Below are 56,978 nucleotides of genomic sequence, written 5' to 3'. Positions count from 1 at the left end.
ATGAACGCACCGCAATCCACCAGCACCTTGGCGCCAACCGTCAAGCTGTTGATCAACGGCCAACTGGTCGAATCCAAGACCACGCAGTGGCGTGACGTAGTCAACCCTGCCACGCAGCAGGTGCTGGCCCGCGTGCCTTTTGCCACGCCCGAAGAGATCAACGCTGCGGTGGCCAATGCCAAGGAAGCGTTCAAGACCTGGAAGAAAACGCCCATCGGCGTGCGCGCCCGCATCTTCCTCAAACTCCAGCAGCTGATCCGCGAGAACATGAAGGAGCTGGCCGCCATCCTGACGGCTGAGCAAGGCAAGACCCTGCCCGATGCCGAAGGCGATGTCTTCCGTGGCCTGGAGGTGGTGGAGCATGCGGCCAACATCGGCTCGCTGCAGCTGGGTGAGCTGGCCAACAACGTGGCCAATGGTGTCGACACCTATACCTTGAACCAGCCACTGGGTGTGTGCGCCGGCATCACCCCCTTCAACTTCCCGGCGATGATCCCGCTGTGGATGTTCCCGATGGCCATTGCCACTGGCAACACCTTTGTGCTCAAGCCCTCCGAGCAAGACCCGATGGTGACCATGCGCCTGTGCGAGCTGGCCCTGGAAGCCGGCGTACCCCCTGGCGTGCTGAACGTGATCCACGGCGGCGAAGACGCCGTCAACGCCATCTGTGACCACCCCGATATCAAGGCGATCAGCTTTGTCGGCTCGACCAAGGTGGGCACCCATGTCTACAACCGCGCCTCGCTCAACGGCAAGCGCGTGCAATGCATGATGGGCGCGAAGAACCACGCCATCGTGCTGCCCGACTGCAACAAGGAGCAGTCGCTCAACGCGCTCGCTGGTGCCGCTTTTGGCGCGGCCGGCCAACGCTGCATGGCCTTGTCGGTGGTGGTGCTGGTGGGCGAGGCGCAGAAGTGGATCCCCGAGTTGGTCGAAAAGGCCAAGACCCTGAAGGTGTCTGCCGGTACCGAAGCGGGTACCGATGTGGGCCCGGTCGTGTCCTGCCAGGCGCTGTCGCGGGTGGAAAGCCTGATCGAGCGCGGCATTGCCGATGGTGCCAAGCTGGAGCTCGATGGCCGCAAGCCCGCCGTCGCGGGTTTTGAAAAGGGCAACTTTGTCGGCCCAACCGTCTTCTCCGGCGTCAAGCCCGGCATGGCCATTTATGACCAGGAAATCTTCGGCCCCGTGCTTTGCATTGCCGAGGCCGCCGATATCGATGAGGCCATCGCCTTCATCAACGCCAACCCCAATGGCAACGGCACGGCGATCTTCACGCAAAGTGGCGCCGCTGCGCGCAAGTTCCAGGAAGAGATCGATGTCGGCCAGATCGGCATCAATGTGCCTATCCCTGTGCCCGTGCCACTGTTCTCGTTCACCGGCAGCCGCGCCTCCAAGCTCGGCGATCTGGGCCCCTACGGCAAGCAAGTGGTGATGTTCTACACGCAGACCAAGACGGTGACGGCCCGCTGGTTTGACGACAGCACCATTGCCCATGGTGTGAACACCACCATCAGCCTGAAGTAAGCGGACTTGGCGAACACTGCAGCGGGCCTTTGCCGGACCGCTGCTGTTTTGCGGCGATGATCTGGGCTATGCCCCATTCCTTCGCATCCCGCCCAGCGCTGCTGGCTCTGTTTTTTGCAGCCTCGGCTGCCCTCGCGCCGCAGACCGTGCTTGCCCAGGCAGGCGCGGCCTGTGTGAGCGGCGGCAGCACCGAGCAAACCAATGCCTGTGCAGTGCAGGCCTTTCAGCAAGCCGATACCGACAACAACATCCTGTATGGCGATGTCATGCGCATTCTGTCGGCGCACGAACGCCCTGCCTTGCGCCGCGACCAGAACGAGTGGATACGCCAGCGCGCCGCCACCTGCAAAAAGCAGCAGGCCGCGCATGAGGCCCAGCCCGACTGGCCGCGCCGCTACCACGAATGCCTGGTGGCCGAAATCGGCAAGCGCAAGAAGGAGTTGATGGTCTGGCTGCAAGAAGGCCCACCGCCCGAGCTGCTGCAAAAACCATAGCCAGCCGCGTTCACCACAAAACGGTGCTGCCCGGGCCTCGCATGCCCGGCGCAGCACGATAAGAGACAGGAGACAAGCCCATGGATTTCGAGCTATCAGAAGACCAACGCGCCTTTGCCGACACCGCGCGCGCCTTTGCCCAGACCGAGCTGGCCCCGCATGCCGCGCACTGGGATGCCGAGGCCGTCTTTCCCCGTGAGGCGATTGCCAAGGCAGGCGAGCTGGGCTTTTGCGGCCTGTATGCCCCCGAAAACGCAGGCGGCCTGGCGCTGCCCCGGCTTGATGCCACCCTGGTGTTTGAGGAGCTGGCCGCCGTAGACCCCTCCACCACCGCCTTCATCACCATCCACAATATGGCGACCTGGATGCTGGGCACCTGGGCCAGCGATGCGGTGCGCGAGGAATGGGGGCCCCTGCTTGCCAGCGGCCAGAAGCTGGCCAGCTACTGCCTGACCGAGCCCGGTGCCGGCTCGGACGCCGCCTCGCTCAAGACCCGGGCCGAGCTGGTGGGCCATGACTACATCATCAATGGCAGCAAGGCCTTCATCAGCGGCGCCGGCGCCACCGACATGCTGGTGCTGATGGCCCGCACGGGCGATGCGCAATCGGGTGCCTCGGGCATCAGCGCCTTTGCCGTGCCCGCGCACCTGGAAGGCATCAGCTACGGCAAGAAGGAAGAAAAAATGGGCTGGAACAGCCAGCCCACGCGCGTGATCAGCTTTGACAATGTGCGCATCCCCGCCATCCACCTGCTGGGCCGCGAGGGCGAAGGCTTCAAGATTGCGATGAAGGGGCTCGACGGCGGCCGCATCAATATCGCCACCTGCTCGGTGGGCGCGGCCCAGGGCGCGCTCACCCAGGCGCAAAGCTATATGCAGGAGCGCAAGCAGTTCGGCAAGCCGATTGCCAGTTTTCAGGCGCTGCAGTTCAAGCTGGCCGACATGGCCACCGAGCTGGTCGCCGCACGCCAGATGGTGCGCCTGGCCGCCAGCAAGCTCGATGCCGGTGCGCGCGATGCCTCTACCTACTGCGCGATGGCCAAGCGCTTTGCGACGGATGCCGGCTTCAATGTCTGCAACGATGCGCTGCAACTGCATGGCGGCTACGGCTATATTCGTGAGTACCCGCTGGAGCGCCTGATGCGCGACGCCCGGGTGCACCAGATTCTGGAAGGCACCAACGAGATCATGCGGGTCATCATCGCCCGGCGCATGCTCGATGGGGATGCGCCTGAGGCCATCCGCTGAGCAGGCGCTGCCTTGCCCCCTCCTGCCCAAGCACCCTCCCACCATGCCACGCCGCCCTTTAGACCCCGAAACCCTGCGCCTCATCGATGCCGTGCGCCTGGCACTGGCCGAGCAAGCCGTGGGCGTCTCGGTGGAAGAGAAAACCATGTTCGGCTGCCATGTGTTCATGGTGGACGGCAAGATGTGCCTGGGCGTGGAGAACGACGAGCTGCTGGTGCGCCTGGCGCCCGAAACCCATGCCCAGGTGGCAGAAATGCCTGGCCTGCGCCCGCTGTCGTCCAAAGGTGTGATGGACGGCTACTTTCTGGTAGGCCCCGCCGCCTATGCCACGCGCGAGGCCTGGCAGCACTGGATCGATGCGGCGCTGGCCTTTAACCCGCGCGCCAAGGCGACCCCAAAGAAAAAGCCCAAGGCAGCCGCTTCCGATCCCTCCGCCAAGCCGCTGAAAAAAGCAAAAACCGCCAAGGCGGCTGGCGATGCGGGCCCGGCCCCCGCCGCCCGCAAACGCCACAGCGTGTTTGACAGCGATCTTTGAGCACCGACGCTGTCTTTCCCTATCCATGCCAACCAACAACCCTGTGCAATAACATTTCAAGGAGACAAACATGGCAAATATCGCATTCATCGGCCTGGGCAATATGGGCGCGCCCATGGCCATCAACCTGGCCAAGGCGGGCCACCAGGTCCGTGCTTTTGACCTGAGCCGCGAGGCGGTCGCCAAGGTGGTGGCAGAAGGCGGCAGCGCCGCGACCAGCGCCCAGGAGGCCGTCGAAGGCGCGGAGGTGGTGGTCAGCATGCTGCCTGCCAGCCAGCATGTCGAAGGCCTGTTTCTGGGCAACGGCAGCCAGGCGGGCCTGCTGCAAGGCATTGCCAAGGGCGCGCTGATCATCGACAGCTCCACCATTGCAGCAGCGACCAGCCAGAAAGTGGCCAAGGCCGCGCAGGCGCTGGGGATCGGCTTTATCGATGCGCCCGTCTCCGGCGGCACCGGTGGCGCAATTGCCGGCAGCCTGACCTTCATGGTCGGCGGCAGCGCAGCCGACCTGGAGCGTGCCCGCCCGCTGCTCGAGAAAATGGGCAAGAACATCTTCCACGCCGGCGATGTGGGCGCGGGCCAGACCGCCAAGATCTGCAACAACATGCTGCTGGGCATTTTGATGATCGGTACCAGCGAGGCGATTGCTCTGGGTGTTGCCAATGGCCTGGACCCCAAGGTGCTCAGCGAAATCATGCGCCGCAGCTCGGGCGGCAACTGGGCGCTGGAGGTCTACAACCCCTTCCCCGGCGTGCAGGATGCCAGTGCCGCCACGCGCGGCTACACCGGCGGCTTTGGCACCGACCTGATGCTCAAGGACCTGGGCCTGGCACAGGAAAGCGCAATGACGGTGAAGGCCAGCACCCCGCTAGGTGGCATGGCGCGCCAGCTGTATGCGGCGCATAGCATTGCCGGCCATGGAGGTGAGGACTTCTCCAGCGTCATCAAGATGCTGCAGAAAAAGGGCTGAGCCCAGCCCTGCTCCGGCGGCCGGCGCTCAGCGCGCGGTCGCCGGCTCCGACAGCGCCATCACCATGCGCCCCACCAGGTAGAGGCGCGGCGCAATGCAGTCCAGCAGAATGTATTCGCCATACATGTCATGCGCGCCATAGCCGCATACGCCCATGCCCTCCACCACCCCACCCCGGGTGTTGAGGGCGGCAAACGCGGCATCGGTGCCGCCACCCAGCGCCACATCGTTCACATGCAGCGGTATGCCCAGCTCATCCTGGTAGATGGCTTTGGCCTGCGCGGCAATGCGGCGTGCCGCATCGCTGGCCTGCATGGGAGGGCGGCGCAGCTCAAAGCGGGCCGTCACCTTGCTGTCAGGCAGCAGGCGGTTCTTGATTCTTTCCTGCACCGCATCCTGCAGCGCCTGAAAATCCTGGGCCCGCAGCGCCCGCGCATCGGCCTGCGCCTGCGCATGGGGCGGTATCACATTGCGGGTGGTGCCCGCCTGCGCGATGGTCCAGTTCAGCTTCAGGCCGTTTTCGGGTTGGGACAGGTCGCGCATCTGCAGCAGCTGGTGCGACAGTTCATACAGCGCATTCACCCCGGCCTCGGGCTTGGCCCCTGCGTGCGAGGATTTGCCCTGCACATCCAGGAACATCGCGCCAATGCCGCTGGTGGCCAGGTGCAAGGTGCCCTGCAGGCCACCGCTTTCGAACGAGAAAATGGCATCCTGGTCGCGCGCCAGCGCGCTGATCAGCCGGCGCGAGCCCGGCGAGCTGATCTCTTCATCGCTGTTGAACAGCACGGTGATCTCGCCAAAGCTGTCATAGCCCAGCTTTTGCAGCATGGCAATGCTGTGCAGCACCAGGGCCACGCCTTGCTTTTCGTCTTCCACGCCCAGGCCGTAGACGCGGTCCCCCTCGATGCGGAACGGCTGCTTGTCGACATCACCGCGCTGGTAGACCGTGTCCATGTGCGCAATCATCATGATGCGGGATTGTCCCCGGCCCTTGAAGACGGCCTGCACCATGGGGCCGACCTGCTCGGGCGTATCCTCCAGCCGCACCACATCCGTCGCCGGGATGATCTGCACCTCGCCACCCAGCGCTTTCAACCGCTCGGCGGCGATCTGGGCGATATAGCTGACGCCGCCATAATCGCGGCTGCCCGATTCGATATGCACCAGGTTCTTCAAGGTGGCCAGCATGGGCGTTTGCTCTGCCTGCGCAGCGGCATAGACGGCGGGCTGGGCCTGGGCGGGTGTTTGGGCATGGCCAGGCAGGGTCCAGGCCAGCGCCAGCAACAGGCAGTGAGAGACAAGGGAACGGGCAGACGGTCGATCAGGCATGGGGCCATGATAGTACGGCTTTGACAACAAATTGTCACAAATCTGCCATGGAGGGCTGGCCTCACCACTCACTGGGACTGAACTCCCTACAATCCCCCATTCTTTGAGAAATGATTTTTGCAAGCCATGACTGAGACCGTGCAATGGATGGCCGACGGCACGCCCTACAGCCCCCGCTTTGGCGACCGTTACCACAGCGAAGCCGCCCATGCACTGGCCCAGGCCGAGCAGGTGTTCCTGGCCGGCTGTGGCCTGCCCCAGGCCTGGGCGGGCCAGCCGCAATGGCGCATTCTGGAGACCGGCTTTGGCTTTGGGCTGAACTTTCTGGTCACCTGGCATGCCTGGCAGCAAGACCCGGCGCGGCCCGGACTGCTGCACTTTGTCTCGACCGAGGCCTTTCCCATTGCGGCGACTGATCTCTTGGAGCAGGCGCGCAAGTTTCCCCATCTGCTGCCGCTGGCTGAAGAACTCGCCGCCCAATGGTGGGGCCTGCTGCCGGGCGTGCACCGCCTGCGCCTGGCCGGTGGCCGGGTGCTGCTCAGCCTGCTGGTTGGCGACAGCCAGACCATGCTGCGCCAGCAGGAGCTCGTGGCCGACAGCATCTACCTGGACGGCTTCAGCCCCGCGCGCAACCCCGACATGTGGAGCCTGCACAGCCTGAAGGCGGTGGCCCGCTGCGCCCGGCGCGGCACCCAGCTTGCCACCTGGACCATTGCCGCCCAACTGCGCCGCGACCTGGCCCAGTGCGGCTTTGAGGTGCGCAAGGTGCCCGGTGTGCCGCCCAAGCGGGACAACCTGCAGGCCCGCTTTGCCCCGCACTGGGAGCCCCGCAAGGCGCCGCTGTGGCCCCTGGGCGCGCAGGCCCTGCCGGCGCGGCTGGCTGGCGGCGGCGGGCGCGCGGCCATCATCGGCGCCGGCATTGCGGGTGCCGCTTGTGCGCGCCAGCTGGCCCTGCGCGGCTGGCAGGTCACCGTGCTGGATGCCGCCAGCCACCCGGCCGCCAGTGCCTCCGCACTGCCCGCCGGCATCTTTGCGCCCCATACCAGCAGTGACGACAGCCCCCTCTCGCGCATCACCCGCGCCGGCCAGCGTTGCAGCTTGCAATGGGCTCAGCAGCTGCTGCAAGCGGGGCTGGATTGGGAGATGACCGGGGTGCTGGAGCGCCGCCAGCTCGCTACGCCGCCTGATGAAAGCGCTGCCCTCAGCGACAGCTCCGCAGCCGCGCCCCCGCGCCGCAGCGCCCATGAGAGGCCCCCCGCCTGGAAGGACACATTGGCTGCCCCCGCCGCCGACTGGAGTGACGAGGCCAGTGCCGCCTGCCTGGAGGCGCTGGGCCTGCCCGCCGACACCCCTGCGCTCTGGCACCCGCGCGGTGGCTGGCTGCGGCCGGCCGCCCTCGTCCAGGCCTTGTTGGACCATCCAGCGATCCGCTTTGTCGGCAACGCACCGGTGCAGGCGCTCGATGCACTGCAGAGCGCCGAGGGCCCGCCGCAATGGTCGCTGAGCGACGGCCAAGGCCAGCCCTGGGCGCAGGCCGATTTGGTGGTGCTCTGCGCCGGGCCGCAATCGGCCAGCATGCGCATCAACGGCCAAAGCCTTGCCGCCGCCCAGGCGCTGCAAACCATTCGTGGCCAGGTCAGCTGGGGCAGCTACCCGGCCGGCCAAGCGCCCGCAGCCCACCAACCGGTCAACGGCCATGGCAGTTGGGTGCCCTACTTCCGCAATGGGCAGACGGGAGAAGCGGCCTGGGTCATGGGATCGAGCTTTGAGCGCGGCCAATCCACACTGCCGCCCTCGGCCGACGATGCCGCCGCTGCGCATGCCGGCAACTGGGCCAAGCTGCAAACCCTGCTGCCAGCCGGCCACCGGCCCGATGCGCAGGCCTTTGCCCAGGCCCAGCACTGGGCCCAGCTGCGCTGCGCATCGACCGACCGGCTGCCGCTGGTGGGCCCGCTGCTGCCGGCACAGGCCCTGCAGGCACTGCCCGACGGCCTGGCCAGCCCCTGGGTCGCTACAGCGATGGGATCGCGCGGCCTGACCTGGGCCCTGCTCTGCGCCGAACTGCTGGCCGCCCGCCTGCATGCTGAGCCGCTGCCCCTTGCCAACCCGCTGGCTTTGGCACTGGCCAGCGACCGCTACTGCAAATGAGCGAGCGTTTTAGCGTTTAAGGCGGCGCCAGCCGCCGGGTCCGCCCAGCCCTGCCTACGGGGCGCCTAGCGGCGCCCATATGCCATTTGCTCACTAGCATTTGCCATTTTCATATAACTCAATGTCATACAGGACTGAGAAAAATGTAGTTTGAGTTTATATAAAACTTTCCTACAGTACATCGCAACAGCCCAGCTTCGCCGCCATTGGGGCAGCAAGCAAGACAGGGCTTGGTAGCTGCAACTCCCGCACCACGATGTACCAATACACCTCTTTTGATCGCCAGTTTGTCCAGGCCCGAGCAGACCAGTTCCGTGACCAGCTCCAACGCTGGGAAACGGGCCGGCTGAGTGAAGAAGAATTCCGCCCGCTGCGTCTGCAAAACGGCTGGTATGTGCAACGCTACGCACCGATGCTGCGGGTGGCAGTGCCTTACGGCGAGATCAACTCCGCCCAGATCCGCGTGCTGGCCCGCATTGCCCGTGAGTACGACGCACCCGAAGCCCAGCTCTACCAGGATGCGCTCAAGACCCAGGGCGCGATGGGCACCACCTACCTGCCCACCCACTACGCGCATTTCACCACCCGCACCAATGTGCAGTTCAACTGGATTCCGCTGTCCAAGTCCGCCGATGTGATGGACCTGCTGGCCAGCGTCAACCTGCATGGCATCCAGACCAGCGGCAACTGCATCCGCAACACGACCACCGATGCGCTGGCCGGCGTGGCCGTAGACGAGCTGGTGGACCCCCGCCCCTATGCCGAGGTGCTGCGCCAGTGGACCACCCTGCACCCCGAGTTCGCCTTCCTGCCACGCAAGTTCAAGATCGCGATCAGCGGCTCTGCCGAAGACCGCGCCGCCACCGGCTGGCACGATGTGGGCCTGCACCTGACCAAGAACGAGGCCAGTGAGATCGGCTTCAAGGTGTTTGTCGGCGGTGGCATGGGCCGCACGCCGGTCATCGGCACCCCCATCCGCGAGTTTCTGCCCTGGAACCAGGTGCTCAACTACATCGAAGCGATCGTGCGCGTCTACAACGAGCGTGGCCGCCGCGACAACAAGTACAAGGCCCGCATCAAGATCCTGGTGAAGGCCGAGGGCCAGGTCTATATCGACTCGGTGGAAGAAGAGTTCCGCCAGATCGTCGAGGTCGATGGCGGCCCACATACCATCCCCCAGGCCGAGTTTGACCGCGTCGCCGCCTGCTTTGTGGCACCGGACCTGTCGGACTACCCGCAAGTCAACGCCACCGAAGCCAAGCACCAGCTGACCGAGCAAGGCGCCCGTGAGCCCGCCTTTGGCCGCTGGGTGAGCCGCAATGTGCGTGCCCACCAAAACCCGCAGCTGCGCGCTGTGGTGCTGTCGTTCAAGCGCGTGGGCCAGGCGCCGGGCGATGCCTCGGGCGAGCAGCTCGATGCGCTGGCCCAGCTGGTGGACCAGTTCTCTGCCGGCGAAGCCCGGGTGACCCACGACCAGAACGTGGTGCTGCCCTGGGTGCATGTGAGCCAGCTGCATGACTTGTGGCTGCAGGCCAAGGCCCTGGGCCTGGCCAGCACCAATGTGGACCTGCTGACCGACATGATCGCCTGCCCCGGCGGTGACCTCTGCGCCCTGGCCAATGCCCGCAGCCTGCCGATTGCCGCCGCCATCACCGAGCGCTACCAGGACCTGGACGAGCTCGACGACATCGGCGACATCGACCTGCACATCAGCGGCTGCATCAACAGCTGCGGCCACCACCACAGCGGCCATATCGGCATCCTGGGCGTCGACAAGGACGGCAAGGAGTGGTACCAGATCACGGTGGGCGGCTCCGATGGCGCCACCTTGTCGGGAGCACCCCAGGCTGGCAAGGCCATTGGCCCCTCGTTCAGCGCCGCCGAAGTGCCCGGTGTGATCGAAGCCGTGCTGACCGCTTACCGCGACCTGCGTGACAACGGCGAGCTGTTTATCGACACCGTGCGCCGCGTGGGCCTGGACCCCTTCAAGGAAGCTGGCAAGTCCGCCCGCCTGCCCGAAGCGGCAGAAACCACCGAAGCCTGAGCATTGAGAAGAACAACGATGAGCATTCCAAACGATTTCCAGATCCTGGCCGCCGGCGACCACCAGCCCGCTGCCGAAGGCGACCGCAGTGTGCTGCTGCTGGCCAACGATGCCGATGCGCTGCAGGTCTCGCTCGATGGCGTTGAGCGCATCGACCTCGATTTTCCCGCGTTCACCGATGGCCGCGCGTTCAGTCAGGCCTACCTGCTGCGCCGCCGCCGTGGCTACAAGGGCGATATCCGCGCCCATGGCGATGTGCTGATCGACCAGCTGGTGCAGATGCACCGCACCGGCTTCAGCAGCGCCGTGCTGAAAGAAGGCGTGGACGTGGCCGATGCCGCACGCCAGTTCGAGCGTTTTGCCGGTTTTTACCAAGGCGACGTGGAAGCCAAGCCCCATTTTGACCAGGCCGCCGCATGAGCACGACCACCCTCACCCCCCAAGAACTGGCCCGCGTGAATGCCGAGCTGGGCAACGATGCCGCCGGTCTGGTGCGCTGGGCACTGTCGCTGGGCCAGACCAGCATCGTGACCACCAATTTCCGTCCCTTTGAAGCGGTGATCCTGCACCTGGTCAGCCAGGTCCAGCCCGATGTGCCCGTGGTCTGGATGGACAACGGCTACAACACCGAGGCCACCTACCGCTTTGCCGACGAGGTGACGCGCCAGCTCAAGCTGAACCTGCAGATCTACCTGCCACGCCGCTCGCGTGCGCACCGTGAAGCCGTTGAAGGCGCAACGCCCGCGCTGGATGACCCGCGCCACGCCGCCTTCACCGAAGAAGTCAAGCTCGAGCCCTTTGCCCGTGCGCTGCGCGAGACCCAGCCCCAGGTCTGGTTCACCGCACTGCGCGCCACCGACACTGCGGTGCGTGCCCAGATGGAGGCCGTCAGCCTGAACCCCGATGGCCTCATCAAGGTGGCGCCGCTGCTGCACTGGTCGTCCAAGGATCTCTACGAATACTGCGAAAAACACGGTCTGCCCAACAACTTCGACTATGTGGATCCCACCAAGGGCGAAGACAACCGCGAATGCGGCCTGCATATCGCGCACTGATATCGCCCACTGACCGCATGCAGCCCGCCCGACAAGAAAGTCCCTCAGATATGAACGCCCGTGTTGAAACCGATGTGCTCAACCACCTGAGCAACCAGCACCTGGATGCGCTGGAAGAAGAAACCATCTTTATCCTGCGCGAAGTCGCAGCCGCCTTTGAACGCCCCGCGCTGCTGTTTTCCGGCGGCAAGGATTCGCTGGTGATGCTCAAATGCGCCGAAAAGGCCTTTGGCGCCGGCCGCATCCCCTACCCCTTGCTGATGATCGACACCGGCCACAACTTCCCCGAAGTGACCGATTTCCGCGATCTGCGCGCCAAGGAACTGGGCGCCGACCTGATCGTGCGCAGCGTTGAAGACTCGATGGCGCGCGGCACCGTGCGCCTGGCCCATCCCGGCGAATCGCGCAATGTGCACCAGTCGGTGACCTTGCTCGAAGCGATCGAGGAGTTCCGCTTTGACGCGCTGATTGGCGGCGCCCGCCGCGACGAAGAAAAGGCCCGCGCCAAGGAACGCATCTTCAGCCACCGCGACAGCTTTGGCCAGTGGCAGCCCAAGGCCCAGCGCCCCGAGCTCTGGACCCTGTTCAACACCCGTCTGGCTCCCGGCGAGCATTTCCGCGTGTTCCCGATCAGCAACTGGACCGAGCTCGATGTCTGGCAGTACATTGCCCGCGAAAACATCGCGCTGCCCAGCCTCTACTACGCCCACCAGCGTGACGTGGTGGAGCGCAAGGGCCTGCTGGTGCCCGTGACCCCGCTGACCCCCGCCCGCGAAGGCGAAACGGTCGAGAACCGCACCGTGCGCTTCCGCACCGTCGGCGACATCACCTGCACCTGCCCGGTGAGCAGCGATGCGGCCTCGGCCGACGACATCGTGCTGGAGACCCTGGCTGCCGATGTGAGCGAACGTGGCGCCACCCGCATGGACGACAAGACCAGCGATGCCTCGATGGAAAAGCGCAAGAAAGACGGATACTTCTGATGACTACCGATACCCTGACTCCCGTGCGCGCCCCCGCCCAAGATCTGCAGCGCACCGCATCGGCGCTGCGTTTCATCACCTGCGGCTCGGTCGATGATGGCAAGTCCACCTTGATCGGCCGCCTGCTCGTCGACAGTAAATCGGTGCTGCAAGACCAGCTGGCCGGCGTGCAGCGCAGTGGTGAAACCGACCTGGCCCTGCTCACCGATGGTCTGTCGGCCGAGCGCGAGCAAGGCATCACCATCGATGTGGCCTACCGCTACTTCGCTACCGAAACGCGCAAGTTCATCATTGGCGATGCACCTGGCCACGAGCAGTACACCCGCAACATGGTGACTGCCGCATCGAGCGCCGATGCCGCTGTGGTGCTGGTGGATGCCACCAAGCTGGACTGGCAAAACCCGCAGCTCGCACTGCTGCCCCAAACCCGCCGCCACAGCCTGCTGGCCCATCTGCTGCGCGTGCACTCGCTGGTGTTTGCGATCAACAAGCTCGACGCCGTAGCCGACCCGGCCCTGGCCTTTGCCAATATCCGCAACGCCCTGGCAGCTTTTGCCCAGGCAGCGGGCATCACCGTGGCTGCCACCATCCCCGTCTCGGCCTTGAAGGGCTGGAACGTGGTGACCGCGCACCCTGACTGGGCCGGCTACCAAGGCCCCAGCCTGCTGGAGCTGCTGGAAAAGCTGCCCACGACGCCCGCCGATGCCGGTCAACCGCTGGCGTTTTCGGTGCAGTGGGTGGAGAAGTTCTCCGCCTCGGCCGACACCCACCAGGGCCGCCGCATTTTCTGGGGCCGTGTGGGCACCGGCGATGTCGCGCCCGGCACCGCCGTGCAAATCCTGCCCAGCGGCCAGCGCGCCACCGTGGCCCAGGTGCTGGACCATACCCGCAAGCCGGTAGAGCGCGGCGCAGGCCAGAGCGCCGGCATCGTGCTGGACCGCGAGGTCGACGTCTCACGCGGTGACTGGATCATTGCCGCCCCGGTGCCTGCCGCCGGCAACGCCGCCGATGATGACTTTGACACCCCCGCCGAGCAGCCCGCCTGGCCCGCAACGCGCGAGATCACCGCCACCATCGCCTGGATGGACAACGAGCCCCTGCTGGCCGGCCGCGTGTACTGGGCGCTGCATGGCCGCCGCTGGATCAAGGCCAAGGTGCGCAAGGTGCTGAATCGCCTGGATATCAACTCGCTGGAGCGCCAGGCCGCCGAGCAGCTGGAACCCAATGCCATTGGCCGCGTGGAGATCAGCCTGCAAGAAGCGATTCCGGCAGCCGCCTTTGTGCGCTCGCGTGAATTGGGCTCACTGATCCTGGTGGACACGGCCTCCAACAGCACGGCTGCTGCGGTACTGGTGGAATAAAGCAAGCAGTCCCGCAGCTAAAAACCACGTTATTCGGAGGTAGGCTAGGTGCTTGTTCACAAAAACCGTAAAATCCTCCGCTGTTTGTTTGTCTGAATCACTGGCGAAAACCATTCCATGACCCACGTCGTCACCGAAAACTGCATCAAGTGCAAATACACCGATTGTGTGGACGTCTGCCCTGTTGACTGCTTCCGCGAAGGCCCGAACTTCCTGACCATCGATCCGGACGAATGCATCGACTGCGCCGTCTGCATCCCCGAGTGCCCTGCCAACGCCATCTACGCCGAGGAAGATGTGCCTGCAGACCAGCTGGCCTTCATCAAGCTCAATGCCGAGCTGGCCTTGGCCGACGGCTGGAAGAGCATCACCAAGCGCAAGGCGCCAATGGAAGGCGCCGACGATGCCAACGGCCAGCCCGACAAGCTCAAGGACCTGATCCGCTGAGCCACCCCACCATGCAGGGACACCGCACACTGATGCCCAACCCCTGAACCCGCCAAGCCAGCCTCCGTGCTGGCTTTTTTATTGTTCGCGCCCCACCAGAGCCACCGCCATGCACAGCGCCGCCTTCGCCAACACCCCCCAGCCTCCGTACTACGCCGTTATCTTCACCTCTCAGCGTACCGACACCGAGCACCAGCCCTACGCCGACATGGCTGATGCCATGGTCGCACTGGCCGAGCAGCAACCCGGCTTTCTCGGCGCCGAAAGCACCCGGGGCACCGACGGCCTGGGCATCACCGTGTCCTACTGGCAGACCGAGGAAGACATCCGCCGCTGGAAAGCCCAGAGCGACCACCTGGTCGCCCAGCGCATGGGCGCCGAGCGCTGGTATGCGCACTACCAGGTGCGGGTGGCGAAGGTGGAGCGGGCTTATGGCATGCAGCACGACAGCGCAGCCTGAACATGGCAAACCCCGCGCCATCGACGATGGCGCAGGGCTTGCAGTGGAAAGGTGCTGACCTGAGATTTACAGCCGGATCTCGCGGTGCTCGCCCATACCTTCGGGTCGCTCACCCGTCACGGCCGATTTCGCCATCTTGAACAGCTGCACCAGCTTGTTTTCCTTGACATCCCAGTATTCGGCAAAGTCAACGCGGGCGATCAGGATCTGTAAATCCGGATCGTTGGGACCGTCCGGAAACCAGGCCTTGGCCATCGGGCCATAGAACTTCTCCTTGGTCGCCAGATCATCGCTCACCGAGGCCTTGGCCGAGATCGAGACATAGCTGTCTTTATCGGGGTCTGAGTACGAGATATTGATGTCGCTGGCATGCTGCAGGCAGCGCGACAAATCCGAGTCCTTGCCCAGCAGGAAGTACAGATGCTTATCCTCGTTCATGCCTTCCCGGTTGGCTGTCGTCATCGGGCAGGCATGCAGGCTGCCGTCTTCATGGCGGTGCGTGATCATCGCAAAGCGAATGTCCTTGATCAGCTCCCACAATTTTTCACGCGGATTTTCTTGGGCCATGGCGAGACTCCTGTCGATTTGGAAAATTCCACTGTATCGACCGGTCTCGGGCCGCTATGTAAGGCAAACGCCCCCGATCGGATCGGCGCTTGCTGGGTCTGGCTGTCCCGGCTAGGCAGACCTTCTTCTTCGCAACCATCCCAGCGCGGCCATCAGCATGGCCAGCAGATTGAGCAGCACCAGGCCCGGTTGGCCCAGCACTGGCACCGCCACGGCGGCTCCCACTGGCGCGTCGTTGACGCTCAGGCTCAGCATCTGCGTGGAAGTGGCGCCCAGGCTGTCCGTCACCGTGATGGAGGCCGTCAGCTCAGCCTTGGCGCTGAGAGCGGCTTTGCTGTTTGTCGGTGTGCCGTTGACAACGCCATCGGCGTCGATATGCAAGCCTGCAGGGAGCCCGATGGCCGCCCAGGTGTAGGGCGCGACACCACCGGTGGCGCTGATCTGCAGACGGTAGCTTTGGCCCACGGTGGCGACTGGCACGGTGCTGGGCAAGGTGATACGCAAGGCAGCAGGTTGCACCACCAGATCCAGGGTCTGCGTCAAGCTGCTGACCAGCGCATCGGTCACGGTGATGGTGACGGGTATGGGCAGCGGAGCGTACGCGCTGGGCGTTCCGCTGATGTCCGCCGTTGCTTCATCAAAATGCAGCCCAGCAGGCAACCCCGAGACGGCAATTCGCGGTGCAGAACCTCCGGTTGCCACGATGGTGTGGCGGTAAGGGCTACCAACGGTCGCGGCTGGGAGATTTGTCGTGCCCCATGCCAAATCCGCAGGAGCAATTTCCAGGTCCATGCTTTGGGAATGCGTCAGCGGCGGTTCGCTGCCATCCGCGACTTGGACTTGTAGGCTGAAGATGCCGTACTCCGCAGGTGTTCCAGCAAGCACCCCGTCGGCGACGGACAAGCCGGCGGGAAGGCCGGTGGCCGACCACAGGTAGGGACCGATGCCCCCTGAGGCAGTCAGCGCGGCATGATAAGGCGCGCCGATTTTGCCTGCGGGCAAGTCGGGCGTCGTATGGACCAGAGGACCTGGCAGGACGCTGAGGCTCAGCGTCTTGCTATCGCTGCGAAGGGTTGGCGCGCCGCTATCGGTCACAGTGACTGTAAAGCTCAGCGGCGCAGAGGCGGATGCTAGGGCATCAGGCGTGCCGCTCAAAAGCCCACTGCTGGGGTCGATCTGCAACCAGCTAGGCGCAGCTTCCAGGCGCCAGGCATAGGGTGCCTTGCCGCCAGTGGCGCTCAGAGCCTGGCTGTAAGGCTGACTGAGCGTGGCCGCCGGCAAATCCACCTCGGCCAAGCTCAGCTTGGTGTAGGTGATGAAGTTGCCCGGAGAAAAGGGGATTGCGCCCACCCCAACGGTGGCCACCACGGTGTGGCTCTGCATGTCGACCACGGACACCGTCTTGTCACTGGAATTGCTCACATAGGCTTGGCCTCCATCGGGATGGAAGGCCACGCCGCGCGGAGCACGCCCCACCGCCACCGTTGCACTGAGCACCGGATTGCGGGCGTCCGAAATATCCAGGACGCTAACCTTGCTGTTGTCAAAATGGGCAACGTAGAGCTGCTTGCCTGAGGGATCCACGGCCATATGGATAGTCGTGGCTCCAAGATCCAGCGGCTTGCTTTCTTCCATGGGGTTGAACGAGCTGTCCAACACCCTTATCAGATTGCTATTGCGGCTGCCTACATACACCACACCTGCACGGGGATGCGCAGCGATGCCATAAGCAAATGGCGAACCGATATCCATGTTCATCACTGTATTGCTGCTGCCATCGATCACCGACACCCGCGTGTCATTGGTGTTGTTCACATACACCCGGTCGCCCGAGGCGCTGATGCTCAGTTCCAACGGCTGGCTGCCTACGGCTACGGTGGCTTGCACGGTATTGCTGGCTGTGTCGATGACCGATACAGAATCGCCCAGGAAATTGCTGACATATGCCTTGGTCCCTGCTGCATTGACGACCACGCCACGCGGGCCCGCCCCCACCGGAATGGACCCCACCACCTTGTTGTTGCTGGTACTGATGACCGAGACGGAGTTGCTGCCGCTATTGACCACATACACCCGGCTGCCGTCAGGATGGGTGGCTACGCCAAATGGTTTTGCCCCCACGCTCAGGGTGTCGGTGACTGCATGGCTGGCCACATCAATGACCGACAACGAATCGCTTGCAAAATTGGCCACATAGGCAAAAGGCTCGCCCTGGGCCTGGCTGGCGAGCATGCAGGCCAGCACTAGACCAAAAAGACGCATACCGGCTTGGGCAAAGCGCGATAAGGGCCGCAGGGCGCGATGGACAGACGCAGCGCTGGAGGGGGCTGTGGCGATGCTTTGCTGCCGATGTATGGACCCTGGGGCATGGCCAAGACAGCCAACCATAGCCGCGCCATGCGTACCCTCTCCTCCGTCTGAAATGCTCAGCGGCATTGTTTCTCCTTGGTGTTTGCAAGCCTTCAACCCCGACACTGGGCATTTCCTTCCATTTATGAGCCTTGCATTACACACCAAACAATTAGAAACAATCAACCACACAGCATGAGGGCGTCAGCCAAGAACGACTCGGGCATGACATCACCAGATTCGGGGATAGACATTGCAGGCCGAAACCTGAAGCGCCGAGGAAAGCGGCCAGCCATCTGAAACTCAGACTCCGGCTCTCTAGCCCCGGGCTGCGACGAGGCACGGCGGCTTGCCGCCCTCCCCGTATCAGATACATCAACGATCGGCCGCCGCCATCGCCGCCACCACCTGCTGCAGTGCAGCCGGGTCTTCCATCGTCGACAGATCGCCGGTATCCCGCTTCTCGGCCACCGCTTGCAGCGCGCGGCGCAGCAGCTTGCCGCTGCGGGTCTTGGGTAAGGTGGCCACAAAGTAGACACGGGCGGGCCGGGCCACGGCACCGAGCTGGGTGTCGACATGGTTGCAGACGGATTTTTCCAGCGCGCTGCAGGCGGCAGCATCGCCGGCCACCGCATTGCTGCGCGGCACGGCAAAGGCCAGCGCGACCTGGCCTTTGAGCGCATCGGCCACACCGACGACGGCGACTTCGGCAATGTCCGGGTGGCCGGAGATGCTTTCCTCGATCTCGCGTGTGCCCAGGCGGTGGCCGGCGACATTGATCACATCATCGGTGCGTCCCAGGATGAAATAGTAGCCATCCTTGTCGCGCACGCCCCAGTCAAAGGTGCTGTAGACCAGGCGGCCAGGGATGCTTTTCCAGTAGGTGTTGACAAAGCGCTGGTCGTCGCGCCATACCGTCATCAGGCAGCCAGGGGGCAACGGGCCTTCGATGGCGATCACGCCCTTTTGCATCGGTTCCTGCAGCTCGGCCCCGGTGTCGCCGTCGATCAGCTTGACGTTGTAGCCAAACACGGCCTTGCCCGGGCTGCCAAAGCGCGATGGCTGGGGCTCGACGCCATTGCAGAGCGTAAGGATCGGCCAGCCGGTTTCGGTCTGCCAGTAGTTGTCGATGATGGGGCGCTGGATCGCGCCGCTGATCCAGCTGGCGGTGGGTTCATCCAGCGGCTCACCGGCCAACCACAGCGCCTGCAGGCTGCTCAGGTCGTACTTGCGCAGGTAGTCTGGATCCTGCTTTTTGAGCACGCGGATGGCGGTGGGCGCCGAGAACATGTGGGTCACCTTGTACTTCTCGACCAGGCTCCACCAGATGCCCGGGTCCGGCCGCACCGGCACGCCCTCGTACATGAGGGTGGCCATGCCGCCGATCAGCGGCGCATAGATGATGTAGCTGTGGCCCACCACCCAGCCGATGTCGCTGGTGCAGAAAAAGGTCTGGCCCGGCTTGGCATCGAAGATCGCCGGCAGGCTGGCGGCCAGCGCCACGGTGTAGCCGCCAGTATCGCGCTGCACGCCCTTGGGCTTGCCGGTGGTGCCGCTGGTGTAAAGCGTATAGCTGGGGTGCGTGGCCTCCACCCATTCGCAGGGCACCTGCGCATCGAGGTGCAGGGCACGCAGATCGGCCCAGAGGTAGTCCCGGCCCGGCACCAGCTGCATGGGGGCCAGGCCCCGGTCCACCATCAGCACGGCCTGGGGTTGGTGGCTGGCCAGCGCAATGGCCTCGTCCAGCAAGGGCTTGTAGGGCACGACTTTACCGGCGCGCGAGCCGGCATCGGCGCTGATGATGACCGTGGGCTGGGCATCGTCGATGCGGGTGGCCAGCGAGCCCGAGGCAAAGCCGCCAAACACCACCGAATGGATGGCGCCGATGCGCACGCTGGCCAGCATCGCGATGGCGGCCTCGGCAATCATCGGCATATAGATCTGCACGCGGTCGCCCTTTTTGACGCCCAGGGCCTGCAGTGCAGCTGCCATGCGCTGCACCTCGCGGTGCAACTCGGCATAGCTGTAGCTGCGCTCGGTGTTGGTCTCGGTCGATACCGCAATCAGCGCGGCCTGGTCGCCGCGCTCGGCCACATGGCGGTCGATGGCGTTGTGGCAGAGGTTGGTCTGCCCGCCGACAAACCAGCGCGCAAACGGCGGGTTGCTGTAGTCACAGATCTGCTGGGGCGGCACATGCCAGTCGATGCGCTGCGCCTGCTCGGCCCAGAAGGCATCGCGGTCGTTGATCGAGCGGTCGTAGAAGTCGGCAAAACGGCTCATCGAAGTCTGTCTCCATCTTTTGTTGTGCAGCCATTATTTCCCTTTGTCTTGCACACCGCTGACAAATGCGTGCAGCGCTGCGCCGGCCAGCCTGTGGTTTTCCCGCATACACGCGGGCTGCCCAGAGGGGCTTTTGCGGCGCCCGGCGCAGTTTCTGCGCCGGCTGGCCCGGGCGGGCTGCGGCATCGCGCACAATCAGCGGCATGGCGCACCGCCCCGGTGCTGTGGCGCGCCGGACGACGAAGGATGTCCCATGCTCAATGGTTTGTGGCTGGGTTTTTTTGTAGTGGCGGCCTTTGCCGCGTTCGCGCAGTGGCTGGTGGGCGGCAATGCCCAGATATTTGGCGACATGGTGCAGGCGCTGTTTGCCATGGCCAAGCTCTCGGTCGAGGTGATGGTGCTGCTGTTTGGCACGCTCACGCTCTGGCTGGGCTTTTTGAAGATTGCTGAAAAAGCCGGCCTGGTCGATATGCTGGCCCGCTGGCTGGCCCCTTTGTTTGCCCGGCTGATGCCCGAGGTGCCACGCGGCCACCCGGCCCTGGGCCTGATGACCCTGAACTTTGCCGCCAACGCGCTGGGGCTGGACAACGCCGCCACCCCCATCGGCCTCAAGGCCATGCGAGCGCTGCAGGACATCAACCCCTCGCCCACCTCGGCCAGCAATGCCCAGATTCTGTTTCTGGTGCTCAATGCCTCGTCGCTGACCTTGCTGCCGGTGACCATCTTCATGTACCGCATGCAGCAAGGCGCGCCCGATCCGACCCTGGTCTTTCTGCCGATCTTGCTGGCCACCTCGGTCTCCACCCTGGTCGGCCTGATCTCTGTTGCCATCGTGCAGCGCCTGCCGCTGTGGCATCCGGTGGTGCTGGCCTATCTGCTGCCAGTGGGCCTGGTGCTGGCTGGCTTTATGGCTTTTTTGGCGACCCTGACGTCGACGGCGATGGCGCAGGTCTCCTCGCTGCTGGGGAACCTGACCCTGTTTGGCCTGGTGGTGCTGTTTGTCGTGGTGGGCGCGCTGCGCAAGGTTGCCGTCTATGAAAGCTTTATCGAAGGCGCCAAGGAAGGCTTTGACGTCGCCAAGGGCTTGCTGCCCTACCTGGTGGCCATGCTTTGCGCCGTTGGTTTGTTCCGCGCCTCGGGCGCGCTGGGCTATGCGCTGGACGGCATCCGCTGGCTGGTGGACCTGAGCGGCATGGACACGCGCTTTGTCGATGCCCTGCCCACGGCGCTGGTCAAACCCTTCTCCGGCAGCGCCGCACGCGCGATGCTGATCGAGACCATGCAAAGCCATGGCGTGGACAGCTTCCCAGCGCTGGCGGCCGCCATCATCCAGGGCAGCACCGAAACCACCTTCTATGTGCTGGCGGTGTACTTTGGCGCCGTTGGCATACAGCGCGCACGCCATGCGGTGCCTTGCGCGCTGCTGGCCGAGTTCTCGGGCGTGGTGGCCGCGATTGTGGTCTGCTACCAGTTCTTTGGTTGACCGCAGGCAAGACCGCTGAAGGGGTGCCCATGACCAGCAGCACAGCAAACGCAGACGCCCAGATTTTCAGCGCCGCCTGGGATCGCGCCTGGCAGGCGCTGGGCCTGGCCCCCGCACCTGACGCCTTGCCGCAACTGCTGGCAGCGCATTCCGGGCCCGATCGCCACTACCACGGCCTGCAGCATATTGCCGAATGCCTGCAATGGCTGGAGCAGCTGCGCCCGCAAGTGGCGCGCCCGGCAGAGCTTGCGCTGGCCTTGTGCTTTCACGATGCCATTTATGACCCGCAGGCCAAGGACAATGAGCTGCGCAGTGCCCAGTGGGCGCAGGCGGTGCTGCAGTCAGCGGGTGCCCAGCCGGATGCGGTGCAGCGCGTTGATGCACTGATCATGGCCACCTGCCATTTCCAGCCCGCGCAAGCGCAGTTGCCCGAAGACAGCGCCTGGATGCTGGATATTGATCTGTCCATCCTGGGCGCGCCCGCCGCGCGTTTTGCGCAGTACCAGGCGCAGATCCAGGCCGAATATGCCTGGGTGCCTGCGGCAGACTATGCGCTGCGCCGCCAGGCCGCGCTGCGCAGCTTTTTGCAGCGCCCGGCCATCTACCAGACGGCAACGATGCAGGCCCGGCTGGAGGCCCAGGCGCGCGCTAACCTGCAGCAGGCGCTCGCAGCGGCCTGATTCAATGCCGCTCAGGCATCGGGCATGATGGCATCGGCCCAGTCATAGAGCGTGCCCAGAATCTCTTCGGCGCGCTCATCGGCGGTTTCCTGCAGCTGGTCGATTTCGGCAAACATCTGCTCGGCCGTGCGCGCACCGCCCCGCCCTTCCTGCAGGAAGGCGATGCGCAGTTCCAGCCAGCGCTGCTGCTCTTCGGGGTTCAAGGAATCGGGGAAATTGCGGGCGCGGTAGCGGAACAGCAGCTCATGCAGGCGTTCATCGTCAAAGCCAGGCTTGGCCACGGCCAGCTCCTGCGGGTGCATGCTGGTGAGCTGGGTCAGGCGGCGCCGGTCACCCTGGCCGATAAAGCCACCGTACAGGTCCTGGTCCACATCCACATCCTGCAGCGGCGGGCGGTCAAACACGGCAGCCCAGGTGGCGCTCATATCGGGCAGATCACGCGCAATCGCGGCATGGCGCATGGCCTGGTCCATGTCGATCTGCCAGCGCTTTGCCTGCTCGGCGCTCAAGGTGCGCAGGCTGCTGACGACCATCGGCGACTTGTTCAGGTGCACGGTCTTGATCGGCAAGCGCGTCGTGCCTTCGGGCAGATCCGCCGCTGCGCTGAACATGCGCAGGCGCATCTCGTCCACCGACAGCTCCGCTAGGTGGCTCGGGTCCTGCGACAGATCCCAGGCGATGATCTCGTTCTTGTTCGTCGGGTGCTGGGCCAGCGGCCAGGCCACGGCAATGCAGCCGCGCTCGACCCCATACATGCCCGATACATGCAGAAAGGGCCGGGCATTGGCGGCGGTGGCCGGCAGGGCCAGTTCCTGCATCACGCGGTCCTTCTTGTGCAAGCCCAGCGCAAAATCAAACAGGCGCGGCTGCAGGCGCTTGATAAGGCGGGCTAGGCCAATGGTGGCGCGCACATCGCTCAGCGCATCATGCGCCGATTCATGCAGGATGCCGTTGGCGCGGGCCAGGTCTTCGAGCTTGAAGCTGACCGAGCCATCTTCCTTCTTGGGCCATTGGATGCCTTCGGGCCGCAGCGCATAGACCATGCGCACGACATCGAGCAGATCCCAGCGGCCGCAGCCGTTCTGCCATTCGCGGGCATAGGGATCGCGCAGATTGCGCCACAGCATGTAGCGCGTCACCTCGTCATCAAAGCGGATGGTGTTGTAGCCCACGCCAATGGTGCCCGGGCGGCCCAGCTCGCCCTCCACCACCGCGGCAAACTCGTGCTCGGGCACGCCCTGCTCCAGGCAGTGCTGGGGTGTCAAGCCGGTGATCAGGCTGGCTTGGGGGCTGGGCAGGTAATCGAGCGCAGGCTGGCAATACAGCATGACCGGCTCGCCGATCTCGTTAAGATCCATGTCCGTGCGGATGCCGGCAAACTGCGCGGGGCGGTCACGGCGCGGCACGGCGCCAAAGGTTTCATAGTCGTGCCAGAAAAAACTGGCGGAGGCGGACGAGGAATTCTGCATGCCCGCTAGTATGCCTGCTCCGCTAACTGCCGCAGAGCAACGTGGGCCCGCAACTACAACAGCGGTGAGAACAAGCGCGCGATCGAATCGCCCAGCCGCAGCAAAAAGCGCTGCTTGCGGCGCGTAGCCACCTGCTTGGAACGCATCAGATCGGTGTTGAACTGGTCCTGCAGCCGGGCATTGAGCTCTGGCCCATAGCCAATCGCACAGACCTCGTAGTTCAGCCGAAAACTGCGGTTGTCGAAGTTGGCCGTGCCGATGATGGTCAGGTCGTCATCAACCACCAAGGTCTTGGAGTGCAGCATGCGCGCGCTGTATTCATAGACCTTGGCGCCCGCGCTGATCAGCTCTTCGTAGTACGAGCGGGCCGCAGCAGTCACAAAGATGGAATCGGATTTCTCCGGCACCAGCAGCCGCACATCGACGCCGCGTAGCGCAGCGCTGGTCAGCGCATACATGGCGGGCTCGGTCGGCACAAAGTATGGCGTGGTCAACCAGACCCGCACGGTGGCCGACTGGATGGCGGCCACATGGGCGCGGTGGATGGGCTCGGTCGGGTTGTCCGGGCCCGAGCTCACCAGCTGCATCGCGTGGCAGCCATCGGGCATGTCGGGCAGCAGCAGGTCCAGATTGGCGGGCATGTCCTGGGCAGACTTTTCCAGCGCATAGGCCCAGTCTTCCAAGAACGTGGTCTGCAGCCAGGTGACGATGGGGCCGGCCATGCGCAAGTGGACATCGTGGTAGGCATCGGGGTTGACGCGACGGTCTTCTTCGTCGGTGATGTTGACGCCGCCGGTAAAGCCGATCTGGCCATCGACCACCAGGATCTTGCGGTGGCTGCGGAAATTGATCACCGGCCGCAGGCGCCTGCCGATGCGTGTGGGGTGGAACACCGCAAACTCGCCGCCAGCGGCCAGCAAGGGCGCGACAAACTTGCGGTTGACCCGCTTGGAGCCCAGCGCATCGACCAGCATGCGCACCTTGACCCCCGCCTTGGCCCGCTCAACCAGCGCATCGCGCAGGCGCGTGCCGGTCTGGTCAGGCTCGAAAATATAGTATTCCAGGTGCACATGGTGGCGGGCCTGGGCCACGTCCTCCAGAATGCGGTCAAAGGTGGCGGCGCCGCCGCTCAGCAGCTCCACGCTTTCGGCCGAGGTAATCGGGAAACCGCAGGTCGCTTCGACCAGCTTGACCATCTCGCGCAACTTGGTTGGCGCCTCAGGCTGACCATCGCGAATGCGGCGCGTGGTCTCGCGCACATGGTTCTTGTTGCGGGCGCGCAAGCGTTTGATGCGCTGCCGCTTCATGCGCTGCGGGCCGATGAAGTAGTAAACGATCAGCCCTACCACCGGCAGCGAGCCCATGGACAGCAGCCAGCCCAGGGTCGCCACGGGCGCGCGCCGCTGCATCAGAATCCAGATACCCACCACACCGAGGTAAATCGGCCATATCACGGACAGCAGCGCGACGATGTTTTCCTTGGTCAGATACTGAGATAACGACGCCACAGCACCGCACTCCTGTTGATGGGACCGCCCAGTGTAGCCTGCCACCATGACAGCGCGACGCAAAAAAACAGCCGCGTGTAGCGGCTGTTTTTGTCTTCAGGGCACGGGGGCCTCAATCGGCGGCGACTTCCTCTTCAGGCTCGGCCGGCTCCTGCTTGGCGCGCTCCTTCTTGGGCAGCGGCTGGATGTCGAGCAACACCTCGGGCTTGTCGGCGTTGCGGTCGTCCCAGTCGACGCTCAGGCGTCCGCCATCGGTCAGGCGACCAAACAGCAGCTCGTCGGCCAGAGACCGGCGGATGGTGTCCTGGATCAGGCGCTGCATCGGGCGGGCACCCATCAGCGGATCGAAGCCGGTCTTGGCCAGGTGCTTGCGCAGCTTGTCGCTGAACGTGACCTCGACCTTCTTCTCGGCCAGTTGCTGCTCCAGCTGGAGCAGGAACTTGTCGACCACACGCAGAATGACCTGCTCGTCCAGCGGCTTGAAGCTGACGATGGCATCCAGCCGGTTGCGGAACTCGGGCGTGAAGAGGCGCTTGATATCGCCCATCTCGTCGCCCGCGGCGCGCGGGTTGGTAAAGCCAATGACGGCCTTGTTCATCGTCTCGGCGCCCGCATTGGTGGTCATGATGATGATCACGTTGCGGAAGTCGGCCTTGCGTCCGTTGTTATCGGTCAAGGTGCCGTGGTCCATCACCTGCAGCAGCACATTGAAGATATCCGGATGTGCCTTCTCGATTTCGTCGAGCAGCAGCACCGCATGGGGCTTCTTGGTCACCGCTTCGGTCAGCAAGCCACCCTGGTCGAAACCGACATAGCCGGGAGGCGCACCGATCAGGCGCGACACCGCATGGCGCTCCATGTACTCGGACATGTCAAAGCGGATCAGGTCGATGCCCAGGATGTAGGCCAGCTGCTTGGCAGCTTCGGTCTTGCCCACGCCGGTCGGGCCGGAGAACAGGAAAGAGCCGATCGGCTTGTCTACCTTGCCCAGACCGGAGCGGGACATCTTGACCGCAGAGGCCAGCACTTCCAGTGCCTTGTCCTGGCCAAACACCACGCTCTTGAGGTCGCGTTCCAAGGTCTGCAGCTTGCCGCGGTCGTCATTGCTGACATTGGCCGGCGGAATGCGAGCGATCTTGGCGACGATCTCTTCGATCTCGGTCTTGCCAATGGTTTTCTTGCGCTTCGAAGGCGCCAGAATGCGCTGCGCGGCACCGGCCTCATCGATCACGTCAATCGCCTTGTCGGGCAGATGGCGGTCATTGATGAACTTGGCCGACAGCTCAGCAGCTGCCTGCAAAGCGGCCACCGCGTACTTGACGTTGTGGTGCTCTTCAAAGCGCGACTTCAGGCCCTTCAGAATATCGATGGTTTCGGGCACGGTTGGCTCGACCACATCGACTTTCTGGAAGCGGCGCGACAGCGCTGCATCTTTTTCGAAGATGCCACGGTATTCGGTGAAGGTGGTCGCTCCGATGCACTTGAGCTGGCCGCTGGACAGCGCCGGCTTGAGCAGGTTGGACGCGTCCAAGGTGCCGCCCGAGGCTGCACCGGCACCGATCAAGGTGTGGATCTCGTCAATGAACAAGATGGCGTGTGGCTTGTCCTTCAGCGCCTTGAGCACGCCTTTGAGGCGCTGCTCAAAATCACCGCGGTACTTGGTTCCCGCCAGCAGCGCGCCCATGTCCAGCGAGTAGACAGTGGCCTCGGCCAGCACTTCGGGTACATCTTCCTCGGTGATGCGCCATGCCAGGCCCTCGGCAATCGCCGTCTTGCCCACGCCAGCCTCACCCACCAACAGCGGGTTGTTCTTGCGGCGGCGGCACAGGATCTGGATCGTGCGCTCGACCTCGTACTGGCGGCCGATCAGCGGATCGATCTTGCCGTCCTTGGCCTGCTGGTTCAGGTTGACGGTGAACTGCTCCAGCGGCGAGGCCTTTTCAGCGCGCTCGGCGTTGTTGCTACCGACCTCTTCCGCATCCGAGCTGGACTCGGACTTGGGCAGCTCGGGGGTGTCGTTCTTCTTGATGCCATGGGCGATGTAGTTGACCACATCGAGGCGCGTGACGCCCTGCTGGTGCAGGTAGTACACGGCATGCGAGTCTTTTTCGCCAAAAATGGCCACCAGCACATTGGCGCCGGTCACTTCCTTCTTGCCATTGCCGGTGCTTTGCACATGCATGATGGCGCGCTGGATCACGCGCTGGAAGCCCAGAGTGGGCTGGGTGTCCACCTCGTCTTCGCCGGCCACCTGCGGGGCATTGTCCTTGATGAAATTGGTCAGCGACGCGCGCAGGTCGTCAATATTGGCAGAGCATGCGCGCAACACCTCGGAAGCACTCGGGTTATCCAGCAAGGCCAGTAGCAAGTGCTCCACGGTGATGAATTCGTGGCGCTGCTGCCTGGCTTCTACAAAAGCCATGTGCAAGCTGACTTCCAGTTCCTGAGCAATCATTTGAAACTCCTTTATTGCTTGCCAAATACACTCAACTTGCTTCTAGATGAGGACCAGATTCCGTTATTCAACAGGCTCCGATACGGCTTGAAGCGGATGGCCTGCTCCGTTGGCGGCATCCATCACCTGTGCCACCTTGGTTTCAGCGATTTCATGCGAGTACACCCCACAGACTCCTTTCCCATCCAGGTGGATCTTCAGCATGATCTGCGTGGCCGCCTCGCGGCTCTTGCCAAAAAAATGCTGCAGCACCTCAATCACAAACTCCATCGGCGTGAAATCATCATTGAGCATGACCACCTGGTACATCTTCGGTGGCTCCACACGCTGCGCGATGCGCTCGACAACCAGCGCACCCCCACCGTCCTCCGGAGGCTGGGGCGTTGCAGGCAGATTCGGCGAGGGAGGAACAACAGGTTTCGTGGCCATTGAGATCATTCTATAAGGCTAAATTTCCACATGAACAAAGATGGTGATGCTTTTATGAACTTCAATACAGCTGCGCCAGCAACCACTGGCGCAGGGTATTTTCAGCCCGGGCAAAACTCGTCTTAGACCATGCTTTCGTAAACGATTTTGATGGCTTCGTGGCCCGCTTCCTGGGACCAGGCGGCCATGGCCTGGTCGCTGGGGAAGAAGCGCGCGGCATCACCCAGGTTGAGCTCCACGCCGGCCCGCGTCTCGCCCTGGCCGCAGACCACGCCCAGGCGGATCTTGAGGCCGTGGCGCAGCACGCCTTCGTCGGTGCGCTCCTCGACTGCGGGAAACTCCTGAATCAAGCGCGCAACATCGGGTTGGTGGCGGTCGGTGTTGACCAGCAGGTAGCGGCCAAAGCGCGCCCGGGCCTCGGCCAGGCCCCAGACATGCTGGGCTTTGGCCCGCAGGCCGCCGCTGAAGCGATCCAAACCCACGCGGGCGCTCAGGATGACGAACTCGTCGTCCTTGAGCTGCTCTTTGTGGCGGCTCCAGGTGGCTTCGTCGATCGAGCCTTCGATGACCGATGATTTGTCGTCGATTTTGAACAGCACCATCTTGCCCCGCTGGCCGTTGATGACCCGTAGCTCGCTGATGATGCCGGCCACCGTCTGCGGCTCGCGGCTGTCCTTCAGCTGGGAGATGGGCGTACGTACAAACTGGCGCACTTCCAGCTCCACCTCGTCAAACAAATGGCCCGAGAGGTAAAAGCCGATGGCGGTCTTCTCCAGAACCAAACGCTCCTTGATGCCCCAAGGCAGGACATCGGCCAGCGGTGGCTCCTGCGTACTGGAGCCCAAGGTGTCATCGCCCATCATGTCAAACAGGCCACCCTGGTTGGCATTGGCATGGGTGGTGGCAGCAAATTCAAAGGCGACATCGACCGATTCCAGCAGCGACCGGCGGTTGAGCTGGATATTGTCAAAAGCACCGCCCTTGATCAGCGCCTCGACCGTGCGCTTGTTCAGCTTGCTGCGATCTACCCGCAGGCAGAAGTCGAACAGGCTCTTGAACGGGCCTTTGGTATCGCCCTGCGGGCCCGTGCCCTTGCCTTCGCGCGCGGCCACAATCGCCTCGATGGCGGCCTGGCCGGTGCCCTTGATGGCGCCCAGGCCATAGCGGATCACCTTGTCGGTCACCGGCTCAAAGCGGTGGTGGCCCCGGTTCACATCGGGCATTTCAAAGGTCACGCCCATCTTCAGCGCGTCTTCGTACAGCACCTTGAGCTTGTCGGTGTTGTCCATTTCCACGGTCATATTGCCGCAGTAAAACTCTGCCGTGTAGTGCACCTTGAGCCAACCGGTGTGGTAGGCCAACAGCGAGTAGGCAGCGGCGTGCGACTTGTTGAAGCCGTAGCCCGCAAACTTCTCCATCAGGTCGAACACTTCGTCGGCCTTGGCCTCGTCGATGCCGATCTTGGAGGCGCCTTCGCGGAAGGTGGCGCGGTGCTGCACCATCTCCTCTACCTTTTTCTTGCCCATCGCGCGGCGCAGCAAATCGGCGCCACCCAGGCTGTAGCCGCCCAGCACCTGGGCGGTCTGCATCACCTGCTCCTGGTAGACCATGATGCCGTAGGTCTCGGACAGCACTTTTTCCACCAGCGGATGCGGGTACTCCACCACTTCCTTGCCGTGCTTGCGCGCCACAAAGCTGGGGATCAGGTCCATCGGGCCCGGGCGGTAGAGCGCGTTCAGCGCGATCAGGTCTTCCAGCCGGCTGGGCTTGGCTTCCTTCAGCATCTGCTGCATGCCGCGCGATTCAAACTGGAACACGGCTTCGGTCTTGCCGGCCGAGAACAGCTGGTAGGTGCGGGCGTCGTCGAGCGGAATCTCTTCGAACTTGAAGTTCTCCTGCCCCTTGTGGCGCTTGATGATGAACTCGCGCGCGATCTCCAGAATCGTCAACGTGGCCAGGCCCAAGAAGTCGAACTTGACCAGGCCCACGGCCTCGACGTCGTCCTTGTCATACATGGCCACCGCCGAGGTACTGCCCGGCTGCTGGTAGAGCGGGCAAAAATCGGTCAGCTTGCCCGGGGCGATCACCACACCACCGGCGTGCATGCCGATATTGCGGGTCATGCCTTCGAGCTTCTGGGCCATCTCGATCAGTGTCTTGACGTCCTCTTCCTTCTCGATGCGCTCGGCCAGAATCGGCTCTTCCTTGATCGCATAGGTGTACTTGTCGCCTTCCTTCGGAGGATTGGGCGGGTACTTCAGGGTCACATGCAGGCCCGGCTTGTTCGGGATCAGCTTGGAGATGCCATCGCAAAAGCCATAGCTCATGTCCAGCGCGCGGCCCACGTCGCGGATGGCCGCGCGCGCGGCCATCGTGCCAAAGGTGGCAATCTGGCTCACCGCATTGCGGCCGTAGAGGTCCTTCACATAGTCGATCACCCGGTCACGGTTGGCCTGGCAGAAGTCCACGTCAAAGTCGGGCATCGAGACACGCTCTGGGTTCAGAAAGCGCTCGAACAGCAGGTTGTAGTGGATCGGGTCCAGATCGGTGATCTTCAGCACATAGGCTACCAGCGAGCCTGCCCCCGATCCCCGGCCCGGGCCCACCGGGCAGCCATTGTTCTTGGCCCAGTTGATAAAGTCCGCCACGATCAGGAAGTAGCCGGGGAAGCCCATCTTCAGGATGATGCCGAGCTCGAAATCCAGGCGTTCGATGTATTTAGGACGTTCGGCGTCCCGTTTGGCCTGGTTCGGGAACAGCAGCTGCAAACGGTCTTCCAGCCCTTCGAACGAGACCTGGCGAAAGTACTCGTCGATCGGCATGCCATTGGGCGTAGGGAAATCCGGCAGAAAGTACTTGCCCAGCTGCAGGGTTACGCTGCAGCGGCGCGCAATCTCGGCGGTATTGGCAATGGCGCTGGGCAGGTCGGCAAACAAGGCCTCCATCTCGGCAGCGGTCTTCAGGTACTGGTCGCGGGTAAAGCGCTTGACCCGCTTTTTGTTACCCAGGGTCTCGCCCTCGGCAATGCAGACGCGGGCCTCATGCGATTCAAAATCGGCAGGCTTGGTGAACTGGACCGGGTGGGTGGCCACCACCGGCAGCTTGAGGTTGGCGGCCAGTGCCACCGCAGCGGCTACATGGCTTTCGTCATCAGCGCGGCCAGCGCGCTGCAGCTCGATGTAGAAACGGTGTGGGAACAGGCTGGCCAAACGCAGGGCCACGCCACGGGCGGCCTTTTCGTCGCCACGCAGCAGCGCCTGGCCCACCGGGCCGGCTTGGGCGCCCGACAGCACGATCAGGCCCTCGGACAGCTCTTGCAGCCAGGCCCAGGTGCACTGGGGCTGGGCCTTGACGGTATCGGCCATCCAGATGCGCGCCAGGATCTCGGACAGGTTCAGATAGCCCTGCTGGCTCTGGATCAGCACAATGATGCGCGACAGCGGGCCACCGGCCACCTCGGGCTCCAGGGTCAGCTCGGCGCCCAGAATCGGTTTGACACCTGCACCGCGCCCGGCTTTGTAAAACTTGATGGCGCCAAACAGGCTGTTCAGGTCGGTGAGCGCCATGCCCGGCTGGCCATCACCCGCAGCAAATTTGATCAAATCGCCGATGCGATTGGTGCTGTCGATGATGGAGAACTCGGAGTGGATGCGAAGGTGTACGAACATATCCCTGCATTGTAGGAAAGCCGCAGCACCGTCTGTGCAAACCATGGCATATCTGGCGTGGAATGTTACACAGCCCTACTCGCTACAAGTCCGGCTCTGCGAGACCGGGCTGCGCGCCGATTACAATGGCCCAGATCAGAGGGCGCGGCACGGGCTGCCCCGCTGCGTGGCTAGCCTTGCCGCCCCACGCAGTTTTTCAGCTTTCCGTCCATGGATTTCAAGCCAAAAATGCTGTTTGCGTACCCCAAATCGAAGGTTCCCGCTATCGCTTCCGTAGCACTTGCCGCTTTGCTGGCAGGCTGTTCATCGACCGATGTGGATCCCACCGCCGGCTGGAGCCCGAACAAGATTTATTCGGAAGCCCGCGATGAAGCCTCCTCGGGCTCGTTCGACAAGGCCATTCCGCTGTATGAAAAGCTGGAAGGCCGCGCTGCCGGCACCGCGATGGCGCAGCAAGCGCAGCTGGAAAAGGCCTATTCCCAGTACAAGAGCGGTGAAAAGGCGCAGGCCATCGCCACCCTGGACCGTTTCGTCAAGCTCCACCCCGCCAGCGAAGGCGTGGACTATGCGCTCTACCTCAAGGGCCTGGTCAACTTCAACGAAAACCTGGGTCTTTTCTCCTGGGTGTCCAAGCAGGATCTGTCCGAGCGCGACCAGAAGGCCGCCAAGGATTCGTTTGAATCCTTCCGCGAGCTGACCACACGCTTCCCCGAGTCCAAGTACGCACCTGACGCTGAAAAGCGCATGCGCTACATCGTCAACTCGCTGGCCCAGTACGAAGTGCACGTTGCCCGTTACTACTACGAGCGCGGCGCCTATGTGGCTGCCATCAACCGCGCCCAAAGCGCCATCTCCGACTACAAGGAAGTGCCCGCCCAAGAGGACGCGCTCTACATCCTGATGCTGTCCTACGAGCGCCTGAACATGTACGACATGGCTGCCGACACCAAGCGCGTGCTGGAAGCCAGCTACCCCAACACGCGCCTGCTGGCCAATGGCTTCCGCAAGGAAGATCGCCCCTGGTGGAAGATGTGGTGATGCAAGGCGCTTGATGCGCGTTAGCTGAGATAGCCAAGCGGCTGCTGCAAGTTACAAACTGCGGCAGCCGTTTTCTTATGGGCGGATCTCTTTTTCCGCCAGGGCCTGCAAAAACGCAGGCAAGGCATCGTCCTCCAGGCTGGGCAGCGGTGGCAGTGCTGCCAGCAAGGCAGCGCCATAGCTGCGGCTGTGCAGGCGCTCGTCGGCAATCACCACCACACCCTGGTCGCTGGCCGAGCGGATCAGCCGCCCGACACCCTGGCGCAGCTGCATAGCGGTCTGGGGCAGGACATAGCGCTCAAACGCATCCCGGCCCGCCCCGCGCAGCGCCTGCACCCGTGCCGCATGCAGCACATCATGGCGCGGCGGAAACGGCAGCTTGTCGATCACCAGCAGTTGCAGAGCTTCGCCCGGCAGGTCCACCCCTTCCCAGAGGCCGAGGGTACCGACCAGCACCCGGCCGGTCTTGCCGCCGGGCGCGGTTCGCATCGCCTGCAGCAAGCGGCGCTTGGGCTGCTCGCCCTGCTGCAGCACGCGGATGGCCTGGCCTTGCAGCCATAGGCGCAAGGCCTGGGCCAAGGCCTCCATCGCGGCCGTTGATGTGCAAAGCACCATGCAGCGCCCGCCGAGGGTCTTCAAGTGTGGCAGCAGCCATTGCGCCAACGCCTGCGCGCGCTCGGCCGCCGGTGCATCGGTGCCGGGCAGGCCCTGCGGCACCACCAGGCGGGCCTGCTGCGCCCAGTCAAAATGGCTGCGCAAGCGCAGGCTGGCGAGCAAGGACGCATCGCCTGCCTCGCTGCTGTCGCTGCGCAAGCCCAGGCCCTGGGCAAACCAGGTCAGCGCCTCGTCATCGCCCAAGGTGGCTGAGGTAAACAGCCAGCGCTGCACGCCCTGGCCCAGCCAGCTGCTGGCCTGCACCTGGGGGCTCAAGGCCTGCAGCGCCTGCCAGAGCCACAGCGGAGATTCGCGAAAGCCCTGGCGCCAGGCATAGCGGCCATAGGCCTGCAGGTCGCCGGCCTGGCCCGCGCGCACAAAACTGGGCGAATCCCACCAGCGCACAAGGTCCTTGCCGGCGCCCTGGGCCCACTGGCGCAAGGCCTGCAGCATCACATCGCCCTGGCCTGCCAGCTGGGCCACCACGGCCGCGCTGCCGGCCACCCCTTGCAAGGCGGCGACCAGGGCCGAGAGCGCGTTATGTAAGTGGATCAGCGCCTGGCGGCTGGTGGCGCGGGCCGTTGCATCGGCAGGTGCATCGGCCGGGCCCAACGCCTGCTGCTCGGCCTCCATCCACTGCGCCATAGCCTGCTGCACCTTCTGCTGCAGCGCTTGCCAGGGCGCAAAGCCGCGCGCATGCAGGCTGGTTTCGCGCTCCACCGTCTGCAGGTAGTCACGCATATCGCCCACATTCAGGCCCTTGGCCAGCACTTTCAGGCCAATGGCCTGCAGCTGGTGGGCCTCGTCCATCACCATGGTTTGCGCCAGCGGCACAAAGCCATGGCCCACGCCCAGCATCTGGCGGTGGCGCAGCTCGCTGAAAAACAAATGGTGGTTGATCACCAGAATGTCTGCCTGGGCCGCGCGGGCCCGGGCCTGGTTGGAGAAGCAGCGCTCAAAGTGGCTGCAGCGCTGGCCCAGGCATTCGTCATGGCTGGCGGTGATATGCGGCACCAGGCTGGGCAGGTGGCTGATGTCGTCCAGCTCGGACAGGTCACCGCCCTGGGTACTTTGCGCCCAGCGCTCCACCTGGGCCAGCGCACCGGCATGCTGGCCTTGCAGCTTGCTGCGCGCCTGCTCCAGGCCATGCAGGCAGACATAGTTCTCCCGCCCCTTGAGCACGGCCACCTTGCGCTGCAAGCCCTGGTGGGCCAGCAGTGCCGGAATGTCGCGGTCCACCAGCTGGTCCTGCAGCGCCCGCGTCGCCGTGCTGACCACAAAGCGCTCCTGGCGGGCCAAGGCCGCTATCAGATAGGCATAGGTTTTGCCGGTACCGGTCGGCGCCTCGATCGCCACCCGCTGGCCCTGGCCCCAGGCCGCCTCGATGGCCGCAATCATCTGCTCCTGCTGCGGGCGCAGGCGCAGCGGGGCATCACTGGCAAAGGCGGCGGACAAGGGCATCGATGGATCGGTTTCGGGGGCATGGCAGTCTAGCGCGTTCAGCGCTCTGCCCTGGGCTACCGGCCCGCAACGCCCCAGGCGTTGGTATACAAACATCGGTTGACAGCGTAATCCCGCATGGTTTGGCGGCCCGCCGGGCAATCTGCTCTATGATTCCCCTTCCATTCACCCCGCTTGCATACGTCACCCCCTTCGCGCATGAGCACCAGCTACCGCCTCTCTGCCGCCACCGGCCTCCACAAAGGCGACCGGCCCTACCAGCAGGACCAGGTCATCATGCTCGCCCACCCGCGCGCCAAGGGCTGTGTGCTGGCCGTGGTGGCCGATGGCATGGGTGGCCGCAGCGGCGGGCGTGCCGCGTCCGATCAGGTGATGCTGACGGCCAAGCAGGTGTTCGAGCGCTACTCGCCCGAGACCGACAACGCCGAAGAAATGCTGGGCAACCTGGTGCGCGAAGCCCATTTGCTGATCCGCCTGGTGGCCATTGCTGCCGAGCAAGAGCCGCACAGCACCATTGCAGCCTTTCTGATTCTGCCCAACAGCGCCTGCGCCTGGGTGCATTCAGGCGATTCGCGCATCTACCATTTTCGCGATGGGCAGCTGCTCTACCAGACCAGCGACCACTCCTATGTGCAGACCCTGGTCGACCAGGGCCAGATCACGCTGGAAGAAGCGCGCTACCATCCGCAATCGAATATCTTGCTGCACTGCCTGGGCACCGCCGATGACCCGCCCTTGATCCACCACCGCATCCCCATGCTCAAGCAAGGCGATGTGCTGCTGGCCTGCAGCGATGGCATCTGGCACTACTTCTCGCCCGACGAGCTCTCTTCGATCACCCGCCTGCTCTCGCCCCGCGAGGCCAGCCAATTTCTGATTGAGCGCGCCCGCATGCGCGCCTCGGGCTCGGGCGACAATATGTCGTTGGCCATCGTCAAGGTCGAGCCCCTGCCGGCAGAAGCCGCCCAGGCCGTCGTGCCCGGCAGCAAGCGCGCCAAGGCCAAACCACCGATACGCAGTTGAAGCACTGAGCCGGATAGCCCCCCCAAAAAGCAAAAGCCTCGCAGCGATAAACTGCGAGGCTTTTTGCTGGTGCGTGCTGGGCTTAGAAGCCGGGCATCACTGCACCCTTGAACTGGGTGTCGACAAACTTGCGAATCTCTTCGCTGTGGTAGGCCTTGACCAGCTTGGCCACCCATGGCTGGTTCTTGTCCGCTTCGCGGATCACCAGAATGTTGACATAGGGGTTCTTGGCGTTTTCAACCACGATGGCGTCGGACTTGGGGTTCAGGCCAGCCGAGATCGCGAAGTTGGTGTTGATCGCAGCGGCGTCCAGGTCATCGAGCGAGCGCGGCAGCTGCGCAGCGTCCAGCTCGACAAAGCGCAGCTTCTTGGGGTTCTCGACCACGTCCAGCGGCGTGGCCTTCAGGCCGGCGCTTTCCTTGAGCTTGATCAGACCATTGGCCTGCAGCAGCAGCAGCACGCGGCCACCATTGGTGGGGTCATTGGGCAGACCGAAGCGGGCGCCCTCTTTGAGCTCCTCAATCTTTTTGATCTTCTTGGAGTAGATGCCGATCGGGAAGTTGACGGTATCAGCGGCGACTACGAACTTGTAGCCACGGTCCTTGATCTGGGCGTCCAGGTAGGGCTTGTGCTGGTAGCTGTTGGCATCGAGCTCACCGGACTGCAGTGCGGCATTGGGCTGGATGTAGTCGCTGAACTCGATGACCTTGATCTTCAGGCCGTCTTTCTCGGCGATCTTCTTGACCTGCTCCATGATCTGGCCATGGGGGCCAGCGGTCACGCCGATCTTGATTTCCTTGTCTTGTGCGACTGCGGCGCCAGAGACACCAGCGGCCAAAGCCAGGGCCAGCACGGATTGCAGCAATGTACGTTTTTGCACGGGAGCGATACCTTTCAAATGCGATACCGAACTGTACGCCCGATTTTGCAACGCAACAAAGAACTTTTTGCCATTTGCTTACAACCTGCCGCTGCCCTTGGCGGGGCGCTGTTCACTCGGGCCGCAGTGCGACGTTGTTCAGCTTGTCCAGGCGTTCGGGCCAGTTGCCGTTCCTGGCGTGCTGCTGCAGGATGCGGGTCCAGGCCACCCAGGCATCCCATTGCACGCGCTTGTCCCAGGCATTGCCCCATTGGCTAAAGCACTGCAGCGCACTGTCAGCAGCGGCCAGCGCATCGGCCTCGCGCCCGGCGCTGAGATAAAGCTGGGCAAGCACCATCTGCGGCTCGCCCACCCAGGGGTTGAGCTGCACGGCCTGCTCCAGCACGCCGGTGGCCACATCCAGATCGGTCAGCGGCTGGTCCTGCTGGATCACCGACCAGTACAGCGACGCGGCCGCCGCATCAGCCGATGGGCTCAGGCCCTGGCTGCAGTTGGCAAACACCGGCGGCGTGGGCAGCAGGCCCTGCAAGGCCGGGTGCTGCAAGGCCAGACCCAGGCTGGCAATCTGCGACAGCATGCGCCCGCTGGGCCGCATCGGGCCGGGCCAGAGCGAGGCCATCCAGTGCGCCTTTTGCGGGCGCTGGGGCACCTGCGGAAAGCTGGAGAAAATATCGTCTTGCCAGCTGAACCACTGCTCAATCGTGTCGGCCATGCTGACGATGATGAAGGCTGCCACGGTATAGGGCTCGACCCGGCGTGGCGCGCCCTTGTGGTCCAGTAGCACGGCGCCATCGGGCTCGATGGCACCGGCCAACACCTTCTGCACAAACTGGGCGCGCGACAGAATGCAGAACTCATAGACCAACTGCTCGGCCGGCTCGCCCACCAGGGCGGCGAGCTGGCTGCGTTCGCTGCTGGCATCGAACTTGACCAGGTCCACAAAGGCATTGCCATAGACGCTGTGCAGCAGGCCCAGCAGCTTCACATCCTCCGGCTGCTGCCACAGCTGCAGTGTGCGCGTCACCCCCAGCAGATGGTGGCGAAAGGTGCCGGCCTTGTGCCAGTCCTGGCCCACATCGCGGGCCAGCACCACCGGCAAGGCGCGCGCCAGCGCCGGGTGGGCGTGGATCCAGTTCTCATCGAGCAGGGGCTTGGCCCGCAGCCATTGCGCCGGGTCCAGCGCCTGCAGTGGCAAGGCATGTGCGGTGGCAGTGGGCAAGGCGGCATTCATGGCGGTCTCCAAGGCGTGGGCAATGCTGCATTGTAGGCAGAGCCCACCGCCCGCAACGCCCTTGGGCGACAGCCGACGCCAGCCCATGAAAAAAACCCATGCGCAGTGCACATGGGCTTTGGCGGCTGCTTGGGGCAGCGGATTACTTGTGGCTCAGGCGGCGCACGGCCCAGTCACCCAGGCTTTGCACCAGCTGCACAAAGATGATCAGGATGACGACCACGGCCAGCATGATGTCCGGCAAAAAGCGCTGGTAGCCATAGCGGATACCCAGATCGCCCAGACCGCCGCCGCCAATGGCGCCAGCCATGGCCGAGTAGCCGGTCAAGGAGACAAAGCTGATGGTCAGGCCGGCGACGATGCCGGGCAGCGCCTCGGGCAGCAGCACCTTCCAGACGATTTGCCAGGAGCTCGCACCCATGGCCTGCGCGGCCTCGACCAGTCCGTGGTCCACTTCGCGCAGCGAGGTTTCCACCAGGCGGGCGATGAAGGGCGCAGCAGCCAGGGTCAGCGGCACAATGGCCGCAGCCGTGCCGATGGACGATCCGGTGATGAAGCGGGTGAACGGGATGATGGCGACCAACAAGATGATGAAGGGCGTGGAACGCACGGCATTCACCAACCAGCCAACAATCTTGTTGGCAGCGCCGTTTTGCAGGATGCCGCCATGGTCCGTCAGGCGCAGAAACACGCCCAGCGGAATGCCGATCAGCGCGCCGGCCACGCCGGAGATGCCGACCATGATCAGCGTTTCCCACAAGGATGTGGCAAACAGCTGCAGCATCATTTCAGAAAAATTCTCAAACATCGATGACCTCTTTGCGGGTGTTAGGCGGCCGAGGCCTCGGTATTGACTTCCTGCACCATCACGCCCGAGGCGCGCAGCGCTTCCACAGCCGCATTGAGCTGGGCCAGATCGCCGCTGGCGTAGACCGCCAGAAAGCCGAAGGTCTGGTCCTGGATCTCATCGACCTGGCCATTGAGGATGCTCACATCCAGGCCAAAGTCACGGATCAGGCGCGAGAGGATGGGCTGGTAGGCCAGGTTGCCGGCATAGGACAGGCGCAGCAGTTTGCCCTGGCCACTGGACAGCGCGCCATTGAGGCTGCGCACCCGGTCAATCACGCTGGCTGGCAGCTCCTGGGGCACGATCTCGTCGATCAGGCTCTTGGTGATGGGTTGCTGGGGACGGGTGAAAACGTCGATGACCGAGCCCATCTCCACCACCTTGCCGGCCTCCATCACCGCCACGCGGTCGGCGATCTGTTTGACCACCTGCATCTGGTGGGTGATCAGCACCACGGTCAGGCCCATGTCCTTGTTGATCTGCTTGAGCAAGGCCAGCACGGAGCGGGTGGTTTCGGGGTCGAGCGCCGAGGTGGCCTCGTCGCTCAGCAGCACCTTGGGCTCGCTGGTCAGTGCACGGGCAATGCCCACGCGCTGCTTCTGGCCGCCCGACAATTGCGCGGGGTAGCGGTCGCTCAGCGCAGCCAGACCCACCAGGTCCAGCAAGGGGTCGACGCGCTTCTTGATGGCGGCCTTGCTCATGCCGGCCAGCTCCAGCGGCAGCGCGGCGTTGTCAAACACCGTGCGCGAGGACAGCAGGTTGAAGTGCTGGAACACCATGCCAATCTCACGGCGCGCGCTGCGCAGCTGCGCATCGTCCATGGCGGTCAATTCCTTGCCATTGACCACCACCTGGCCCGTGGTTGGGCGGTTGAGCAGGTTGATATTGCGCACCAGCGAGCTCTTGCCCGCACCGCTGCGTCCGATGATGCCAAACACTTCACCAGCGGCAATGCTCAGATCGACACCGCGCAGTGCTTGGACCGGGCCGTTTTTGCCCGGGTAGGTTTGGGTGATACCCCGTAGTTCAATCATTGGAATAAAGAAAGCGCCCTGCAGCGTGCAGCGGGCGCTCGAAAAACCGTGAATAGCCGTACTGTAAGCGATGCGACAGCCAGCAGCAAAGAACGAAATTTTAGTTCTTTACAACCGCCGGTTATTTCAGTAGGTCTTTTTTGTCATCAAAAAGCAGATGAACTGATGGACGCTAGCGTGGCGGGTTCTGGGTCTCGCGCAGAATGCGGGCCACCGCATCGGCCACTGCCTCGCGGATGGTGGTGTCAATCTCCAGCTGCAGCGAGGATTGCAGCAAGGCCGTCTGCTGCTCCACCACCTTCAGCACGGCCGCCGACAGGCGCGTGTCCAAGGTCTCCTGCACACGGCGGGTGACGCGCCGAGTGATCGCGTCTTCCAGTGCCTGTGCCGTCTCGGCGGCAGATTCCACCAGGTGGCTGGTCGCATCTGACACGGCCATGCCCTCGCCGCCCATCGCGTTTTGCACCAGGCCGGGCTGGCCCTCGCCGTCGCTGTCATCCACCACCGCACCAGCGCCAGCCGGTGGCAACGCGGCCGGCTGGCCTGCGCCCTGCACCAGGCTGGGCAGGCTGTTGCCCTCCAACACCGGCGGAGTGGGCGCGGCAAAGGATTGCGCGCCGCTGCCCAGGGGCAGTGCTGCATCGGCCTGCTGCGCCCAACCGCTGTAGGTGGGCAGGTCGGCAATATCGGCGGCCGGTTGGGCCCAGGCACCCGAGGCCGGCACATCCACATCGCGGCGCCGGCGCAGCACATCGACGCCAGGCGGTGTGCTGTCAGGCGCTGCAGCAGCGGCGCCGCCGGGCACCACATGGGGCAGTGCGTCAGCGGCGTCCTGTGCGGCTTCCTCGGTCAAGGTGGGCACAAACTTGGGGGGGATTCTGGACTCGGCCATGGCTCAGTCCTCCGACTTCATCACCAGATCGCGGCGCTCGATGTCATAACCCATGGCGGCATAGGCGCGCCAGCGCGCCCTGGCCTGCTGCCGGTCCTGCTCGTCATCGGCGCTGACCACTTCAATCACCCGCTCGAAGCGGGTGACATCGGCGGGCATCTCCGCGCCCAGGTTCAGCAGCACCCGCGTATGCGGCAGGCTGCCGGCCAGTTCGCTCAGCAGCACCGTGGGCGAGCGCTGCAGCACCTCGGGCGCTGCGTCCCCCCGGCAGTGGGCCAGAAACTGGCTGGCACCGCCAAAGGACCACAGGGCCTCGTCGAGTTGGGCCACCATGGCCGGCTCGCCGAGCACCACCAGCGGAATATCCATGCGCTGGAGCTTGCGCGCCAGCTTGCAGGCATAGGCCAGCTTGCTGGGCGCGTTGAAGTGAAAGGCTACCGTCGTGGGGGTCGTCATAAGGCAGGCTGTGCTTACTGGGCGTCCGCCTTGTCAGCGCCGTCCACATTGACTGCCGCCTTGCCCGGCTTGGCCGCTGCTGCAGGCTTGTCGGCCTTGCTGGCCTTGGCGGGCTTGACCGTCTTGGCCTGTTCGGCAGGTGCTGCGCCCTGGGCGCTGCTCAGCAGGTACTGCAGCAGCAGGCCCACAGGGCGGCCGGTGGCGCCCTTCTTGGCGCCGCTGCGCCAGGCGGTGCCGGCGATGTCCAGGTGCGCCCAGGCCATGCTGCCCACAAAGCGCTGCAGAAACTTGGCCGCCGTGATGGCGCCTGCCGGGCGACCGCCCACATTGGCCACATCGGCAAAGTTGGTCTTCAGGCCTTCGGCGTATTCGTCGTCCAGCGGCATGCGCCAGCAAGCGTCTTGCGCCTGCTCGCCCGCAGCCTGCAAGGCCTGGGCCAGTGCGTCGTTGTTCGAAAACAGGCCGCTGCGCTGCGCGCCCAGCGCAATCACGCAGGCACCGGTCAAGGTGGCGATATCGACCACGGCGCTGGGCGAGAAGCGCTCGGCATAGGTCAGCGCATCGCAGAGCACCAGGCGGCCTTCGGCGTCGGTGTTCAGGATTTCAATGGTCTGGCCGCTCATGCTGGTGACCACGTCACCGGGCTTGACCGCGCCGCCATCGGGCATGTTTTCGCAGGCGGGGATCAGGCCGACCACGTTGATCTCAGGCTTCAGCTCCGCCAGCGCACGGAAGGTGCCCAGCACGCTGGCAGCGCCACCCATGTCGTACTTCATCTCATCCATGTCGCCAGCTGGCTTGATGGAGATGCCGCCGGTGTCAAAGGTGATGCCCTTGCCCACCAGCACCACCGGTTGGCTGTCCTTGTCGGCGCCTTGGTAGTGAAGCTCGATAAAGCGCAGCGGCTCCTTGGAGCCCTGGGCCACGGCGATGAAGGCGCCCATGCCCAGCTTGGCGACGTCTTCGGGCTTGTGGATCTTGCACTTGATGCGCTTGTGCTCTTCGGCCAGCGATTCAGCCGCATCGGCCAGCAGCTTGGGCGTGGCATGGTTGGCGGGGCGGTTGGCCCATTCGCGGGCAAAGGCCACACCATGGGCGGTGGCCTTTGCCACTTCAAACGCCTGCTCCAGCTCTGCGGCATTGGGCGCACCCAGCACCACGGACTTGAGCGCCACGGCCTTGGCCGATGGCTTGGTGGTGCGGTACAGGTAGGCGCTGTCGGCCAGGCATTGCAGCAGCGCATGCAGTGCACCGCCTGCCAGCGGTTGGGCGCTGACCACGGTCACGCGCTCGGTGCCTTCACGCGTCAGCGGGCCAGCCACGCCCGCCAGCGCCTGGCGCACAGCCTGGGGCGAGCCATCGCCAATGCCCAGCAGCAACAAATGCCGGGCTTCAATGGCGGGCACCGCATACATTGCCAGCAACTTGCCGGTTTTTGCCTCAAAATCACCATTTTTCTGCGCGTGCGCAATCAGGGTGGACAATGCATCACTGGTTTTGGGCTGCTTGTCAGCCACCAACACGATCAGCAGGTCGCCAGACTGCAAGGCGGCCGAAGCCAAATCCAGAGTTTTGAGTTCAAAGTTCATAATCGGTGCTTTCCTTCTCGCCAATGTTATTCGATTCCTCGATCCGTAAAGAGCTATCCCGCAGCTTTGGTGCCACCTTGGTGGTGCTGGTGACTGTGGTGATGACCATGATGCTCATCAAAGTGCTGGGCCAGGCCTCGCGTGGCAGCGTCAACCCTTCCGATGTGTTGCTGGTGATGGGTTACACCGTGCTGGGCCAGCTGCCCACCATTTTGAGCCTCTGCCTTTTCATTGCCGTGGTGGCGACTTTGTCGCGCATGTACCGCGACAGCGAAATGGCCGTGTGGTTCAGCAGCGGTCAAAGCCTGCTGAGCTTTCTGCGCCCGCTGATGCGCTTTTCCTGGCCCATCATGGTCGTCATTGCCGTGCTGGCCTTGCTGGTCTGGCCCTGGGCCAACCAGCAGATTGTGCAGCTTCGTGCCCAATATGAACAGCGCGGCGACGTCGACCGCATTGCGCCAGGGGAATTCCAGGAATCGTCCGACGGCTCGCGCGTGTTCTTCATCGACCGCGACCGCAACTCAGAGCTGGAAGCGAGCAATGTCTTCATCGTTACCAATGAAGACAAGAAAGACACCGTGACGACCGCCAAGAGCGCACACCTGGAAGTGCAGGAGAACGCCCGCGTTGCCGTGCTCAACGATGGCCAGCGCGTCGAGAAAACCAAGGACAACCCCGGTCTGAAGGTCAGCGACTTCAAGGAATACGGCACCCGCATCGGCAGTGCTGCCACCATCGACCCCAATGACATGGGCGCGGTGAAGAACATCCCCACGCGCCAGCTGATGGCCAGCCAGGAGCCACGCCTGCTCGGCGAGCTGGGCTACCGCCTGGGCCTGGCGATTGCCGCGATCAACTTTGTGGTGCTGGGCCTGGCCATGGCCAGCGTCAACCCCCGTGCGGGCCGCAGCAGCAGCCTGGTGTTTGCGCTGTTTGCCTTTATCGTTTACTACAACCTCATGACCTTTGCCCAGAACTGGGTGTCTTCGGGCAAAGCCTCGCTGCCGCTCTCCTTTGTTCTCATCCATGGCCTGACAGCCCTGCTCGCCTGGACCTTGCTGCTCAGCCGCAACCAGCAGTTCTCGCTGCTGCAATGGGTACGCCGCCTGGGGAGCCGCGCATGAAGACCTTCCGCAAAATGATCTACCGTGACATCGCCGTGACCGTCGGCTTTGTCACCCTCGCCTTCCTGGCGCTGTTCTTCTTCTTCGACCTGGTGGACGAGTTCCGCTGGATCGGCACCGGCACCTATGAGCTCAAAGATGCGCTGCTGAGCGTGGCGCTCAACCTCCCCAACCACATCTACGAGCTGCTGCCCATCACCGTGCTGATCGGCACCATCTTTGTGATGGCGCGCATGGCGCAGACCTCCGAGTTCACCATCCTGCGCACCAGCGGCCTGGGCCCCTGGCAGGCGCTGGGCAGCCTGCTGAGCATTGGCCTGGCCTTTGTGGTGCTGACCTTTGCGATTGGCGACTATGTGGCCCCTGCCGGCGAGCAGGCCAGCCAGCTGGTGCGCGCACAGCGCTTTGGCCAGCTGAGCACCGGCCGCACCGGCGCCTGGCTGCGCGAGAAGCGCGAAGACGGCATGGCCGCCATCAATGTGCGCGCCATCTCGCCCGAAGGCGATCTTCAGCGCGTGCGGGTCTACAACTTCGATGACCAGGGCCGCATCCAGATGCAGCTGACCGCCGCTGGCGGCAAGTTTGGCAATGGCGTCTGGCACCTGCACCACATCCAGGAACAGCGCTACGACCTGGGCGACCAGCGCCAGGCCCGTGTCGAAGTCAAGAACCTGGAGACCCTGGACTGGCCGACCGCCGTGACCAGCAGCATGGTAGCTGCCGCCGTGCTCAAGCCCGACCAGATGAGCACCTACGACCTCTTCCTCTATGTAAGCCATTTGCAGGCCAACGGTCAGAGTGCGCAGCGCTATGAGATCGAGCTCTGGCGCAAGGTGTTTTACCCCATCAGCTGCCTGGTGATGGTCGTGCTCGCCCTGCCCTTCGCCTACCTGCACTTCCGCTCCGGCGGCATCACCGGCTATGTGTTTGGCGGCGTGATGGCCGGTATCAGCTTTTTCCTGCTGAACAATGTGTTTGGCTTTGCCGGCAATCTGCAGAACTGGCACCCGATGCTGACCGCTGCGGCGCCGGGGCTGATTTACTCGCTGCTGTCGCTGGGCGCTTTCAGTTGGCTGGTGCTGCGAAGGTAGCGGGGCCCCTGCACCCCCAGCCTTGGGCGAGGGTTCTGCAGCGGGTTCCTGGCCCCAGGATAAGGTCAGGCATCCTGAAGAACAAAGCCCTGCAGTATCGTTACTGCAGGGCTTTCTTCATTCCTGGCGATCGTCAAGCCGCCCGCTCAGCCATCCTCACGCGGCAGCGACAGCGCCGCTGCCATCTCGCGCATCAGATCGGTCTGGGAGATGATGCCGACCAGCTTGCCCTGCCGATTGACGACAGGCACATGGTGCAGTTTGGCGCGCGAGAAGATCGCGATCAGGTCGACCATGCGGTCATAGCTGCCCACCTTGGAGACCTCGGCCGTCATCAGGTCGCCCACCAGCTGGCCGGGATCCTTCTTGCGCAGCACCCAGTGCTTGAGCTTGCTGCTGAGCGCAGTAGGGGTGGCAGTCAGCGCATGGTTGAGCAGATCGGTGGAGGTGATGATGCCCACCACCAGCTGCGCGTCATCAACCACAGGCAAGGCCTTGACCCGGTACTGCTGCATGAGGCTCCAGGCATCCTTGATGCTGCTCTCCGGCCGCATGGCATGCACCGGATGGGACATCACATCCTCGCAGCGCACATTGCCCAGGGTGCGCTTGAAGGCGGCCTGGCTTGCGCCCTGCAGCAGCGCTTCCAGATCGGCACGGCTGACATCGAGCACGCCATTGAAGTGCTCCAGCGCGTCGTCCAGATCGCTGCCCTCAATGCGTGCGCTGGATTCGCGCGAGGCTTGCGCCGCCTGCGCCTTCTGGCTGTGCTGGGGTGCGGGGTAGCGCTTGCCCGTCATGCGGTTGTAGGCGGTGGCCAGCAGCACCAGAATGACCAGGTTCATCGCCACCGGGTTGAGCAGGATCGACACATCGTGCCAGCCCTGGATGGCCATCCACATCGCCAGCGCAGCGCCGGGCGGGTGCAGACAGCGCAGCACCACCATCACCATGATGGCCAGGCCCACCGCCACCGCAGCGGCCAGCAACGGATCGGGAAACACCAGCACCGCTACCCAGCCCGCCAGCGCTGACAGCAGGGAGCCGCCAATCACCGGCCAGGGTTGCGCCATCGGGCTGGACGGCGTGCCGATCAGCAGCATGGCGCTGGCCCCCATCGCGGCAAACAGCCAGGGGCTATGGTCATGCTGGCCCCAGGTCTGGCTGGCCATGCCGGTGAGCCAGAGCACCACGATCGCGCCCACGACCATGCGCGCCAGCTCCAGCCCATTGACATGCGCAGCCGACGGCAGAAAGTTGCGCAACCACAGCTGCAGCCGCGCGCGGCGGCGGGCCGTGCCTGGTGCAGAGTTGGGTTGGGATGGGGGGCGTGCAGAAGACATGGCGAAACAGAAAACGAGATGCTGGTTGGAGGTCCGTCATCATAATCAGGCCGTGGACTACAAGCCCAGCCGCTGCTGTCACCCCTGCTGGCAGCAGCGGCATCGCCGACCAGGCATTTGGCGACAAATTGTCAGCACATGACCGACAAAAGCTGCATTTCACAACGCAATTTGTCATGGGCACGACACAGTGTCGATAGAATCGGCGGTTTACTGTGACGGCCCTGACCATGCGCGATCGAATTGCTGTTTTGCCCCAATACTTGCTGCCCAAGAAATGGATGACCGCGCTGGCCGGCACATTGGCGTCGGCGGAACTGGGCGGCGCAACCACCAGCTTCATCCGCTGGTTTGTCGGCAAGTACCAGGTCAACATGGATGAAGCAGCGCAGCCCGATATTGCGCAGTACAAGAGCTTCAACGACTTCTTCACCCGCGAGCTGCGCGCAGGCGTGCGCCCGATGGCCCAAGCCGACCTGGTCTGTCCGGTCGACGGCGCCATCAGCCAGTGTGGCGCGATTGCGCAGGACCAGATCTTCCAGGCCAAGGGCCACAGCTACAGCACCACCGCCTTGCTGGGCGGTGATGCGCAGCTGGCCGCGCAGTTCAACAACGGCCAGTTCGCCACCATCTACCTGAGCCCGCGCGACTACCACCGCATCCACATGCCCTTGCGCGCCAAGCTGCAAAAGATGGTCTATGTGCCCGGTGATCTGTTCTCCGTCAACCCGCTGACCGCGCGTGGCGTGCCCGGCCTTTTTGCACGCAATGAGCGCGTGGTCTGCGTGTTTGAATCGCGCATTGGCCCCGTCGTGATGGTGCTGGTGGGCGCGACCATTGTCGGCAGCATGTCCACGACCTGGCACGGCCAGGTCAACCCTCCGCGTACGCGCAAGATTCGGACCTGGGATTACCAGACCCAGCCGATCGTGCTGGAGCAAGGCGATGAGATGGGCCGCTTTTTGCTGGGCTCGACCATTGTGCTGCTGCTGCCCGAAGGCAAGAGCGCCTTCCATGCAGACTGGGCTGCGGCCAAGCCGGTGCAACTGGGCGAAGCCATGGGCACGCTCAGCCGCTAAAGCGCCACACGCTGGCCTTCCCCAAGCCGCCTCCAGGCGGCTTTGTTTTATCTAGTCCGCCAAGGGCAGCAACTGGCGCCGGCTGCGAAACACATGCGCCTGCCCCGTCACCGGGTCGTTAAAGCGCAGCTCCCGCGCCAGCAACTGCAAGGGCCGCGAGAAGTCACCCTCGGGCGGGTCATTGACCTCGGGGTAGAAGGCATCGTTGCGGATCGGCAGTCCCAAGGCGGCCATGTGCACACGCAGCTGGTGGCGCTTGCCGCTGACGGGCTTGAGCTTATAGCGCGCCCAGGAGCCCTGCTGCTCCAGCAGCTCCATATGGCTGTGGCTGTTGGGCTCGCCTGGCACCTCGTGCATCAGAAAAAAGCGCTGGCTCTCTTCCATACGGCTGCGGTGCTCCCGCGGAAACACCAGGTCCGCCCGCCAGGGCGCTACCGCCTCATAGCTCTTGTCCATGGCCCGGTCGCGGAACAAGGCCTGGTACTGGCCGCGCGTGGCCGCATCCTTGGACAGCAGCAGCAGCCCGGCGGTGTCGCGGTCGATGCGGTGCAGTGGGGAGAGCTGGGCATTGCCGGTCGCATTCTTCAGCCGCACCAGCAAGGAGTTCTGCACATACTTGCCGGTTGGCAGCACCGGCAGAAAATGCGGTTTGTCCACCAGCAACAGGCGCTCGTCCTCGTACAGCACATCGGCATCAAAAGGAATGGGCAGCTCCTGCTCGACCTTGCGCCAGTAGTACACCCGCATGCCGGGCACAAAGGCCTGCGCCGGCCCCAAGGTCTGGCGCAGGCCATCGACCACATCGCCCGCCTGCAGGCGCTCCCGCCACTGCGCAGCGCTGACCAGGGGCAGGCGCTGGGCCAGAAAATCCAGCAGCAGCCCCTCGCCGCGCGAAGGCAGCACCACGCAGCTGGGGCTGACGCCATCGCGCATCCAGGTGGAAGGGTCCGTGTGTATCGTCATCTCGGTGGCGATTGTAGTCATCTCCTTAGGGGCATGTTGGCTGGGCACAATGGCCGCCGGGTTGCACTGCGCATCTCCCTATTTCCAAGCACTTCCAAAAAATAACAGGCCATGACCGCCAACGCTTCTTCCGCCTCCAACTTCGCCCTCCATCCCGTCGCTCAGCAGGAGCGTGTTTTCAACGGCTGGCATCTGGCCTCGCTGTGGTTCAGCCTGGGGGTGGGCCTGCTGGTGATGCAGGTGGGGGCCTATTTGATGCCTGCGCTGTCCACGCCACAGGCGCTGATGGCGATTGTGGGTGGCTCGGTGGTCGGGGCTGGTCTGCTGGCCTGGGTGGGCAAGATCGGCTGCGACACCGGGCTGTCCAGCGCCGGGCTGATCCACCATGTCTATGGCCGCCACTTTGCCAAGCTGCCGGTGCTGCTCAATATCGTGCAGCTGCTGGGCTGGGGCGCGTTTGAGCTGGTAGTGATGCGTGAATCCACGGTGGCCATTGGCCGCCAGGCCGGCGGCATGCAGGCGGCCTACTGGCCCTGGCTGGCCACCCTGCTCTGGGGCGGCCTGCTGGTGGCATTGATGACCGGCTCCATGGTGCGGCTGGTGCGCCAGCTGATCTCGCGCGTCGCGCTGCCGCTGGTGGTGCTGTCGCTGCTGTGGCTGAGCTGGCAGTTTGTGGGCATGGCGCTGCAGCAAGGCCTGCCCGCGCTGTGGAGCCGCCCTGGTGCCGGCGGCATGGGCGTGATGCCGGCGCTCGACCTGGTGGTGGCCATGCCCATCTCCTGGCTGCCGCTGGTGGCCGACTATGCCCGCTACGGGCGCAATGGCCGCAGTGCCATGGCCGGCACCTGGATCGGTTTTGGCATTGCCAATATCTGGTGCTATGCACTGGGTGTGCTGGTGGCCCTGGTGCTGCCCAGCACCGACCTGGTTGCCGCCTTGCTGCTGGCCCAGGGCGGTTTGATTGCGCTGTCCCTGGTGCTGCTGGACGAGGTGGACAATGCCTATGGCGATGCCTACTCGGGGGCGGTATCGGCCCACAGCCTGCTGCCGCGCTGGGGTGTGCGCGGCTGGGGCATTGCGATGGCGGTGTGCAGCACCGCGCTGGCCATGGTGCTGCCGATGCACAGCCTGGAGCCGTTCTTGCTGATCCTCAGCTCCGTCTTTGTGCCGCTGTTTGGCGTGATCCTGGGCCGCCTGTCCTGGGGTGGCTACCAGCCTGGCAACGCGCAGGCTGCCGTGCACCTGCTGCCCCTGGCGCTGTGGCTGGGCGGCATTGCGCTCTACCACGGCCTGGCCGCCTGGGCGCCCCAAGCGGGATCGGCCCTGCCGACCCTGGCGCTGACCTTTGTGCTGGCCTTTGCCACCCGCTCTAAACGCTAGGTAAGCCTCAGGCAGGATCCTCGTCGAACAGCGAGGCTTCGAAGCTGGAATTGACAAAGCCTTCGGTGGATTCCAACACCGTGGCAATCAACTGCGCGCTGGCTTGTGCGGCGCCCCGGTGGGTTTGGGCAAACTGCAGTGCCGCGCGGCGCATGCGGCTGTGGCTGGCCATATCGGTGGCAATGGCCACCGCCTGCTGCAGGCCCTCGTCCATGCCTGGCACACGCAGTCCGGCACCGGCCTGCACGCTGCTGTCGGCCGCCTGCGCAAAGTTGAAGGTGTGCGGGCCCATCACCACCGGGCAGCCGCAAGCGGCCGCCTCGATCAGGTTCTGGCCGCCCAGCGGTGCAAAGCTGCCACCTAGCAAGGCCACATCGGCCAGGCCGTAGTACAGCTGCATCTCGCCCATGCTGTCGCCCAGCCATACATCGGCGGGCTGGGGCCCAGCCTGCCATTGGCTGCGGCGTGATACCTGCAAACCGGCGCCCTGCAGCAGTTGCACAATCTCGCCAAAGCGCTGCGGGTGGCGCGGCACCAGCAGCCATTGCACCTTCGCTGCGGCGTCCGGGTTGCTGCTGCGCAGCTGCGCCAGCGCTTGCAACCACAGGGCCTCTTCGCCCTCGCGGCTGCTGGCCAGCATCACCACCGGCTTGCCCGCCGCCTGGTGCCAGGCCTGGCCCTGGGCCAGCTGCGCCGCATCGGGCTCCACATCAAATTTGAGATTGCCCAGCACCGCCGTCACCTCAGCACCGGCCGCACGCAAGCGGCTGGCATCGTCCTCCGTCTGGGCGATCACCGAGCGAAGGCTTTGGTAGGCCGGGCGCGCCAGCCAGGCCAGGCGCTGGGCGCCACGCAGGGATTTTTCATTGAGCCGGGCATTGGCCAGCACCAGCGGCACGCGCTCGCGCTGGCAGCCAGCGGCCAGGCCGGGCCACATCTCCGTCTCCATCAGGATGCCGATGGAGGGCCGGAAATGGCGCAGAAAGGCGTTGACACTGGCGCGGTCATCCCAGGGCTGCCAGACCTGGATATCGCCAGGCAGCAGCAGCTTTTGCCCCTCTTCACGGCCAGTGGCCGTGCCATTGGTCAGCAGCAGGCGCAAAGCCGGTATCTGCAGCCGCAGCTCGCGCAGCAGGATGGCAGCAGCCCGCGTCTCACCCAGCGATACTGCATGGATCCAGACCAAGGGCATCTCGGGCAGCGCCTGGTAGCGCGGCAGATCGCCGTAATCGCCAAAGCGCTGCTCCACCATCTGCGCGTAGCCGGGCTCATGCACCGCGCGGCGCGCCAGCTTGCGCCGCACCAGCGGCCGGGCAAGCCGCGCCACCCAGCCATAGAGCATCAGGCTCAGACCCATGGAATCGGCCGCGCCTTAGTGCGAGGCGCTGCCGACCACGGCATCGGGCTTGACCTTGAGCAGCAGCGCTTTCATCTCGTTCTGGATGCGGTGCAGCGCTGCCTGGGTGTGGCCTTCAAAGCGCAGCACCAGCACGGGCGTGGTGTTGCTCGCACGGATCAGGCCAAAACCATCGGGCCAGTCCACGCGCAGGCCGTCAATGGTGTTGATCTGGGCCGGTTCGCTGAAGACATCGGCGGCCATCTCCTGCAGCTGGGCGCTGAGCTTGTGCGGCTCGCCTTCCTGGCATTCCACATTCAGCTCGGGCGTGCTGTAGCTGCTGGGCAGCGCATGCAGCAGGGCGCAAGGGTTTTGGGCCTTGCTCAGGATCTCCAGCAGGCGGCAGCCGGCGTAGGTGCCGTCGTCAAAACCGTACCAACGCTCCTTGAAGAAGATATGGCCGCTCATCTCGCCGCCCAAGGGCGCATTGGTCTCGCGCATGCGGGCCTTGATCAGCGAATGCCCGGTCTTGTACATCACCGGTTTGCCACCTGCGGCCTCGATGGCCGGCGCCAGGCGCTGCGAGCACTTGACGTCATAGACGATCTCGCCGCCGGGCACGCGCGAGAGCACGTCCTGCGCGAACAGCATCATCTGGCGGTCAGGGTAGATGTTCTGGCCGTCCTTGGTCACGATGCCCAGGCGGTCGCCGTCGCCGTCAAAGGCCAGGCCCAGTTCGGCATCGCCGGTCTGCAGCGCCTCGATCAGGTCACGCAGGTTCTCGGGCTTGCTGGGGTCGGGATGGTGGTTGGGGAAGTTGCCATCCACCTCGGAGAACAGCTCGGTCACCTCGCAGCCCAGCGCGCGGAAGATGCCCGGCGCGGTGGCGCCCGCAATGCCGTTGCCGCTGTCCACGACGATCTTCATCGGGCGGGCCAGCTTGATGTCGGAGACGATGCGCTCGACATAGGCGGCCGTCACATCTTCCTGGCGCAGCTTGCCGCCGCCCTGGAAGCGCCAGCATTCCTTTTCCATGATCTGGCGCAGCTTCTGGATCTCGTCGCCATAGATGGCGCGGCCGGCCAGCACCATCTTGAAGCCGTTGTAGTCCTTGGGATTGTGGCTGCCGGTCACCTGGATGCCGCTGTGGCACAGGGTGCTGGCGGCAAAGTACAGCATGGGCGTGGTCACGCGGCCCACGTCGATGACCTCGATACCGGCTTCCACCAGGCCCTGCATCAGCGCACGGCTCAGCGCGTCGCCGGACAGGCGTCCATCACGTCCCACGGCCACCACCAGCTCGCCGGCGGCAATCGCCTGCTGGCCAAAGGCCCGGCCCAGCTTCAGTGCCACGCTCTCGTTGAGCGTGCTCGGCACGACGCCGCGGATGTCATAGGCTTTGAAGATTGCAGAAGAAATCGGCACAGAACTCACCTTGTTGTTGGCGCAGAACAGGCATGAAAAACGGCCTCCATCAGAAGCCGCGCCTTTGCTGCGAGACAGCTATTGTAGGCACGCTCCAGGCTATGGCCGGCCAGTTGTCCATATGGCGACCAGGGCAGCGCGCCGCCAAACGCACAATCGGAACTGGCCAGCGGCTGTTGGGCCGCGCCGCCGCTGCCCTTTCACGGCTCTTTGCACGGCGCGCATCAATGCACCGCAAGAATGTCACCAATGGCAAGCGCGGCGCCCGCTAGCATGCTGTCTGCCCTTGCGAGAACCTATGCGCCCCACCCCATCTACCGCCGCTGCCTCCGTCCCCAGCCCCTCCCTCCCCTCGGCTGCGCCGAGCGCCAGCCGCTGGCTGCCCCCCTTTGTGCTGCTGGCCGTGCTCTGGGGCGCGTCCTTTTTGTTCATGCGCCTAGGCGCCTCGCAGTTTGGCGCCGTGCCAACGGCCGGCTTGCGCGTGATTTTGGCAGCCCTCTTCTTGCTGCCGCTGATGCTGCTGCGCGGTGAATGGCCCGCGCTGCGCCAGCACTGGAAGCCGGTGTTGTTCTCCGGCATCATCAATTCGGCCATCCCTTTTTCGCTGTTCGCCTATGCCGTGGTCTATATGCCCACCGGCATGGCCTCGGTGCTCAATGCCTGCGCCCCGCTGTTTGGGGCCTTGGTGGCCTGGCTCTGGCTGGGCGACCGCATCACCGGCCTGCGCGTCACCGGGCTGTTGATTGGCTTTAGCGGTGTGGCCCTGCTCGCGCTGCATGACAAACCCGCCACCGCGGGTGCGGCCAGCTGGAGCGCCTATGCCGCCATTGCCGCCTGCCTGTGTGCATCACTGAGCTATGGCGTGGCCGCCAGCTTTGCCAAGCGCTACCTGGTGGGCGTGCCGCCCTTGGCCACCGCCACTGGCAGCATGGTCGGTGCCAGCCTCTGCCTGCTGGTCCCGACCATCGCGATGTGGCCCAGCCAGACGCCGTCCTGGGGCTCATGGTTGGCCGTGGCCGCCCTGGCGCTGCTCTGCACCAGCGTGGCCTATATCCTGTATTTCCACATCATTCAGACCGCCGGGCCCAGCCGCGCGATTGCGGTGACCTTTCTGGCGCCGGTGTTTGCGCTGGTCTATGGCAACTGGTTTTTGGCAGAGCCGATCACCGCCTGGATGCTGGGCTGTGGCGCCGTCGTGATTGGCGGCACCATGCTCTCAACGGGGCTGATTGGCCGCAAGCGAAGCTGAGGTCAGGATTTTTTGGGATCGTGCTTGCAGTCGGCGCATAGGCCCTGCAAGCGTAGCTCGGTCTGCTCAGGTGCCAATCCCTGCTCCTGCAGCACCTGCAGGTACTGCGCCATCGCCTGGTTGACCTGCGCCGTGGCAGCGTCGCCGGCATGCTCCTCCAGGCTTTGTACCGAATGGCAGTCGGTGCATTCATAGCGCACCTGCAGCGGCTCCTGCGCGTCAGCCCGCAGTGCATAGCGCGTCAGGCGCTCGGCATCCACGCTTTTGACCAGCTTGCCGGCAGCGGCCAGGCGGTCCAGCAGGCGGTAGCTGGTGACGCGGTTGACGTCGACGCCCATTTTCTGCAGCCGGGCCTGCACCTCGGCCACGGACCACTGCATGCCCGGCTGGCTGCCGACCAAGGCCAGCAAGGCCTTGGTGGCGCGCGTGGCACGCATGCCGGGCGGCAGGGACTGCACGCTCAGCGCGGCAGTGGCGGGGGATGGGGTGCGGGCGGACATCGGTGGCTGGGCGGAGTGGCTTTGATGCAATTGTGTTGCATTATGCCCATCGCCCGCGCCCAGCACCCAGGCGGCCCTACTTCAACCAGTCTGCGAAGCGGGTTTCCAGCTTGTCGACCTTGGGCGCCACCACATAGGTGCAATAGGGTTGGCGTGGGTTGTTGTCGAAATAGTCCTGGTGGTAGGCCTCGGCATTCCAGAAATGCTGCAGCGGCTCGACCTCGGTGACCACCGGCGCGCCCATCTGGCCGGAGGCATTGAGCTTGTCGACAAAGGCCTGGGCCTGGGCCAGTTGCTCGGGCGTGGTGGTGTAGATGCCGCTGCGGTACTGCGGGCCCACATCATTGCCCTGGCGGTTCAAGGTGGTGGGGTCATGCGTTGCAAAAAAGATGTGCAGCACCTTGTCCAGCGGCAGTACCTGCGGCTCAAAAGTCAGCTCCACACATTCGGCATGGCCCGTCGTGCCCGTGCAGACCTGTTCGTAGCTGGGGTTGGCGATCTGGCCATTGGCATAGCCGCTGACGACCTTGACGACCCCACGCACCCGCCCGAACACGGCCTCGGTGCACCAAAAACAACCACCGGCGAGATAGATTTTTTCCACGGGGGACTGGGCTTCATTTGACATCATGACTCCGGCAACAAAAGGGCCAAACATTCAGGCGCAAGCGCGCACAAACAGCGGCTTGCCGGCTCCATTTTTAACAGAGAAAAAGACAGCCATATGCCAATGCGTTCTCTATTTGTTTCAGCGCGTTTTGCTTGACTTGTCGCGGGCGGCCGCCTACATTACTAACCCATTGGTCATTAACTGTTTGATTGCGCTGCCCACCGTGTCCACCCCGCCTACCCCACCTGCTTTGGCCACCGCTGCACCCCGCCGCAGCCGCCGCAAAGAGGCCCGGCCCGGCGAGCTGCTGGATGCGGCGCTCGATCTGTTCGTCAGCAAAGGCTATGCGGCCACCAAGGTGGAAGAAGTGGCCCGCCAGGCCGGCGTCTCCAAGGGCACCTTGTTTCTCTACTTCCCCAGCAAACAGGAGCTGTTCCAGGCCGTGGTGCGCCATGTGCTCAGCAGCCGCTTTGCCGAATGGGATCTGGAGCTGGACACCTACCAGCACGACACCGCCACCCTGATCCATTACTGCTACGAGGTCTGGTGGCAGCGCATTGGCTCGACCAAGGCCTGCGGCCTGCCGCACCTGGTGATGGCCGAGGCGCACAACTTTCCCGAGATCGCGGCCTTCTACCGCCAGGAAGTGGTGCTGCCCGGCAACCGCCTGATCGAGCGCGTGCTGCGCCGGGGCATGGAGCGCGGTGAACTGGCCCCCATCGATCTGGACTATGGCGTGACCCTGGTGCTGGCCCCGCTGATCTTTTGTGCCAGCGTCAAAAGCACCGGCGGCTTTTGCCTGCCCAACCCGGATTTTGATGTGCCACGCTTTTTGCAGATGCAGGCCGATGCCTTGATGCATGGCCTGGGCAGCCGCCCTAAGGGCAGTGCCGCATGAAGCGCGCCCTGCCCTGGCTGGCCGCCGCCGTCGTCATCGCCCTGCTCGCCAGCGGACTGTGGCGTGGCTTTAAAACCCAGCAACAGCGCCAGCAGGCCCTGGCCCAGGCCGAGCAGGCCAAGGCGCAGGCCGTTTACCAACTGGCCGCCAGCGACGCGATCACCGTGGCGCCGCAGACCCTGGTGCTGAGCCTGCCCATCAGCGGCACGGTGCAGGCCGTGCACACCGCCATCATCAAGGCCCGCATTGCCGGCGAGCTGCAGCAGCTGCAACTGCGCGAGGGCGACCCGGTACAGGCCGGCCAGGTCGTCGCCCGGGTGGACAGCACCGAGAGCCAGGCCCGCCTGGCCCAGGCGCAGCAGCAGGCCGATGCGGCCCGTGCGCAGCAAGATATCCAGCAGCGCCAGTACGACAACAACCGCGCCTTGGCCAACCAGGGCTTTATCTCGGCAACAGCCCTGGATTCGTCGCAGTCGCAATGGCAGGCCGCGCAGGCCAACTACCAGGCAGCCCGCTCGGCCGCCGATGTGCTGCGCAAAAACCTGAGCGACACCGTGCTGCGCAGCCCCATCCAGGGCCAGGTGGCGCGCAAATGGGTGAGCAATGGCGAAAAGGTCGGCCCCGACGCCAATGTGCTGGAGATCGTCGATCTGCGTGAGCTGGAGCTGCAGGCCCAGATGCCGGCGGCCGATTCGCTGCAGTTGCGCCTGGGCCAGACGGCGCAGTTGCAGGTCGATGGCAGTGGCCAGACCATCAGCGCGCAAGTGATGCGCATCAACCCGCAGGCCGATGCCAACAGCCGCAGCGTGACGGTCTACCTGCGCATTGCGCCGCCAGCCGCAGGCGATGCTGCACCGGCGCTGCGCCAGGGCCTGTACCTGCAGGGCCAGTTGGCCACCGACCAGGTGCAGACCATCGCCGTGCCACTGGCCGCCGTGCGCACCGACAAGCCCGAGCCCTATGTACAGCTGCTCAGCCCACAAGGCGAATCGGGCGCATCGCTGCAGGTGCAGCACCAGCCTGTGGTGCTGGGCCCACGCAGCCAACTCCAAGGCAAGACCTGGGTGGCCATCCGCCAGGGCCTGCAGGCAGGCCAGCGCATTCTGGGCGGCCAGGTGGGCCAACTGCGCGAGGCCACGCCCGTTCGCTTGGCGCCTGAGGCCGCACCCGCCGCAGTCGCATCGCCCGCGTCCTGATCCATGTGGTTCACCCGCCTCAGCCTGAACAACCCGGTGCTGGCCACGATGATGATGGCCGCACTGGTGGTGCTGGGCCTGTTCTCGCTGCAGCGCCTCAAGGTGGACCAGTTCCCCAATATCGATTTCCCGGTGGTCGTCATCACGGTGGACTACCCGGGCGCCGCGCCCGAGATCGTAGAGAGCGAGGTCAC

At 64.3% G+C, this 56,978-nt stretch carries 49 protein-coding genes (2 of these 49 cut by a window edge); 25 read left to right on the top strand and 24 right to left on the bottom strand.

Features of this window, described 5'->3' with window-relative positions; all coding sequences use genetic code 11:
• Positions 1 to 56, bottom strand: the 5' end (the start) of a protein-coding gene (locus EDF71_RS08015; RefSeq protein WP_133856064.1) for a hypothetical protein. Its footprint begins 808 nt before the window's first position; 56 of the gene's 864 nt are visible here — the first part of the coding sequence; its start codon is at positions 54 to 56; the stop codon falls past the left edge of the window.
• Here EDF71_RS08015 and EDF71_RS08010 point away from each other — a divergent pair.
• From EDF71_RS08010 to mmsB, 5 genes are all read left to right on the top strand, one after another.
• Positions 1 to 1,524, top strand: a complete 1,524-nt coding sequence (locus EDF71_RS08010; RefSeq protein WP_133856063.1) for a CoA-acylating methylmalonate-semialdehyde dehydrogenase — start codon at positions 1 to 3, stop codon at positions 1,522 to 1,524. The two genes, EDF71_RS08015 and EDF71_RS08010, sit on opposite strands and share 56 nt — an antisense overlap.
• 68 nt (positions 1,525 to 1,592) lie before the next feature.
• Positions 1,593 to 2,018 (top strand): lysozyme inhibitor LprI family protein, encoded by a 426-nt coding sequence (locus tag EDF71_RS08005; RefSeq protein ID WP_133856062.1) that lies wholly within the window; start codon positions 1,593 to 1,595, stop codon positions 2,016 to 2,018.
• A gap of 80 nt (positions 2,019 to 2,098) precedes the next feature.
• Entirely contained in the window at positions 2,099 to 3,265 is a 1,167-nt protein-coding gene (locus EDF71_RS08000; protein WP_133856061.1) for an acyl-CoA dehydrogenase family protein, read from the top strand.
• Positions 3,266 to 3,308: 43 nt separating this feature from the next.
• Positions 3,309 to 3,800 carry a TfoX/Sxy family protein gene (locus EDF71_RS07995; RefSeq protein ID WP_133856060.1) on the top strand — a complete coding sequence of 164 codons (492 nt, stop codon included), beginning with the start codon at positions 3,309 to 3,311 and terminating at the stop codon, positions 3,798 to 3,800.
• A gap of 70 nt (positions 3,801 to 3,870) precedes the next feature.
• Positions 3,871 to 4,770, top strand: coding sequence for a 3-hydroxyisobutyrate dehydrogenase (mmsB, locus tag EDF71_RS07990; RefSeq protein ID WP_133856059.1), 900 nt, complete (start codon positions 3,871 to 3,873; stop codon positions 4,768 to 4,770).
• A gap of 27 nt (positions 4,771 to 4,797) precedes the next feature.
• Here mmsB and EDF71_RS07985 read toward each other — a convergent pair whose 3' ends face one another.
• Positions 4,798 to 6,099, bottom strand: a complete 1,302-nt coding sequence (locus EDF71_RS07985) for a glutamate carboxypeptidase (protein ID WP_133856058.1) — start codon at positions 6,097 to 6,099, stop codon at positions 4,798 to 4,800.
• A gap of 126 nt (positions 6,100 to 6,225) precedes the next feature.
• Here EDF71_RS07985 and mnmC point away from each other — a divergent pair, with 126 nt between their 5' ends.
• The 8 genes from mnmC to EDF71_RS07945 all read left to right on the top strand — a co-directional run bounded on the left by mnmC (position 6,226) and on the right by EDF71_RS07945 (position 14,597).
• Positions 6,226 to 8,247, top strand: a complete 2,022-nt coding sequence (gene mnmC, locus EDF71_RS07980) for an FAD-dependent 5-carboxymethylaminomethyl-2-thiouridine(34) oxidoreductase MnmC (protein ID WP_133856057.1) — start codon at positions 6,226 to 6,228, stop codon at positions 8,245 to 8,247.
• A 256-nt stretch (positions 8,248 to 8,503) separates the two neighbouring features.
• Positions 8,504 to 10,291: a nitrite/sulfite reductase gene (locus EDF71_RS07975; RefSeq protein WP_133856056.1), complete on the top strand. Its 1,788-nt coding sequence runs from the start codon at positions 8,504 to 8,506 to the stop codon at positions 10,289 to 10,291.
• Positions 10,292 to 10,309: 18 nt separating this feature from the next.
• Positions 10,310 to 10,711: a DUF934 domain-containing protein gene (locus EDF71_RS07970; RefSeq protein ID WP_133856055.1), complete on the top strand. Its 402-nt coding sequence runs from the start codon at positions 10,310 to 10,312 to the stop codon at positions 10,709 to 10,711.
• The gene (locus EDF71_RS07965; protein ID WP_133856054.1) at positions 10,708 to 11,346 is read left to right on the top strand and encodes a phosphoadenosine phosphosulfate reductase family protein; all 639 of its coding nucleotides are present in this window, start codon (positions 10,708 to 10,710) and stop codon (positions 11,344 to 11,346) included. Before EDF71_RS07970 ends, EDF71_RS07965 begins: the two co-directional genes overlap by 4 nt.
• A gap of 50 nt (positions 11,347 to 11,396) precedes the next feature.
• On the top strand, positions 11,397 to 12,329 hold the full coding sequence (cysD, locus tag EDF71_RS07960; protein ID WP_133856053.1) for a sulfate adenylyltransferase subunit CysD: 933 nt from the start codon (positions 11,397 to 11,399) through the stop codon (positions 12,327 to 12,329).
• Positions 12,329 to 13,690 carry a GTP-binding protein gene (locus EDF71_RS07955; protein ID WP_133856052.1) on the top strand — a complete coding sequence of 454 codons (1,362 nt, stop codon included), beginning with the start codon at positions 12,329 to 12,331 and terminating at the stop codon, positions 13,688 to 13,690. The genes cysD and EDF71_RS07955 overlap by 1 nt, the downstream gene beginning before the upstream one ends.
• A 117-nt stretch (positions 13,691 to 13,807) precedes the next feature.
• Positions 13,808 to 14,137, top strand: a complete 330-nt coding sequence (fdxA, locus tag EDF71_RS07950; protein WP_133856051.1) for a ferredoxin FdxA — start codon at positions 13,808 to 13,810, stop codon at positions 14,135 to 14,137.
• 109 nt (positions 14,138 to 14,246) lie between these two features.
• Positions 14,247 to 14,597, top strand: a complete 351-nt coding sequence (locus EDF71_RS07945) for an antibiotic biosynthesis monooxygenase (protein WP_133856050.1) — start codon at positions 14,247 to 14,249, stop codon at positions 14,595 to 14,597.
• 66 nt (positions 14,598 to 14,663) lie between these two features.
• Here EDF71_RS07945 and EDF71_RS07940 read toward each other — a convergent pair whose 3' ends face one another.
• From EDF71_RS07940 to EDF71_RS07930, 3 genes are all read right to left on the bottom strand, one after another.
• On the bottom strand, positions 14,664 to 15,164 hold the full coding sequence (locus tag EDF71_RS07940) for a pyridoxamine 5'-phosphate oxidase family protein (protein ID WP_133856049.1): 501 nt from the start codon (positions 15,162 to 15,164) through the stop codon (positions 14,664 to 14,666).
• Between the two features lie 111 nt (positions 15,165 to 15,275).
• Entirely contained in the window at positions 15,276 to 17,426 is a 2,151-nt protein-coding gene (locus tag EDF71_RS07935) for a putative Ig domain-containing protein (RefSeq protein WP_166656484.1), read from the bottom strand.
• 462 nt (positions 17,427 to 17,888) lie between these two features.
• Positions 17,889 to 19,793: a propionate--CoA ligase gene (locus tag EDF71_RS07930; protein ID WP_133856047.1), complete on the bottom strand. Its 1,905-nt coding sequence runs from the start codon at positions 19,791 to 19,793 to the stop codon at positions 17,889 to 17,891.
• A gap of 253 nt (positions 19,794 to 20,046) precedes the next feature.
• Here EDF71_RS07930 and EDF71_RS07925 point away from each other — a divergent pair, with 253 nt between their 5' ends.
• Complete coding sequence (locus tag EDF71_RS07925) at positions 20,047 to 21,276, top strand: spore maturation protein (RefSeq protein WP_133856046.1); 1,230 nt, start codon at positions 20,047 to 20,049, stop codon at positions 21,274 to 21,276.
• Between the two features lie 29 nt (positions 21,277 to 21,305).
• Positions 21,306 to 21,956: an N-methyl-D-aspartate receptor NMDAR2C subunit gene (locus tag EDF71_RS07920; protein WP_133856045.1), complete on the top strand. Its 651-nt coding sequence runs from the start codon at positions 21,306 to 21,308 to the stop codon at positions 21,954 to 21,956.
• 11 nt (positions 21,957 to 21,967) lie between these two features.
• On the opposite strand, the gene sbcB is transcribed toward EDF71_RS07920, so the two are convergent.
• From sbcB to dnaE, 5 genes are all read right to left on the bottom strand, one after another.
• Positions 21,968 to 23,425 (bottom strand): exodeoxyribonuclease I, encoded by a 1,458-nt coding sequence (gene sbcB, locus EDF71_RS07915; RefSeq protein ID WP_133856044.1) that lies wholly within the window; start codon positions 23,423 to 23,425, stop codon positions 21,968 to 21,970.
• 53 nt (positions 23,426 to 23,478) lie between these two features.
• Positions 23,479 to 24,933, bottom strand: coding sequence for a cardiolipin synthase (gene cls, locus EDF71_RS07910; protein ID WP_243854220.1), 1,455 nt, complete (start codon positions 24,931 to 24,933; stop codon positions 23,479 to 23,481).
• Between the two features lie 112 nt (positions 24,934 to 25,045).
• On the bottom strand, positions 25,046 to 27,388 hold the full coding sequence (gene clpA, locus EDF71_RS07905) for an ATP-dependent Clp protease ATP-binding subunit ClpA (protein WP_133856042.1): 2,343 nt from the start codon (positions 27,386 to 27,388) through the stop codon (positions 25,046 to 25,048).
• Positions 27,389 to 27,451: 63 nt separating this feature from the next.
• Positions 27,452 to 27,826: an ATP-dependent Clp protease adapter ClpS gene (gene clpS / locus EDF71_RS07900; RefSeq protein ID WP_021025816.1), complete on the bottom strand. Its 375-nt coding sequence runs from the start codon at positions 27,824 to 27,826 to the stop codon at positions 27,452 to 27,454.
• Between the two features lie 113 nt (positions 27,827 to 27,939).
• Positions 27,940 to 31,485 carry a DNA polymerase III subunit alpha gene (dnaE, locus tag EDF71_RS07895; RefSeq protein ID WP_133856041.1) on the bottom strand — a complete coding sequence of 1,182 codons (3,546 nt, stop codon included), beginning with the start codon at positions 31,483 to 31,485 and terminating at the stop codon, positions 27,940 to 27,942.
• 210 nt (positions 31,486 to 31,695) lie between these two features.
• Between dnaE and EDF71_RS07890 the strand changes: the two genes are divergently transcribed.
• Positions 31,696 to 32,523 carry an outer membrane protein assembly factor BamD gene (locus EDF71_RS07890; RefSeq protein WP_243854219.1) on the top strand — a complete coding sequence of 276 codons (828 nt, stop codon included), beginning with the start codon at positions 31,696 to 31,698 and terminating at the stop codon, positions 32,521 to 32,523.
• Between the two features lie 75 nt (positions 32,524 to 32,598).
• Here the strand turns inward: EDF71_RS07890 and EDF71_RS07885 are convergent, their stop codons facing one another.
• Positions 32,599 to 34,638 (bottom strand): ATP-dependent DNA helicase, encoded by a 2,040-nt coding sequence (locus tag EDF71_RS07885; protein WP_166656483.1) that lies wholly within the window; start codon positions 34,636 to 34,638, stop codon positions 32,599 to 32,601.
• A 198-nt stretch (positions 34,639 to 34,836) separates the two neighbouring features.
• Between EDF71_RS07885 and EDF71_RS07880 the strand changes: the two genes are divergently transcribed.
• Complete coding sequence (locus EDF71_RS07880) at positions 34,837 to 35,661, top strand: protein phosphatase 2C domain-containing protein (RefSeq protein WP_133856039.1); 825 nt, start codon at positions 34,837 to 34,839, stop codon at positions 35,659 to 35,661.
• 82 nt (positions 35,662 to 35,743) lie between these two features.
• Here the strand turns inward: EDF71_RS07880 and EDF71_RS07875 are convergent, their stop codons facing one another.
• The 7 genes from EDF71_RS07875 to EDF71_RS07845 form a co-directional block, all read right to left on the bottom strand.
• Positions 35,744 to 36,541: a MetQ/NlpA family ABC transporter substrate-binding protein gene (locus tag EDF71_RS07875; protein ID WP_133856038.1), complete on the bottom strand. Its 798-nt coding sequence runs from the start codon at positions 36,539 to 36,541 to the stop codon at positions 35,744 to 35,746.
• 112 nt (positions 36,542 to 36,653) lie between these two features.
• Entirely contained in the window at positions 36,654 to 37,772 is a 1,119-nt protein-coding gene (locus tag EDF71_RS07870; protein WP_133856037.1) for a DUF6817 domain-containing protein, read from the bottom strand.
• Positions 37,773 to 37,914: 142 nt separating this feature from the next.
• Entirely contained in the window at positions 37,915 to 38,580 is a 666-nt protein-coding gene (locus EDF71_RS07865) for a methionine ABC transporter permease (protein ID WP_133856036.1), read from the bottom strand.
• A 20-nt stretch (positions 38,581 to 38,600) separates the two neighbouring features.
• Positions 38,601 to 39,653, bottom strand: a complete 1,053-nt coding sequence (locus EDF71_RS07860) for a methionine ABC transporter ATP-binding protein (protein ID WP_133856035.1) — start codon at positions 39,651 to 39,653, stop codon at positions 38,601 to 38,603.
• Positions 39,654 to 39,825: 172 nt separating this feature from the next.
• On the bottom strand, positions 39,826 to 40,545 hold the full coding sequence (locus EDF71_RS07855; RefSeq protein ID WP_133856034.1) for a hypothetical protein: 720 nt from the start codon (positions 40,543 to 40,545) through the stop codon (positions 39,826 to 39,828).
• 3 nt (positions 40,546 to 40,548) lie between these two features.
• Entirely contained in the window at positions 40,549 to 41,001 is a 453-nt protein-coding gene (locus EDF71_RS07850; protein ID WP_133856033.1) for a DNA polymerase III subunit chi, read from the bottom strand.
• Between the two features lie 14 nt (positions 41,002 to 41,015).
• Positions 41,016 to 42,590 carry a leucyl aminopeptidase gene (locus tag EDF71_RS07845; RefSeq protein WP_133856032.1) on the bottom strand — a complete coding sequence of 525 codons (1,575 nt, stop codon included), beginning with the start codon at positions 42,588 to 42,590 and terminating at the stop codon, positions 41,016 to 41,018.
• Between the two features lie 23 nt (positions 42,591 to 42,613).
• On the opposite strand from EDF71_RS07845, the gene lptF reads away from it, so the two are divergent.
• Together lptF and lptG are read left to right on the top strand one after the other, a co-directional pair.
• A complete protein-coding gene (lptF, locus tag EDF71_RS07840) occupies positions 42,614 to 43,714 on the top strand; it encodes an LPS export ABC transporter permease LptF (protein ID WP_133856031.1) in 1,101 nt (366 codons plus the stop codon).
• Entirely contained in the window at positions 43,711 to 44,805 is a 1,095-nt protein-coding gene (gene lptG / locus EDF71_RS07835; RefSeq protein ID WP_133856030.1) for an LPS export ABC transporter permease LptG, read from the top strand. The genes lptF and lptG overlap by 4 nt, the downstream gene beginning before the upstream one ends.
• Before the next feature lie 146 nt (positions 44,806 to 44,951).
• On the opposite strand, the gene EDF71_RS07830 is transcribed toward lptG, so the two are convergent.
• Entirely contained in the window at positions 44,952 to 46,148 is a 1,197-nt protein-coding gene (locus tag EDF71_RS07830; protein ID WP_133856029.1) for an HPP family protein, read from the bottom strand.
• A 230-nt stretch (positions 46,149 to 46,378) separates the two neighbouring features.
• Here EDF71_RS07830 and asd point away from each other — a divergent pair, with 230 nt between their 5' ends.
• Entirely contained in the window at positions 46,379 to 47,227 is an 849-nt protein-coding gene (gene asd / locus EDF71_RS07825; protein WP_133856028.1) for an archaetidylserine decarboxylase, read from the top strand.
• Between the two features lie 51 nt (positions 47,228 to 47,278).
• On the opposite strand, the gene EDF71_RS07820 is transcribed toward asd, so the two are convergent.
• Complete coding sequence (locus tag EDF71_RS07820) at positions 47,279 to 48,190, bottom strand: pseudouridine synthase (RefSeq protein ID WP_243854218.1); 912 nt, start codon at positions 48,188 to 48,190, stop codon at positions 47,279 to 47,281.
• A 111-nt stretch (positions 48,191 to 48,301) separates the two neighbouring features.
• Here EDF71_RS07820 and EDF71_RS07815 point away from each other — a divergent pair, with 111 nt between their 5' ends.
• Positions 48,302 to 49,570 (top strand): cytosine permease, encoded by a 1,269-nt coding sequence (locus EDF71_RS07815; protein ID WP_133856027.1) that lies wholly within the window; start codon positions 48,302 to 48,304, stop codon positions 49,568 to 49,570.
• Between the two features lie 7 nt (positions 49,571 to 49,577).
• On the opposite strand, the gene EDF71_RS07810 is transcribed toward EDF71_RS07815, so the two are convergent.
• Positions 49,578 to 50,927, bottom strand: coding sequence for a 3-deoxy-D-manno-octulosonic acid transferase (locus tag EDF71_RS07810; RefSeq protein WP_133856026.1), 1,350 nt, complete (start codon positions 50,925 to 50,927; stop codon positions 49,578 to 49,580).
• A 15-nt stretch (positions 50,928 to 50,942) separates the two neighbouring features.
• Complete coding sequence (locus tag EDF71_RS07805) at positions 50,943 to 52,331, bottom strand: phosphomannomutase/phosphoglucomutase (RefSeq protein WP_133856025.1); 1,389 nt, start codon at positions 52,329 to 52,331, stop codon at positions 50,943 to 50,945.
• A 298-nt stretch (positions 52,332 to 52,629) separates the two neighbouring features.
• Between EDF71_RS07805 and EDF71_RS07800 the strand changes: the two genes are divergently transcribed.
• Positions 52,630 to 53,580, top strand: a complete 951-nt coding sequence (locus EDF71_RS07800) for a DMT family transporter (RefSeq protein WP_133856024.1) — start codon at positions 52,630 to 52,632, stop codon at positions 53,578 to 53,580.
• 2 nt (positions 53,581 to 53,582) lie between these two features.
• On the opposite strand, the gene EDF71_RS07795 is transcribed toward EDF71_RS07800, so the two are convergent.
• Both EDF71_RS07795 and msrA read right to left on the bottom strand, forming a co-directional pair.
• Entirely contained in the window at positions 53,583 to 54,080 is a 498-nt protein-coding gene (locus tag EDF71_RS07795) for a transcriptional repressor (protein ID WP_133856023.1), read from the bottom strand.
• 76 nt (positions 54,081 to 54,156) lie between these two features.
• Complete coding sequence (gene msrA, locus EDF71_RS07790) at positions 54,157 to 54,708, bottom strand: peptide-methionine (S)-S-oxide reductase MsrA (protein ID WP_133856022.1); 552 nt, start codon at positions 54,706 to 54,708, stop codon at positions 54,157 to 54,159.
• A 205-nt stretch (positions 54,709 to 54,913) separates the two neighbouring features.
• On the opposite strand from msrA, the gene EDF71_RS07785 reads away from it, so the two are divergent.
• The 3 genes in view from EDF71_RS07785 to EDF71_RS07775 are tightly spaced (at most 3 nt apart) and all read left to right on the top strand, a layout consistent with a single transcriptional unit that may run on beyond the window.
• Positions 54,914 to 55,588 (top strand): TetR/AcrR family transcriptional regulator, encoded by a 675-nt coding sequence (locus EDF71_RS07785; RefSeq protein WP_243854217.1) that lies wholly within the window; start codon positions 54,914 to 54,916, stop codon positions 55,586 to 55,588.
• Positions 55,585 to 56,784, top strand: coding sequence for an efflux RND transporter periplasmic adaptor subunit (locus tag EDF71_RS07780; RefSeq protein ID WP_133856020.1), 1,200 nt, complete (start codon positions 55,585 to 55,587; stop codon positions 56,782 to 56,784). The genes EDF71_RS07785 and EDF71_RS07780 overlap by 4 nt, the downstream gene beginning before the upstream one ends.
• Positions 56,785 to 56,787: 3 nt before the next feature.
• A protein-coding gene (locus tag EDF71_RS07775; RefSeq protein ID WP_133856019.1) for an efflux RND transporter permease subunit crosses the window boundary here: on the top strand, positions 56,788 to 56,978 show its beginning. It continues 2,974 nt past the right edge of the window; only the first 191 of its 3,165 coding nucleotides appear in the window; the start codon lies at positions 56,788 to 56,790; its stop codon lies off the right edge, out of view.

The organism is Comamonas sp. JUb58, assembly GCF_004364775.1.
Lineage (GTDB): Bacteria > Pseudomonadota > Gammaproteobacteria > Burkholderiales > Burkholderiaceae_C > Comamonas.
The sequence above is the reverse complement of the archived record's forward strand: the minus strand, read 5'-3'. Positions and strand labels throughout refer to the sequence as shown.

Coding starts and splice junctions, on each gene's coding strand:
- EDF71_RS08010 (WP_133856063.1), top strand. CDS start 1: ATGAACGCACCGCAATCCACCAGCACCTTGGCGCCAACCGTCAAGCTG.
- EDF71_RS08005 (WP_133856062.1), top strand. CDS start 1,593: ATGCCCCATTCCTTCGCATCCCGCCCAGCGCTGCTGGCTCTGTTTTTT.
- EDF71_RS08000 (WP_133856061.1), top strand. CDS start 2,099: ATGGATTTCGAGCTATCAGAAGACCAACGCGCCTTTGCCGACACCGCG.
- EDF71_RS07995 (WP_133856060.1), top strand. CDS start 3,309: ATGCCACGCCGCCCTTTAGACCCCGAAACCCTGCGCCTCATCGATGCC.
- mmsB (WP_133856059.1), top strand. CDS start 3,871: ATGGCAAATATCGCATTCATCGGCCTGGGCAATATGGGCGCGCCCATG.
- EDF71_RS07985 (WP_133856058.1), bottom strand. CDS start 6,099: ATGCCTGATCGACCGTCTGCCCGTTCCCTTGTCTCTCACTGCCTGTTG.
- mnmC (WP_133856057.1), top strand. CDS start 6,226: ATGACTGAGACCGTGCAATGGATGGCCGACGGCACGCCCTACAGCCCC.
- EDF71_RS07975 (WP_133856056.1), top strand. CDS start 8,504: ATGTACCAATACACCTCTTTTGATCGCCAGTTTGTCCAGGCCCGAGCA.
- EDF71_RS07970 (WP_133856055.1), top strand. CDS start 10,310: ATGAGCATTCCAAACGATTTCCAGATCCTGGCCGCCGGCGACCACCAG.
- EDF71_RS07965 (WP_133856054.1), top strand. CDS start 10,708: ATGAGCACGACCACCCTCACCCCCCAAGAACTGGCCCGCGTGAATGCC.
- cysD (WP_133856053.1), top strand. CDS start 11,397: ATGAACGCCCGTGTTGAAACCGATGTGCTCAACCACCTGAGCAACCAG.
- EDF71_RS07955 (WP_133856052.1), top strand. CDS start 12,329: ATGACTACCGATACCCTGACTCCCGTGCGCGCCCCCGCCCAAGATCTG.
- fdxA (WP_133856051.1), top strand. CDS start 13,808: ATGACCCACGTCGTCACCGAAAACTGCATCAAGTGCAAATACACCGAT.
- EDF71_RS07945 (WP_133856050.1), top strand. CDS start 14,247: ATGCACAGCGCCGCCTTCGCCAACACCCCCCAGCCTCCGTACTACGCC.
- EDF71_RS07940 (WP_133856049.1), bottom strand. CDS start 15,164: ATGGCCCAAGAAAATCCGCGTGAAAAATTGTGGGAGCTGATCAAGGAC.
- EDF71_RS07935 (WP_166656484.1), bottom strand. CDS start 17,426: ATGCGTCTTTTTGGTCTAGTGCTGGCCTGCATGCTCGCCAGCCAGGCC.
- EDF71_RS07930 (WP_133856047.1), bottom strand. CDS start 19,793: ATGAGCCGTTTTGCCGACTTCTACGACCGCTCGATCAACGACCGCGAT.
- EDF71_RS07925 (WP_133856046.1), top strand. CDS start 20,047: ATGCTCAATGGTTTGTGGCTGGGTTTTTTTGTAGTGGCGGCCTTTGCC.
- EDF71_RS07920 (WP_133856045.1), top strand. CDS start 21,306: ATGACCAGCAGCACAGCAAACGCAGACGCCCAGATTTTCAGCGCCGCC.
- sbcB (WP_133856044.1), bottom strand. CDS start 23,425: ATGCAGAATTCCTCGTCCGCCTCCGCCAGTTTTTTCTGGCACGACTAT.
- clpA (WP_133856042.1), bottom strand. CDS start 27,388: ATGATTGCTCAGGAACTGGAAGTCAGCTTGCACATGGCTTTTGTAGAA.
- clpS (WP_021025816.1), bottom strand. CDS start 27,826: ATGATCTCAATGGCCACGAAACCTGTTGTTCCTCCCTCGCCGAATCTG.
- dnaE (WP_133856041.1), bottom strand. CDS start 31,485: ATGTTCGTACACCTTCGCATCCACTCCGAGTTCTCCATCATCGACAGC.
- EDF71_RS07890 (WP_243854219.1), top strand. CDS start 31,696: ATGGATTTCAAGCCAAAAATGCTGTTTGCGTACCCCAAATCGAAGGTT.
- EDF71_RS07885 (WP_166656483.1), bottom strand. CDS start 34,638: ATGCCCTTGTCCGCCGCCTTTGCCAGTGATGCCCCGCTGCGCCTGCGC.
- EDF71_RS07880 (WP_133856039.1), top strand. CDS start 34,837: ATGAGCACCAGCTACCGCCTCTCTGCCGCCACCGGCCTCCACAAAGGC.
- EDF71_RS07870 (WP_133856037.1), bottom strand. CDS start 37,772: ATGAATGCCGCCTTGCCCACTGCCACCGCACATGCCTTGCCACTGCAG.
- EDF71_RS07865 (WP_133856036.1), bottom strand. CDS start 38,580: ATGTTTGAGAATTTTTCTGAAATGATGCTGCAGCTGTTTGCCACATCC.
- EDF71_RS07860 (WP_133856035.1), bottom strand. CDS start 39,653: ATGATTGAACTACGGGGTATCACCCAAACCTACCCGGGCAAAAACGGC.
- EDF71_RS07855 (WP_133856034.1), bottom strand. CDS start 40,545: ATGGCCGAGTCCAGAATCCCCCCCAAGTTTGTGCCCACCTTGACCGAG.
- EDF71_RS07850 (WP_133856033.1), bottom strand. CDS start 41,001: ATGACGACCCCCACGACGGTAGCCTTTCACTTCAACGCGCCCAGCAAG.
- EDF71_RS07845 (WP_133856032.1), bottom strand. CDS start 42,590: ATGAACTTTGAACTCAAAACTCTGGATTTGGCTTCGGCCGCCTTGCAG.
- lptF (WP_133856031.1), top strand. CDS start 42,614: ATGTTATTCGATTCCTCGATCCGTAAAGAGCTATCCCGCAGCTTTGGT.
- lptG (WP_133856030.1), top strand. CDS start 43,711: ATGAAGACCTTCCGCAAAATGATCTACCGTGACATCGCCGTGACCGTC.
- EDF71_RS07830 (WP_133856029.1), bottom strand. CDS start 46,148: ATGTCTTCTGCACGCCCCCCATCCCAACCCAACTCTGCACCAGGCACG.
- asd (WP_133856028.1), top strand. CDS start 46,379: ATGCGCGATCGAATTGCTGTTTTGCCCCAATACTTGCTGCCCAAGAAA.
- EDF71_RS07820 (WP_243854218.1), bottom strand. CDS start 48,190: ATGACGATACACACGGACCCTTCCACCTGGATGCGCGATGGCGTCAGC.
- EDF71_RS07815 (WP_133856027.1), top strand. CDS start 48,302: ATGACCGCCAACGCTTCTTCCGCCTCCAACTTCGCCCTCCATCCCGTC.
- EDF71_RS07810 (WP_133856026.1), bottom strand. CDS start 50,927: ATGGGTCTGAGCCTGATGCTCTATGGCTGGGTGGCGCGGCTTGCCCGG.
- EDF71_RS07800 (WP_133856024.1), top strand. CDS start 52,630: ATGCGCCCCACCCCATCTACCGCCGCTGCCTCCGTCCCCAGCCCCTCC.
- EDF71_RS07795 (WP_133856023.1), bottom strand. CDS start 54,080: ATGTCCGCCCGCACCCCATCCCCCGCCACTGCCGCGCTGAGCGTGCAG.
- msrA (WP_133856022.1), bottom strand. CDS start 54,708: ATGTCAAATGAAGCCCAGTCCCCCGTGGAAAAAATCTATCTCGCCGGT.
- EDF71_RS07780 (WP_133856020.1), top strand. CDS start 55,585: ATGAAGCGCGCCCTGCCCTGGCTGGCCGCCGCCGTCGTCATCGCCCTG.